This is a genomic window from Streptomyces sp. NPDC034049 (genome assembly GCF_055575575.1).
Genome location: NZ_JBVISJ010000017.1, coordinates 57,672 through 115,342, shown reverse-complemented (window position 1 = coordinate 115,342; position 57,671 = coordinate 57,672). Strand labels below are relative to the sequence as shown.

46 protein-coding genes and 2 tRNA genes (2 of these 48 cut by a window edge) are annotated in these 57,671 nt (G+C 70.2%); 32 read left to right on the top strand and 16 right to left on the bottom strand.

The window, feature by feature from the left end:
* The 9 genes from ACZ52C_RS35525 to ACZ52C_RS35485 all read right to left on the bottom strand — a co-directional run.
* Window positions 1-63: the 5' end (the start) of a hypothetical protein gene (locus ACZ52C_RS35525; protein WP_469078654.1), read on the bottom strand. It extends 156 nt beyond the left edge of the window; 63 of the gene's 219 nt are visible here — the first part of the coding sequence; its start codon is at window positions 61-63; the stop codon falls past the left edge of the window.
* A gap of 224 nt (window positions 64-287) precedes the next feature.
* Window positions 288-929 (bottom strand): superoxide dismutase, encoded by a 642-nt coding sequence (locus ACZ52C_RS35520; protein ID WP_469078653.1) that lies wholly within the window; start codon window positions 927-929, stop codon window positions 288-290.
* Window positions 930-1,102: 173 nt separating this feature from the next.
* Window positions 1,103-2,491, bottom strand: coding sequence for an amino acid permease (locus ACZ52C_RS35515; RefSeq protein ID WP_469078652.1), 1,389 nt, complete (start codon window positions 2,489-2,491; stop codon window positions 1,103-1,105).
* A 113-nt stretch (window positions 2,492-2,604) separates the two neighbouring features.
* Window positions 2,605-3,522: a TauD/TfdA dioxygenase family protein gene (locus ACZ52C_RS35510; RefSeq protein ID WP_469078651.1), complete on the bottom strand. Its 918-nt coding sequence runs from the start codon at window positions 3,520-3,522 to the stop codon at window positions 2,605-2,607.
* A 34-nt stretch (window positions 3,523-3,556) separates the two neighbouring features.
* A complete protein-coding gene (locus ACZ52C_RS35505; protein ID WP_469078650.1) occupies window positions 3,557-4,927 on the bottom strand; it encodes an LLM class flavin-dependent oxidoreductase in 1,371 nt (456 codons plus the stop codon).
* A gap of 41 nt (window positions 4,928-4,968) precedes the next feature.
* Window positions 4,969-5,781, bottom strand: a complete 813-nt coding sequence (locus tag ACZ52C_RS35500; protein ID WP_469078649.1) for an ABC transporter ATP-binding protein — start codon at window positions 5,779-5,781, stop codon at window positions 4,969-4,971.
* A complete protein-coding gene (locus ACZ52C_RS35495) occupies window positions 5,757-6,560 on the bottom strand; it encodes an ABC transporter permease (protein ID WP_469078719.1) in 804 nt (267 codons plus the stop codon). Before ACZ52C_RS35495 ends, ACZ52C_RS35500 begins: the two co-directional genes overlap by 25 nt.
* A 212-nt stretch (window positions 6,561-6,772) precedes the next feature.
* Window positions 6,773-7,837: an ABC transporter substrate-binding protein gene (locus ACZ52C_RS35490; RefSeq protein WP_469078648.1), complete on the bottom strand. Its 1,065-nt coding sequence runs from the start codon at window positions 7,835-7,837 to the stop codon at window positions 6,773-6,775.
* Window positions 7,838-8,089: 252 nt separating this feature from the next.
* Window positions 8,090-9,229: an ROK family protein gene (locus ACZ52C_RS35485; protein WP_469078647.1), complete on the bottom strand. Its 1,140-nt coding sequence runs from the start codon at window positions 9,227-9,229 to the stop codon at window positions 8,090-8,092.
* A 680-nt stretch (window positions 9,230-9,909) separates the two neighbouring features.
* Here ACZ52C_RS35485 and ACZ52C_RS35480 point away from each other — a divergent pair.
* Entirely contained in the window at window positions 9,910-10,494 is a 585-nt protein-coding gene (locus tag ACZ52C_RS35480; protein WP_469078646.1) for a biotin transporter BioY, read from the top strand.
* Between the two features lie 128 nt (window positions 10,495-10,622).
* On the opposite strand, the gene ACZ52C_RS35475 is transcribed toward ACZ52C_RS35480, so the two are convergent.
* Window positions 10,623-11,402 carry a cell wall protein gene (locus ACZ52C_RS35475; RefSeq protein ID WP_469078645.1) on the bottom strand — a complete coding sequence of 260 codons (780 nt, stop codon included), beginning with the start codon at window positions 11,400-11,402 and terminating at the stop codon, window positions 10,623-10,625.
* A 262-nt stretch (window positions 11,403-11,664) separates the two neighbouring features.
* Between ACZ52C_RS35475 and ACZ52C_RS35470 the strand changes: the two genes are divergently transcribed.
* Window positions 11,665-13,350, top strand: a complete 1,686-nt coding sequence (locus tag ACZ52C_RS35470; protein ID WP_469078718.1) for a serine/threonine-protein kinase — start codon at window positions 11,665-11,667, stop codon at window positions 13,348-13,350.
* 104 nt (window positions 13,351-13,454) lie between these two features.
* Here ACZ52C_RS35470 and ACZ52C_RS35465 read toward each other — a convergent pair whose 3' ends face one another.
* Window positions 13,455-14,924, bottom strand: coding sequence for an amino acid permease (locus ACZ52C_RS35465; RefSeq protein ID WP_469078644.1), 1,470 nt, complete (start codon window positions 14,922-14,924; stop codon window positions 13,455-13,457).
* Between the two features lie 276 nt (window positions 14,925-15,200).
* On the opposite strand from ACZ52C_RS35465, the gene ACZ52C_RS35460 reads away from it, so the two are divergent.
* Complete coding sequence (locus ACZ52C_RS35460) at window positions 15,201-15,686, top strand: ribose-5-phosphate isomerase (protein ID WP_192333965.1); 486 nt, start codon at window positions 15,201-15,203, stop codon at window positions 15,684-15,686.
* Window positions 15,687-15,841: 155 nt separating this feature from the next.
* The gene (locus ACZ52C_RS35455) at window positions 15,842-16,666 is read left to right on the top strand and encodes an Fpg/Nei family DNA glycosylase (protein ID WP_469078643.1); all 825 of its coding nucleotides are present in this window, start codon (window positions 15,842-15,844) and stop codon (window positions 16,664-16,666) included.
* Between the two features lie 16 nt (window positions 16,667-16,682).
* Here the strand turns inward: ACZ52C_RS35455 and ACZ52C_RS35450 are convergent, their stop codons facing one another.
* Window positions 16,683-17,930 (bottom strand): GNAT family N-acetyltransferase, encoded by a 1,248-nt coding sequence (locus tag ACZ52C_RS35450; RefSeq protein ID WP_469078642.1) that lies wholly within the window; start codon window positions 17,928-17,930, stop codon window positions 16,683-16,685.
* Window positions 17,931-18,155: 225 nt separating this feature from the next.
* Between ACZ52C_RS35450 and ACZ52C_RS35445 the strand changes: the two genes are divergently transcribed.
* Window positions 18,156-19,322, top strand: a complete 1,167-nt coding sequence (locus ACZ52C_RS35445) for a PP2C family protein-serine/threonine phosphatase (RefSeq protein WP_469078641.1) — start codon at window positions 18,156-18,158, stop codon at window positions 19,320-19,322.
* 99 nt (window positions 19,323-19,421) lie between these two features.
* A complete protein-coding gene (locus tag ACZ52C_RS35440; protein ID WP_469078640.1) occupies window positions 19,422-19,904 on the top strand; it encodes an HD domain-containing protein in 483 nt (160 codons plus the stop codon).
* A 15-nt stretch (window positions 19,905-19,919) separates the two neighbouring features.
* Here the strand turns inward: ACZ52C_RS35440 and ACZ52C_RS35435 are convergent, their stop codons facing one another.
* Window positions 19,920-21,122, bottom strand: a complete 1,203-nt coding sequence (locus tag ACZ52C_RS35435) for an acyltransferase family protein (protein ID WP_469078639.1) — start codon at window positions 21,120-21,122, stop codon at window positions 19,920-19,922.
* Between the two features lie 578 nt (window positions 21,123-21,700).
* Here ACZ52C_RS35435 and ACZ52C_RS35430 point away from each other — a divergent pair.
* Window positions 21,701-21,895 carry a hypothetical protein gene (locus ACZ52C_RS35430; protein WP_033526477.1) on the top strand — a complete coding sequence of 65 codons (195 nt, stop codon included), beginning with the start codon at window positions 21,701-21,703 and terminating at the stop codon, window positions 21,893-21,895.
* A 131-nt stretch (window positions 21,896-22,026) separates the two neighbouring features.
* On the opposite strand, the gene ACZ52C_RS35425 is transcribed toward ACZ52C_RS35430, so the two are convergent.
* A tRNA-Gly gene (locus ACZ52C_RS35425) sits at window positions 22,027-22,100 on the bottom strand.
* A gap of 189 nt (window positions 22,101-22,289) precedes the next feature.
* On the opposite strand from ACZ52C_RS35425, the gene ACZ52C_RS35420 reads away from it, so the two are divergent.
* From ACZ52C_RS35420 to ACZ52C_RS35395, 6 genes are all read left to right on the top strand, one after another.
* Window positions 22,290-22,366, top strand: a tRNA-Pro gene (locus ACZ52C_RS35420).
* A 196-nt stretch (window positions 22,367-22,562) separates the two neighbouring features.
* Complete coding sequence (gene tig / locus ACZ52C_RS35415; RefSeq protein ID WP_469078638.1) at window positions 22,563-23,957, top strand: trigger factor; 1,395 nt, start codon at window positions 22,563-22,565, stop codon at window positions 23,955-23,957.
* Between the two features lie 411 nt (window positions 23,958-24,368).
* Window positions 24,369-24,983: an ATP-dependent Clp protease proteolytic subunit gene (locus ACZ52C_RS35410; protein WP_086762708.1), complete on the top strand. Its 615-nt coding sequence runs from the start codon at window positions 24,369-24,371 to the stop codon at window positions 24,981-24,983.
* A 79-nt stretch (window positions 24,984-25,062) separates the two neighbouring features.
* Window positions 25,063-25,743 carry an ATP-dependent Clp protease proteolytic subunit gene (locus ACZ52C_RS35405; RefSeq protein ID WP_086799069.1) on the top strand — a complete coding sequence of 227 codons (681 nt, stop codon included), beginning with the start codon at window positions 25,063-25,065 and terminating at the stop codon, window positions 25,741-25,743.
* Window positions 25,744-25,946: 203 nt separating this feature from the next.
* A complete protein-coding gene (gene clpX / locus ACZ52C_RS35400) occupies window positions 25,947-27,233 on the top strand; it encodes an ATP-dependent Clp protease ATP-binding subunit ClpX (protein ID WP_239754284.1) in 1,287 nt (428 codons plus the stop codon).
* Window positions 27,234-27,424: 191 nt separating this feature from the next.
* A complete protein-coding gene (locus ACZ52C_RS35395; protein WP_469078637.1) occupies window positions 27,425-27,688 on the top strand; it encodes a hypothetical protein in 264 nt (87 codons plus the stop codon).
* 106 nt (window positions 27,689-27,794) lie between these two features.
* On the opposite strand, the gene ACZ52C_RS35390 is transcribed toward ACZ52C_RS35395, so the two are convergent.
* Window positions 27,795-28,745: a hypothetical protein gene (locus ACZ52C_RS35390; protein ID WP_469078636.1), complete on the bottom strand. Its 951-nt coding sequence runs from the start codon at window positions 28,743-28,745 to the stop codon at window positions 27,795-27,797.
* Between the two features lie 137 nt (window positions 28,746-28,882).
* Between ACZ52C_RS35390 and ACZ52C_RS35385 the strand changes: the two genes are divergently transcribed.
* The 11 genes from ACZ52C_RS35385 to ACZ52C_RS35335 all read left to right on the top strand — a co-directional run bounded on the left by ACZ52C_RS35385 (window position 28,883) and on the right by ACZ52C_RS35335 (window position 44,843).
* Window positions 28,883-31,513: a valine--tRNA ligase gene (locus ACZ52C_RS35385; protein WP_469078635.1), complete on the top strand. Its 2,631-nt coding sequence runs from the start codon at window positions 28,883-28,885 to the stop codon at window positions 31,511-31,513.
* Window positions 31,514-31,801: 288 nt separating this feature from the next.
* Entirely contained in the window at window positions 31,802-33,310 is a 1,509-nt protein-coding gene (gene folC, locus ACZ52C_RS35380) for a bifunctional tetrahydrofolate synthase/dihydrofolate synthase (RefSeq protein WP_469078634.1), read from the top strand.
* A 10-nt stretch (window positions 33,311-33,320) separates the two neighbouring features.
* On the top strand, window positions 33,321-33,674 hold the full coding sequence (locus ACZ52C_RS35375; RefSeq protein WP_469078633.1) for a DUF4233 domain-containing protein: 354 nt from the start codon (window positions 33,321-33,323) through the stop codon (window positions 33,672-33,674).
* A 75-nt stretch (window positions 33,675-33,749) separates the two neighbouring features.
* Window positions 33,750-34,163: a nucleoside-diphosphate kinase gene (gene ndk, locus ACZ52C_RS35370; RefSeq protein WP_045557536.1), complete on the top strand. Its 414-nt coding sequence runs from the start codon at window positions 33,750-33,752 to the stop codon at window positions 34,161-34,163.
* A 415-nt stretch (window positions 34,164-34,578) separates the two neighbouring features.
* A complete protein-coding gene (locus tag ACZ52C_RS35365) occupies window positions 34,579-35,598 on the top strand; it encodes a rod shape-determining protein (RefSeq protein ID WP_005479350.1) in 1,020 nt (339 codons plus the stop codon).
* A 174-nt stretch (window positions 35,599-35,772) separates the two neighbouring features.
* Window positions 35,773-36,726, top strand: a complete 954-nt coding sequence (gene mreC / locus ACZ52C_RS35360) for a rod shape-determining protein MreC (protein ID WP_469078632.1) — start codon at window positions 35,773-35,775, stop codon at window positions 36,724-36,726.
* Between the two features lie 28 nt (window positions 36,727-36,754).
* Window positions 36,755-37,426, top strand: a complete 672-nt coding sequence (gene mreD, locus ACZ52C_RS35355) for a rod shape-determining protein MreD (RefSeq protein WP_469078631.1) — start codon at window positions 36,755-36,757, stop codon at window positions 37,424-37,426.
* A 129-nt stretch (window positions 37,427-37,555) separates the two neighbouring features.
* Complete coding sequence (mrdA, locus tag ACZ52C_RS35350; protein ID WP_469078630.1) at window positions 37,556-39,937, top strand: penicillin-binding protein 2; 2,382 nt, start codon at window positions 37,556-37,558, stop codon at window positions 39,935-39,937.
* The gene (gene rodA, locus ACZ52C_RS35345; RefSeq protein WP_469078629.1) at window positions 39,934-41,130 is read left to right on the top strand and encodes a rod shape-determining protein RodA; all 1,197 of its coding nucleotides are present in this window, start codon (window positions 39,934-39,936) and stop codon (window positions 41,128-41,130) included. The genes mrdA and rodA overlap by 4 nt, the downstream gene beginning before the upstream one ends.
* Window positions 41,131-41,219: 89 nt before the next feature.
* Entirely contained in the window at window positions 41,220-42,770 is a 1,551-nt protein-coding gene (locus ACZ52C_RS35340) for a CYTH and CHAD domain-containing protein (RefSeq protein ID WP_469078628.1), read from the top strand.
* A 120-nt stretch (window positions 42,771-42,890) separates the two neighbouring features.
* The gene (locus tag ACZ52C_RS35335; protein ID WP_469078627.1) at window positions 42,891-44,843 is read left to right on the top strand and encodes a TIGR03960 family B12-binding radical SAM protein; all 1,953 of its coding nucleotides are present in this window, start codon (window positions 42,891-42,893) and stop codon (window positions 44,841-44,843) included.
* A gap of 94 nt (window positions 44,844-44,937) precedes the next feature.
* Here the strand turns inward: ACZ52C_RS35335 and ACZ52C_RS35330 are convergent, their stop codons facing one another.
* Entirely contained in the window at window positions 44,938-46,419 is a 1,482-nt protein-coding gene (locus ACZ52C_RS35330; protein WP_469078626.1) for a collagen-like protein, read from the bottom strand.
* 238 nt (window positions 46,420-46,657) lie between these two features.
* On the opposite strand from ACZ52C_RS35330, the gene ACZ52C_RS35325 reads away from it, so the two are divergent.
* From ACZ52C_RS35325 to obgE, 8 genes are all read left to right on the top strand, one after another.
* Entirely contained in the window at window positions 46,658-47,821 is a 1,164-nt protein-coding gene (locus tag ACZ52C_RS35325) for a glycosyltransferase (RefSeq protein WP_469078625.1), read from the top strand.
* 111 nt (window positions 47,822-47,932) lie between these two features.
* Window positions 47,933-49,048 carry a hypothetical protein gene (locus ACZ52C_RS35320; protein WP_469078624.1) on the top strand — a complete coding sequence of 372 codons (1,116 nt, stop codon included), beginning with the start codon at window positions 47,933-47,935 and terminating at the stop codon, window positions 49,046-49,048.
* Between the two features lie 48 nt (window positions 49,049-49,096).
* Complete coding sequence (locus tag ACZ52C_RS35315; protein ID WP_469078623.1) at window positions 49,097-49,939, top strand: TIGR03936 family radical SAM-associated protein; 843 nt, start codon at window positions 49,097-49,099, stop codon at window positions 49,937-49,939.
* A gap of 245 nt (window positions 49,940-50,184) precedes the next feature.
* Complete coding sequence (locus ACZ52C_RS35310) at window positions 50,185-54,360, top strand: Rne/Rng family ribonuclease (RefSeq protein WP_469078622.1); 4,176 nt, start codon at window positions 50,185-50,187, stop codon at window positions 54,358-54,360.
* A gap of 315 nt (window positions 54,361-54,675) precedes the next feature.
* On the top strand, window positions 54,676-55,977 hold the full coding sequence (locus ACZ52C_RS35305) for a phospholipase D-like domain-containing protein (RefSeq protein ID WP_469078621.1): 1,302 nt from the start codon (window positions 54,676-54,678) through the stop codon (window positions 55,975-55,977).
* Between the two features lie 196 nt (window positions 55,978-56,173).
* On the top strand, window positions 56,174-56,494 hold the full coding sequence (rplU, locus tag ACZ52C_RS35300; RefSeq protein WP_033525816.1) for a 50S ribosomal protein L21: 321 nt from the start codon (window positions 56,174-56,176) through the stop codon (window positions 56,492-56,494).
* A gap of 14 nt (window positions 56,495-56,508) precedes the next feature.
* Window positions 56,509-56,763 (top strand): 50S ribosomal protein L27, encoded by a 255-nt coding sequence (gene rpmA / locus ACZ52C_RS35295; protein ID WP_045557526.1) that lies wholly within the window; start codon window positions 56,509-56,511, stop codon window positions 56,761-56,763.
* 146 nt (window positions 56,764-56,909) lie between these two features.
* Window positions 56,910-57,671: the 5' portion of a GTPase ObgE gene (gene obgE / locus ACZ52C_RS35290; RefSeq protein ID WP_469078620.1), read on the top strand. Its footprint extends 675 nt past the window's final position; only the first 762 of its 1,437 coding nucleotides appear in the window; the start codon lies at window positions 56,910-56,912; its stop codon lies off the right edge, out of view.

Sequence of the window (57,671 nt, the reverse complement as noted above, 5' to 3'; positions counted from 1 at the left end):
CTTGTAGAAGGGCAGGGGCTTGCCGCCTCCGCACGGAGGGCAGTGCTTGTAGCTCACGTCCATGCGACCTCCCGGTCCGGTCCGCCGGATCGGGAATCCGGCCGGAAACGGGAGCATAGGGCGAAAACCGAGGAAGCGGTCAGACCGGAATGCGTCCCGCCGTGGCGTTTTTCCGGTCGGACGGCGAGAACCCCCGCGAGTCACGTCCTCGCGGGGGTTCCGCCTCTTTCCGCCTGCCCGGTGAAGGTGGAGAAGACGATCACGAGCAGGGCGTTCCGGTCACCGGCTCAGGGGGCCAGCAGCAGCACGTCCGCGCGTTCCTTGGCGGCGGCGTAACGTCGGGCCACGTCCTGCCAGTTGACGACGGCCCACATGGCGTCGATGAAGTCGACCTTCTGGTTCCTGTACTGCAGGTAGAAGGCGTGCTCCCAGGCGTCGAAGACCAGGATCGGGGTGGAGCCCTGGCCGACGTTGCCCTGGTGGTCGTAGACCTGCTCGACGATCAGCCGCCCGCTCAGCGGCTCGTACGCCAGCACGCCCCAGCCCGAGCCCTGGGTGGTGGCGGAGGCCTTGGTGAGCTGGGCCTTGAAGCCGGCGAAGGAGCCGAACGACTCGGCGATGGCGTCCGCCAGCTCGCCCACGCCGTCCTTCTCCAGGGGCTCGCCACCGCCGTCACCGGTCATGTTCTGCCAGTAGATCGAGTGCAGGATGTGGCCGGAGAGGTGGAAGGCCAGGTTCTTCTCCAGCCCGTTGACCGCCCCCCAGGTCTCCTTGTCCCGCGCCTCGGCCAGCTGCTCCAGGGTGTCGTTGGCGCCCTTGACGTACGCCGCGTGGTGCTTGTCGTGGTGCAGCTCGATGATCTCGGGGCTGATCACGGGCGCCAGCGCCGCGTAGTCGTACGGAAGCTCCGGGAGCGTGTAGACGGGCATGGGGGTCCCTTCCGACCTGTTATTGCAAACTACTTGCAAGTGCACGCTAACAGCAAGAGACTGTGGGGGCGTGCCCGGGCACGCGAAAGGGCCCTCGCGCGAACCGACCGTCCGTCCTCCGCGCGAGGGCCCTGAAGTGTGTGTCTGCGATACCGGCGTTCGGCGCGCCGACGTCAGCGCGTGGCGCTTCGCGCCCGCTGTCGGGCGTACCCGACCACCGCCAGGACCAGCGTCATCCCGCCCGTCCAGTACAGCTGCGTCCGCGTCCCCGGCTCCCGGGCCATCAAGACGAAGATCGCGGCCATCCCCGCGAGCGCCACCCAGGTCAGCCAGGGGAACGCCCACATCCGTACGGCCAGCCGCTCCGGGGCCTCGCGCTCGATCCGGCGGCGCAGCAGCAGTTGGGAGACGGCGATGAGGATCCAGACGACGAGGACGACCGCCCCGATCATGTTGAGGAGCCAGGGGAAGACGTCGTCGGGGCGCCAGTAGCTGAGCAGGACGCACAGGAAGCCGAAGACGCTGGAGGCCAGGACCGCGATCCGGGGGACCCCGCCCGACACCCGGCCGATCACCTTCGGGCCCTGCCCGCGCGCCACCAGGGAGTAGGCGATCCGGGAGGAGCCGTAGATGTTGGCGTTCATCGCGCTCAGCAGGGCCACCAGCACGACCACGTTCATCACCTGGCCGGCGCCGGGAATGCCCAGGTGGTCCAGGGCGGCGACGTACGGGCCCTTCTCCACGACCTCCTGGGAGTCCCACGGGACGAGGGTGACGATGACCGCCATGGAGCCGATGTAGAAGAGGGCGATGCGCCACATCGCCGTACGGACCGCCGAGGCCACGCCCTTCACCGGGTCCTCGGACTCGGCCGCCGCGATCGTCACGGTCTCCAGACCGCCGTACGCGAAGATCGACGCCAGCAGGCCGACGACCAGGCCGTCGGCGCCGCCCGGCAGCAGGCCGCCCTCGCCGGTGAGGTTGGCGAGGCCGGGAGCGTCGGTGCCGGGCAGGACACCGGCGACGGCCAGCACGCCCAGCACCAGGAACAGCGAGATCGCGCCCACCTTCAGCGCGGCGAACCAGAACTCGAACTCGCCGAAGTTCTTGACCGCGGCCAGGTTGGTGCCCAGGAAGACCAGCATGAACAGCGCCACCCAGGCCCACTCGGGCGTCCCGGGCAGCCACCCCGTCACGATCTTCGCGGCGCCGATGCCCTCCAGCCCCACGGCCGTGCAGAGCAGCACCCAGAACGACCAGCCGGCCGTGAAACCCGCCCACGGACCGATGGCGCGTTCGGCGTGCGCGGAGAAGGAACCCGAGGAGGGATACGCGGCGGACATCTCGCCGAGCATCCGCATCACCAGCATGACGAGGAGCCCCGAGAGCGCGTACGCGAGGACGATCGACGGGCCGGCGGCGGCGATGCCCGCCCCGGACCCGACGAACAGGCCCGCGCCGATCACCCCACCGAGGGCGATCATCGACAGATGGCGCTGCTTGAGGCCGTGGGACAGGGACGCGTCGGGCTCTTGTGGAGCCTTGACGGAGGTGCTGGGCATGGGCGCGGTTCGTCCAATGCGTGAGATCGGCAAAAACGCCGACAGTGTGAACAGCCCCTCCACGCGCGCGGAGGGGCTGTCCGCTATCCGGACGCGACAGGTGCGCAGGGTGACTACGCGGCTACGGGTGTGGCCTCCTCCCGGGCGGCCACGGACGTGTAGTGCGAGGCGTCCCCCTCGATCGAGTAGCTCTCCTTGCCCTCGATGCCCACCGGGACCTCACCGGCGACGGTCACCCGGTGCAGCCGCCGCGGCAGACCGTCGTAGTTGTCGATGGCGTAGTGCTGGGTGATCCGGTTGTCGAAGACGACGAGCTGGTTCTCCGACCAGCGGTGGCGCAGCACGTTCTCCGGGCGGGTGACGTACGACTGGAGCAGGTCCAGGACCTTGCGGGACTCGCCGAGCGACAGCCCCACGATCCGCTGCGCGAACCCGCCGATGAACAGGCCGCGTTCACCGGTCAGCGGGTGGACCCGGACCACCGGGTGGGCCGTGCGGTACGTGATCGAGGTGAACCGGGCGCGCTGTTCGGCCTTCTCCGCGTCGATCTCCTCGTCCGCCACCGCGTAGTCGTAGTCGTTGGTGTGCTCGGCCCACAGGCCGTCGGCCAGCCGCCGCAGCGGCTCGGGCAGGTCACGGTAGGCGGCCGCCGCGTTGGCGATCAGCGTCTCGCCGCCGTACGGCGGGATCGTGATGCTGCGCAGGGTGGTGGCCTGCGGCGGGTTGAGGACGAACGTGACGTCGGTGTGCCAGTGGTTGGCGCGCCCCCGCTCGCTGTCCACGGGCAGGACGTTCGCGGCACCCGCGACGGCGCCCACCGTCGGATGGGCGGTGGTGATGTCGCCGAAGTGCCGTACGAAGGCCTGATGGCTGTCGTCGTCGAGGTTCACGTCGTCGAGGACGAGCGCCTTGTGGACGTTGAGGGCCTCGCGGAGAGCGGCGACCGTCTCCTGGTCGAGGGGCTGGGAGACGTCGACGCCGGAGACTCGGGCGCCGATGTTCCCGGTGACCTTGCGGATGTCGAGGGTCATGAGGTGGATCCTTTCGAGGCCGGGCTTCGGGGGGTCAGACGAGGGCGGGGGCGGAGGCCGGGGCGGGCGAGGGCGCGGCCGCGCCGACGTGCTGGTTGGCGGGACGCGGCAGGCCGTAGCGGTCCCGCAGGGTGCGGCGCGGCCCGTACTCGGTGCGCAGCAGACCGCGGGCGCGCAGGATCGGGACGACGTGCTCGACGAAGGCTTCGAGGCCGGACGGCAGGACCGCGGGCATGATGTTGAAGCCGTCGGCAGCTCCCTGCGTGAACCAGGTCTCGATCGTGTCGGCGACCTGCTCGGGCGTTCCGGCGAAGGTGAGGTGCCCGCGTCCGCCGCCCAGCCGCCCGATCAGCTCCCGCACGGTGAGCCGGTCGCGCCGGGCCAGCTCGACGATGAGCGTGTAGCGGCTCTTGGCGCCCTCGATCGCACTCTCCGGCGGCAGATCCGCCGGCAACCGGCCGTCCAACTCCAGCGAGCCCGCGGGCAGTTGCAGCAGCCGCTCCAGATTGCCCACCCCGTGCGTGTACACGATGTGGTCCTCCAGTACCTGCTCGGCGGCCCGCGCCTCGGCCTCCGTCGACCCGAGGACGGGGACGATCCCGGGCAGCACCTTGAGGTGGCCCGGGTCCCGGCCGGCGGCGACCGTACGGGACTTCAGGTCCGCGTAGAACGCCCGCGCGTCCTCCACGGTCTGCTGCGCGGTGAACACGGCCTCCGCGTACCGCGCGGCGAACGCCTTGCCGTCCTCGCTGGACCCCGCCTGCACCAGCAGCGGATAACCCTGCGGCGAGCGCGGCACGTTGAGCGGGCCCTCGACGCTGAAGTACGTCCCCCTGTGCCGGGGCGGATGGATCTTCCGGTCGTCGCCCCAGACGCCGGTCTCCTTGTCGGCGACGATCGCGTCGTCCTCCCAGCTGTCCCAGAGCTTCAGCGCCACGTCGAGGAACTCGGCGGCCCGCGCGTACCGCTGGGCGTGCGCGGGCTCGGCGTCCAGGCCGAAGTTGCGGGCGGCCTCCGCGCCGGCGGTGGTGACGATGTTCCAGCCGGCCCGGCCGCCGCTCAGGATGTCCAGCGAGGCGAACTTGCGGGCCAGGTTGTAGGGGGAGTTGTAGGAGGTGGAGGCGGTGGCGATCAGACCGATGTGCTCGGTGGCCGTCGCCAGCGCGGTCAGCAGGGTGAGCGGTTCCAGGGCGCCCGCCGGACGCTGGCCCACGCTGCCCCACAGCTGCGGCCCGTCGGCCAGGAACAGCGAGTCGAACGTGCCCCGCTCCGCGATCCGGGCCAGCCGCACGTAGTGGCCCAGCTCGACGTGCGCGTACGGGTCGGACTCGGGCAGCCGCCACGAGGCCTCGTGGTGCCCGGTGTTCATCAGAAAGGCGTTGAGATGGAGCTGTCGCGGTGGCACGTGTCTGTTCTCCCGGGTCACAGGTGGTTCTCCGTAGCGGGTCACTGGTGGTCCTCCGTCACACCGAGCGCGGCCAGCAGCCGCTCCCGGTACTCGCCCAGCAGGGGATCGCGGTACGAGCGCGGGTGCGGGCGGTCGATGGTCAGGTCGAGGCCGATACGGCCCTGTTCGAGCACGAGGACCCGGTCGGCGAGCACGATCGCCTCGTCCACGTCATGGGTGACGAGCAGGACGGACGGCCGGTGGCGCTCCCACAGCTGCCGAAGCAGGGTGTGCATCCTGATCCGGGTGAGTGCGTCCAGCGCCCCGAACGGCTCGTCGGCGAGCAGCAGTTCGGGCTCACGGACGAGGGAGCGGGCCAGCGCCGCGCGCTGGGCCTCACCACCGGACAGCTCGTTCGGCCAGGCGCGCTCACGGCCCTGGAGGCCCACCTCGGCGAGGGCCGCACGGCCCTTGTCGGCGGCGTCCTTGCCCTCGGTGCCGAGCAGCACGTTGTCGAGGACGCGGCGCCAGGGCAGCAGCCGGGAGTCCTGGAAGACGACGGACACCCTGCCCGGCGCGGTGAGCCGGCCGCTGCCGGCCACCTCGTGGTCGAGCCCGGCGACCGCGCGCAGCAGCGTGCTCTTGCCGGAGCCGCTGTGCCCGAGCAGGGCGACGAACTGCCCGGCGGGGATGTCGAGGTCGATGCCGTCGAGGACCGTGCGCCCGTCGAACGACCGGGTGAGCGACCGCAGTTGTACGGCGGGACGATCGGCGGTGGCGGTGGCGGTGGCGGTGGCGGTGGCGGTGGCGGTGTCCGTGGCCGACGGCGATTCGGGTCCGGTGGTCGTCAGCTGCTCAGTGTGCGTCGCCATGACAGCACCCTCCGTTCGATGAGACGGACCGCGCTGTCGGAGACCAGACCGAAGATCCCGTAGACGGCCAGGCCGACGAGGATGACGTCGCTCTGGCCGTAGTTCTGGGCCTGGAACATCATGTAGCCGAGTCCGTTGGTGGCGTTGATCTGCTCCAGGACGACCAGGCCCAGCCAGGAGCCGGTCACCCCGAGCCGCAGACCCACGAAGAAGCCGGGCAGCGCGCCGGGGACGACGATCTGCCGGACGAATCGGAACCTCGACAGGCCCTGCACCTCGGCGAGTTCGACGAAGCGGCTGTCGATCCCGGCCAGCGCGGCATGGGTGTTGAGGTAGATCGGGATGTAGACGACGATGGCGATGATCGCGATCTTGAAGGTCTCGCCGATGCCCAGCCAGAGGATGAACAGCGGGATCAGACCCAGCGTCGGGATCGCCCGGTTGAGCTGCACGGTCCCGTCGATCAGCGCCTCGCCGGTCCGGCTCAGCCCGGAGGCCAGGGCGAGCGCGACACCGGCGGTCAGCCCGATCGCGAACCCTGACCCGGCCCGCTGCAACGAGGTCGCGATGTCCGTCGTCAACGTCCCGTCGGTCCACAGTCGGACCCCGGTCTCCAGTACGGTCCAGGGCGCCGGGACCGCCGCCGGATCGAGCTGACCGGCAGCGGAGGCGACCGCCCAGAGGGCGAGGAACAGCACCGGTCCGACCAGCCGGGAGGCCGGCAGTCGCTTGCCGGGGGAGAGCCGACGACGCCTGCGGACCTGACCGCTCTCCTCCAGGGCAGGGAGCGAGCCGGCCGCGCCGGACCCGGACGCTTCGGGGGCGGTCGTACCGGTCCCGGTCGCATCGGTGAGGGTCGTGTCGGTCCCGCTCGCACCGGTGACGGCCGTACCGGTCCCGCTCGCACCCGTGACGGTCGTGTCGGTCACGCCGCTCGCCGCGGTCGTGTCGGTCGCCGCGCCCGCGGGGACGGCGCCCGTGGTCACGGCGCTCACTTCCGGTACTCCGCGGGTACGGCCTTCGCGGCGATCTCCTCGAAGCGCCGGTCGAAGAGCGTGCCGACGTCGAACTTCTTCACGAAGCCGCCCTCCGCCAGCAGATCGGCGGTCTCCTGCTCCCACGCGATCGCCTCGTCCCAACTCGGCGGGAACAGCGGCTTGTTGGCGAGGTCACTGATCGACTCGGCCTGGGCTGCCGTCAGGTTCTGGGTCTTCACGTAGAACTCCTCGTTCCAGATGTCCGGGTTCTCGTACTGCCAGACCGCGCCCTTGGCCCAGTACGGGACGTACGCGGCGACGGCGGCGGCCTTCGCGGAGTCGCCCAGCACGGAGGCCGGCGCCCACAGCAGGTTGAGCAGGTCCACCACGTCGGTCGGGATCGTGCGGGCGCCCTTGGAGGCGTACTGCTGGAGATAGGCGGGCGCCTGCTGGTTGGCGAGCGGCGCCACGTCCACCTGGCCCGACTGGAGGGCGGTCAGGAACTGGTTGCTGGTCAGCGGGACCAACTCGGCGTCGTCGTAGGCGAGCCCCGCCTCCTTCAGCGCCCGCAGGAGGACGACGCCCTGCGCCTGGCCCTGGGAGAATGCGAGCTTCTTGCCCCGGAAATCCTTGACCGCGCGAATGTCGCTGCCGGGCTTGGTGGCGAAGAGATAGTTCGGCTTCCGGGTGATGTTGATCGCGACGATCTTCGCGTCGTATCCCTGGAAATGCGCCTGGATCGGCGGGACTCCCGCGTTGTTGGCGACGTCCAGCGAACCCGACCGGAAGGCGTTGATGACATCCGGGCCGGCGCCGATGTTCGCCCAACTGCTCACCCGGAAAGGCAGATCGTCGAGTTTCGCGAGCTTGAGTTGCAGTTCCTGTTGATTCTGGAACGAGGAGATCTTCAGGCTCGTACCCCGGGGGACCTTGGTGGGCAGCGGCGCGTCCGCCGCCGTGCGGGCGGTCGCCGCGCTGCTGTCGGCGCAGCCGCTGAGCCCGGCCGCCGCGGCCGTGACGCCGAGCAGAGAGGTGAGGAAGAGTCGCCGGTCGAAACCGGGCGCGGCGGAAGAAGGCATGGGAGGACCCCCAGAGGAGAAAGGTGTGACTGCGCGCGCGGAGGCGCACGGAGAAACCGCGGAAAAACGGACGGGGACAGCAGGGAGCCGCGGAAGCGGAATTCCCGCAGGAGAAAGTGCCGCGTAGCCGGAGTGCGGTGGGCACTCCGGGACGTCAACGGGTCAGCAACAGAGGGTGCGACAACTCGTGAGCAGCATGGATACGATGTTCCCGGTCTTCGGCAAGGCCTGTCAACATTCGGAGTTTCTGAATTAACCGGTCCCGGCCGTGGCGTGCTCCAGACGCCCCAGTGACCCCAGCGGATCCCGGAACAGCACGTCCAGGGCCACCGCTCCGCCCGCCGTGGCAAGCACGGAATCCGGGAAGCTCGTCGGCCCCACGGCCGCAGCCCGGCCCGCCCCGACCGCCTCGTGCAGCGCGGCGAGACAGTCCGCCCGGTCGATCACCCCGATCTCGGTGACGACCACGGTCTCCGGGTTCAGCACGTCGAGCAGCAACTCCGCCGCCCGCCCCACCATCCGGGCCCGCTCCACCAGCAGCCGTACGGCGATCGCGTCGCCGTCCGCCGCGGCGGCCAGCACCCGCATCGGGTTCGCCCCCTCGACGACCCCGGCGTCCCGGGCCCGCCGGCACAGGGTCCGCTCGCTCAACTCGACCTGGAGGCAACCGACCCGCCCGCAGTCGCAGTGCTCGGTGCCGCCGGGCAACGGCAGATGGGCGATGGACCCGGCCTGCGAGCGCGGCCCGTGGTGCACCTCGTCGTTGGTCGCGAACGCCGCGTCGACCATGTTGCCGACGAACAGATGCAGCACGCTCCGGCTGCCCCGCGCCCGCCCGAACAACTGCTCGGCACCCACCAGCGCCCGTGCGTGCCCGTCCACCTGGACCGGCAGCCCGGTCAGGGCGCCGAGCATCTCCCGCACCGGCACCTCGCGCCAGCCCAGCAGCGGATGCTCGACGACGGTCCCGGTCTCCCGGTCCACCCAGCCGCCGGCCGCGAAGCCGACGGACAGGGCCCGGCGGTCCGGCATCGCGTCCAGCAGGGCCCGGAGTTCGTCGGCGGCCCGCGCCAGGACCGGGCCGGGCTCGGTGGACGTGTGCTTCGACCGGCGCTCCACCAGCACCCGTCCGCGCAGATCGAGCAGGGCGACCGTCGTGAAGGGGACGGCGACGTGCACCCCGCCCACCACGAACCGCGAGTCGTCCAGGTCGAGGGGCACATGAGGGCGCCCCGCGCCCTTGGAGCGCCGGGGAGGCTCGGCCTCACGGACGAGACCGAGCCCGGTGAACCGCGCGCAGTAGTCGGTCACCGAGGCCGGCGACAGCCCGGTCACACGGGCGATGACGGAGCGCGCCACGGGCCCGTGCTCCAGCACGGACCGCAGGACCACGCTGGCACTGGTCCGCCTCCGGTCGCTGTCGGCGGCACGCGGAACGGGAGACCCGGCGGTGGAAGCGGTGGAAGCGGTGGAAGCGGAGACCGGCCGGGGAGCTGCCCGAAAGACGCCCGGAGAAGCGGGAGTCGGGGGATGCGGGAGAGCAGGGGATACCGGGGGAGCCGGGCGATGGGGAGCGTGAAGGGTGGTGGGTGCTGTCGCGGCACGCGGCATGGCGTTTCATCCTCGGGAACGGGTCCGACACTGCGCCTCACGGAGGGCGAGACATGCCGGAGCCGCCTCACCCGGGTCGGCGACAGGTGGCCGCGCCCACGCGTCGCAGGTCGACGTAGCGACGCGACGAGAAGTTCCGGGCCTGAGCAACCATGCGTTCGAAGCTAGCAAAACGGCCCACCGCTGCCCAGACGGCGACCGACGGGCGAGACGGCACCTGTCCACCCCGTTGACCCGATTGGTGAAACCCTACAGAAGTAAGGCGACGCCCCGTCAGGGCCCAAGCCGCTCCACCTCAGTGACCGGAGTCACGTCGTACCGGGTGTAACCAGCATCCTTTGTATGAAGCCCACCATGCCGTCCTTCCACCGTTTGTCGAGCGCTGATGATGTCCGGCACAAGTCGCCTGGGATAGCGTCACCGTGTCCCCGCCCCCGTCACCCGCCGGAGTGAGCCCGAACATGAGCACCGCCGCCGCCACGTCAGCCCGCCCCGGCGAGGTCCTCGCCGACCGTCTGCCCTTCTCCGGCGTCCGCGCCCGCGACATCGCGCTCGTGGTCGGCGGTGCCGCGCTCACCGGGCTCGCCGCCCAGATCGCGGTGCCCGTGCCGGGCTCGCCGGTCCCGGTCACCGGCCAGACCTTCGCGGCCCTGCTCGTCGGCACCGCCCTCGGCGCGGGCCGCGGTGTCGCCTCCCTCGCCCTCTACGCGCTGGCCGGCCTGGCAGGCCTGCCGTGGTTCGCCAACGGCACGTCCGGCGTCGGCGTCTCCTTCGGCTACATCCTCGGCATGATCCTGGCGGTCGCCGCCGTGGGCGCCCTGGCCCGTCGGGGCGGCGACCGCTCCACGCTGCGGATGGCCGGCACGATGCTCGTCGGCGAGGCGATCATCTATGCCGTCGGCGTCCCGTACCTCGCGGCCACCGCCGACATCAGCCTCACCTCCGCCGTCGCGCTCGGCCTCACCCCCTTCCTGATCGGCGACACCATCAAGGTCGTGCTGGCCATGGGGCTGCTGCCGACGGCGTGGAAGCTGCTGAGGAAGTGACGCCATGACGCCCCTCCACTGAGCGGGTGCTCCCCCCGAAGAGGTTCGCCGGGTCGTCCACCGACCGCACCACGGCGAGCCTCTTCGGCGTTCACGCGTGCGCGCCGCCTGGCGTCGGGCGTCCCGGGTCAGGACTCCCGCCGGGCCCGCCGCTGGTTCCACCACAGGCCCGCGGCGCCGGCGGAGATCAGCGCGGCGCCCGCCATCCCGAGCGGCAGGACGCGGTCGGCCGGACCGGTCTGCGGCAGCTCGTCCGGCTTCCCGTCCTTCCCGTCCTTCCCGCCCCCACCACTGCCGCCGCCGTCGCCGTCACCGCCGCCGGGGGTGACCGGACTGTTGTCGGTGCCGAGGAGCAGCGGGGTCGCGGGCTCGTTCGGTGCCTGGTTGGTCGCGCCGAACGGGACGGGACCCTGCTGCCAGTACGTCTTCGAACCGTCGGCGTTCTGCACCGGCAGACAGATCTTGCCCTGCTTGCCCAGGTCGTACGTGGCGTCGATCGCGAAGGTCTTCGACTTTCCGGCCGCCAGCTCGTCGATCGCACACGCGAAACCGCTGTTCGAGCCGTCGGGAAGATCCCCCTCCGGAATTGCCGAACAACCCTCGACGTTCTTGACCGTCAGACCGTCGAAACCGACCACGAGCAATCGGATTTCCCCACTCGCCTTGCTGCCCTCGTTCTTCACGACGCCGGTGATATCCGTTTCCCCGGACTTGTTGTCGACTTTGATCTCCTTGGACAGCAGGGTCGAGAGCTTTACGTCCGCCGGTGCCGCGTCCACCGCCTTTCCGCCATGATTGCTCAATCCCCCCTCGCCGTCCGCCGAGGCCGTGAAGCCGAGGATCATCACCGACGTGAACGACGCGGTGAGCAGCGATCCGGCGATGACGGCCCTACGATGAGAACTCATGTTCCCTCCCCCTCGAAGTCCCCCTGGCCGCGCCTGAATTCACGGCCTATGAAGAGGTACCACAAGATTTCTCCGCACTATGCTGGTGCGGCACGAAGTGTGACCAATGCGCGACGATGTGGTTCCCGTGTGGCGCGTGCGGTCAGTTGTGGAAGGGTTGCCGAAGGGGGGCATGGGGGTGCCGGAAATAACACGGGGTGGTGTTCCGGGTCTTGTCGTGGCCGACCGTTATCGGCTGGTCGAAAGCATCGGCCAAGGCGGAATGGGCCGGGTCTGGCGGGCCACCGACGAAATACTCGACCGGCAGATCGCCGTCAAGGAAATGCGTATCGACGGTCATGACTCGGAGGACAGCCGCACCCGACGCGAGCGAACCCTGCGCGAGGCCAGGGCCACGGCCCGGATCGACCACCCCGGCGTCGTGCGCGTCCACGACGTCGTCGACGCGGGCGAACGGCTCTGGATCGTCATGGAACTGGTCGACGGCCGTTCCCTGGAACGGCTGTTGGCGGAGGACGGCCCCCTCGACGCGCACGACACGGCGCGGATCGGCCTCGAACTCGTCGACGCACTGGGCCAGGTGCACGCCCAGGGCGTTCTGCACCGCGACATCAAACCCGCCAACGTCCTCATCAGGCGCAAGGGCACCCACCGGGCCGTCCTCACCGACTTCGGCATCGCCGCCATCCAGAACACCGAGGCCCTCACCATGGCCGGCATGCTCGTCGGCTCCCCCGACTACATGGCCCCCGAGCGGGTCTCCGGCCGCCCGCAGGGCCCGCCCTCCGACCTCTGGTCCCTGGGCGCCACGCTCTGCGCGGCCCTCGGCGGCCGTTCGCCGTTCGCCCGCTCCACCACTCTCGCCACCCTCCACGCCGTCCTCTACGAGGCGCCCGAACTCCCCGCGGCCGCGGGCCCCCTCCAGCACCTCCTGGCCGCCCTGCTCGACAAGGACCCCGAGGCCCGCCCCACCCTGCCCCGCCTCACCGAGGCACTGCACGCCGTCACCACACCCCCGGCCCCGCCGGACACCGAGGAAGCGCGGCCGGCCGCCGAGCGGCCGAGGCCACCGGCCACGACCGCGCCACCGCCGACCGCCACCACCCCGCGGCCCGAGGCCCAGCTCCCCTCGCCCGTACGGGCCCCCGCCCCCGCGGCACGCCCCACCCCCACTGCCCGGTCGACCCCACCACCCGACCGAGCCACCACCCCCGTCCTCCGCCGCACCCCGCCCCACCCCACTCCGGAACCACCCCCGAGCCCCACCCCCACCCCCACCCCCACCCCCGAACCTGCCCCCGACCCCACGAGCCCCGTGACCCCCCGGCGCCGCAACCGCCGTATCGGCCTCGTCGCGGCCGTCGTCGTGGCCGTGACCGCCGTCGTGGCCGCGGTCGTCGTACCGGCGATGAACGGGTCACCGGGCGACAAGGACAAGCACAGGGACGACAGGGCGTCGTCGACGTCCTCGCCCGCCGGCCCGTCCCCCACGCCCACCGTCGCCGGCACGTCCCGTCCGCCGAAGCTCCCGCCGGGTGCCCGTACGGAGGCCGGTGTCTTCGCCTGGGTCCCGCCCGACGGCTTCTCCCGGGAGGTGCACGCGGGCGCGGAGGTGCACTACACCTCGCCGGACGCCCGGCAGGAGATCGTCGGCAAGGCCTCCCTCGCACGCGGCGACCTGCTGGAGCAGTGGCGGAAGAAGGAGAAGAGCACCAGCGAGGGGCCGGGGTACCAGCGGATCCGGCTGGAGGAGACCGAGTTCCGCGGCGCGCCCGCCGTCGTGTGGGAGTACACCGTCATGGCCCAGGAACTGCCCTGGCACGTCCGCTCGTTGGGCTTCAACACCGGCGGCAAGTCCTACCAGCTCACCACCTGGTACCACCCCGACATCGAGGACCGCGCCCTCCCGGTCTACGAGAAGGTCGAGGAGAGCTTCACCCCCCTGTAGGCCGCCCGGGTATGAAGAAGGAGGCCGCCGGGGCACGAAAAAGGGCCCGGCGACGGACGAACCGCCACCGGACCCCGGGCCTCGAAGGGGTCAGTGCACCTCGGTCAGCGCACCTTGTCGGAGACCTCGGCGGCAGCCCGCCCGCCGCCGGCCCTCCCGCCACCGACCTTCTCCTTCACCAGCGCGATGCCGACGACGACCGCCGCGACCAGCAGGGACAGCAGCAGGATCTCGCGGTTGCCGTGCTCGGTGTCGGTCAGCATGTAGCCGAGGACGAAGAGGATCAAGCCGATGGTGGCCCACGTCAGATACGGGTACAGCCACATCTTCACGACGAGCTTCTCCGGTGTCTCCCGCTCGATGATCCGCCGCATGCGCAGCTGGGAGAAGCAGATGACGAGCCACACGAACAGGGCGACCGCGCCGGAGGAGTTGACCAGGAAGAGGAAGACACCCTCGGGGAAGAAGTAGTTGAAGACGACCGCGACGAACCCGAAGACCACCGAGGACAGGATGGCCGCCATCGGCACACCCCGCGCGTTCGTCCGGCCGAACGCGCGCGGCGCGTCACCGCGCTCACCCAGCGAGAACGCCATCCGCGACGCGGTGTAGAGACCGGAGTTGAGACAGGACAGCACCGAGGTCAGCACGATGAAGTTCATGATCTGCCCGGCGTGCGCGATCCCCAGGGAGTCCAGGGCGGCCACGTAGGAGCCCTTCTCCTTGATCGAGGGGTCGTTCCACGGCAGCAGCGTCACCACGACGAAGATCGAGCCGAGGTAGAAGACACCGATCCGCCAGATGATGCTGTTGGTGGACTTCGTGACGGCCTTCTGCGGGTTCTCCGTCTCGCCGGCGGCCAGGGTGGCGATCTCGCTGCCCATGAAGGAGAAGACGACCAGCAGGACGCCGATGAGGATCGCGCCGGCCCCGTGGGGCAGGAACCCGCCGTGATCGGTCAGATTGGCGAGTCCGGCCTTCTCTGTCTCGGCCCCGGGCAGCACGCCGAACACCGCGAGCCCGCCCACCACGATGAACGCGGCGATCGCGACGACCTTGATCCCGGCGAACCAGAACTCGAACTCGCCGTAGGAGCCGACCGACACCAGGTTCGTGGCGGTCAGCACGACCATCACGATCAGGGCCCAGCCCCACTGCGGCACGGCGGGGATCCAGCCCTCCAGGATCACCGCACCCGCGGTCGCCTCGACCGCGAGCACGACGACCCAGAAGAACCAGTACAGCCAGCCGATGGAGAAGCCGGCCCAGCGGCCGAGGGCGCGGTCGGCATGGGCGGAGAACGAACCCGAGGTCGGGTTGGCGGCGGACATCTCACCGAGCATCCGCATCACCAGCACGACCATCGTGCCGACGAGCGCGTACGACAGCAGGATGCCGGGGCCGGCCGTGGCGATGCCGGAGCTGGACCCGACGAAGAGACCGGCGCCGATCACACCGCCGATGGCGATCATCGACAGATGACGGTTCTTGAGACCGGCGTGCAGACCGGGGGAGGGGGGAGAGGAGGAACCTGGGGTGTCCGCCTGATTCGGCAGAGTCGGCTGGGAGGTCATGGGGGAGGTTTCCTTTGCGCCGTTGTGGGGACTTCCGTGCGTCTGCCCAGGGACTCCCCGATCGACTCTCGTCAGAGCGGGAGACGAGAGCGCACAGCCGGGGTCCGGAGGGGCTGCGGTAAAGATCGGTCCAGTGAATCGGAGGTAAAAGGAATCCTGAACCTTTGAATCCAGATTGTTACTTGAGGTTTACTTGAGGTTCCGTGGTCCAGCTCACTGTCTCCCGGCTCCACACCCCGTCGTGCCGCGCCGAAACGCGCGTGTCACACTCGGACCATGCGCGTCTACCTCGGCTCGGATCACGCCGGATACGAACTCAAGAACCACCTCGTCGAGTGGCTGAAGGCCGCCGGCCACGAGCCCGTCGACTGCGGGCCCCACATCTACGACGCCCAGGACGACTACCCGCCGTTCTGCCTCCGCGCGGCGGAGCGTACGGCCGCGGACCCCGGCTCCCTCGGCATCGTCATCGGCGGCTCGGGCAACGGGGAGCAGATCGCCGCGAACAAGGTGGCCGGCGTCCGCGCGGCCCTCGCGTGGAGCGCCGAGACCGCCGCGCTGGGGCGCGAGCACAACAACGCGAACGTGGTCGCCGTCGGCGCCCGGATGCACTCCCAGGAGGACGCGACGAAGTTCGTCGAGACCTTCCTCAACACCCCGTTCTCCGGTGACGAGCGTCACATCCGCCGCATCGACATGCTGGCGTCGTACGAGACGACGGGCGACCTCCCGCCGATCCCGGCACACCACCCTCAGGACTGACGCCGCGGCGACCGGGGGGTGGGCTCGAAGAGCACGGGGCGCAGCTCCGGCTTCTCAGAGGCGCGGGGAGCTGCGCGAGAAGCCCCACGCACCCGCACCCGACAACGCACCGCCCCCCACCCCCCACCCACCCTGCCGAACCCCCGGAGGACCCCGTGCCGGAGGGGCACACCATCCACCGCCTCGCCGAAGACTGCCTGTCCCACTTCGGCGGCGGTGACCGCCCTACCCACGTCACCAGCCCCCAGGGCAAGTTCGCCGACGCGGCCGCCCTCCTCACCGGCACCCCCCTCCACGCCGCCGAGGCCCACGGCAAGCACCTCTTCCTGCACTTCGGCGACGCCGCCGCCGAGGAACGCGTCCACATCCACCTCGGCCTCTTCGGCAAGGTCACCTTCGGCCCCGCCCCCGCGCCCCCGCCCACGGACACCGTCCGCCTCCGGCTGCGCAACGACACCTCGTACATGGACCTGAGGGGCCCCACGACCTGCGCCCTGATCACGGACGCCGAGAAGCAGGCCGTGCACGCCCGCCTCGGCCCCGACCCGCTCCGCCCCGACGCCGACCCGGCACGCGCGTACGCCCGGATCTCCCGCAGCCGTACGACGATCGCCGCGCTCCTCCTGGACCAGAAGGTGATCGCGGGCGTCGGCAACGTCTACCGCGCGGAGGTCCTCTTCCGGCACGGCATCGACCCGTACCGCACGGGCCGGGACATCACCCCGGCGGAGTGGGACGCGATCTGGGCCGACCTCGTCGCCCTGATGCGCGAGGGCGTCCGTCACAACCGCATCGACACAGTCCGCCCCGCACACCTCCCGGAGGCGATGGGCCGCCCGCCCCGCGTCGACGACCACGGCGGCGAGGTGTACGTGTACCGCAGGGCGACCCTGCCCTGTCACATCTGTGGCGGCGAGATCCGCACCGCCGATCTCGCCGCCCGCAACCTCTTCTGGTGCCCGACCTGCCAGGAACGGTGAACCGGTTCGGCCCCTGTCAGAACCCGTGCGGCAGCCAGGGCGCGAGCCCCGCCGACAGGAACGCCGTGGACGCCTCCGCCAGCGCCCCCTCCCGAAGTTCCCGCACCCGCCCGGCCGCGGCCAGGGACGTCAGGCTCACCCCGCCGAGATAGGCCGACCCCAACTCCCGTACGGAGAGGGAGAGATCGGCGGCGTCGGCGGTCCGCTCGCAGGTCGCGCCCTTGGCGTCACCGGTGAGCCGCCAACGCCCCTCGTTCCAGGGGCAGAAGGCGTCCTCGACCTCGAACACGACGTCCAGCGGCGCCTGATAGGTCCGCGCCCGCAGCGCGACACCGACCTCGACCAGCCGCAGGTGCAGATCGTCCCTGACCCGCAGCCCGCACCGGCGGACGTCCGACACCAGGTGCAGCACCGGCTCGTCCATCGCCAGACGAGAGGCGGCCACGCACCGCGTCAGGTCGATGTCGAAGAGGAACCGCCACAACGCGGCCCGCGCCGCGGGGTCCACGGCCTCCAGCGAGCTCAACCGGACGACCCCCTCCGGCCCGGCCTGCCCCCAGTCGGGCTTGATCCGGAAGCGGGCGTACCCCACCACCTCGGAACCGCCCCCGTCCCCGGCCCGCTCCGCCACCACGCACTGCAGCGGTGAGGCCCCGTCCCGGTGGTGGTCCGTGTCGAGCAGTTCCACCCGCTCCCAGCCGGGCCGCCGCTCCAGCATCCCCGGCCGCTCCGGCACGAGACGCGCGTACACCGCCTCGCACACGTCGAGCACCTCGGCGGGATCCGCGTACCGCAGCCGTACGTCGTCCGTGCCGGGCGGCACGGACAGCCGTACACGGGTGGTGTCGATGTCGGCGGAGACACGCTGCGTGGCCAGGCCGTAACCGAACCGGCCGTAGATCGCCGGCTCGGACGCGGTCAGCACGGCCAGCGGCTCGCCCCAGGAGCGGATGTCGTCCAACTGCCGCCGCATCATGGACGTCAGCACCCCGCGCCGCCGGTGCGTGGCCGCGACGCCGACCATCGTGACGCCCGCCGCCGGGACGACCGCGCCCCCGGGCACCGTGAGCCGGAAGTCGAACGCCCCGGCCGTACCCACGCATTGGTCGCCGTCCCACACACCGATCGAGCGGTCGTACCGAGTCAGCGCCTGCCACACCTCCCGTTCCTCGGCGGGTTCGGTGTCGCCGCCGAAGGCGCGGAGGAGGTTGTCGTACCAGACGTTCCAGTCTTCCTTGCGCAGCGCCCGCAGCTCAGTCGTCATACGCCATGCCTAGCAGGGCGATTCGGTACGGGCGAACGAATTTCCCCCGCGCGTCGGCGTTCGACGTGGGATCCTTCCCAGGTGCCGCACGGAGGGCGCACGGGGGCCGAAGCAAGCGTTCCGGTGTGAGATCTGTGTGAGATTCGTCGTGAACCGGCCCTCGGAAGGGGGACAAGTAGGACCTCCTGTGCACAGGGGCTGGTCCGATGGATAAGGTCCCGAACAATGGCAGCAGGACGAGAGCGGCGCGCGGCGGCCGATACGCTCACGGCCCGGATGAAGAAGCTGGTTCACCGGGTCCGCACCGGCGTGCGTAAATCCGCCGTCGACTACTTCCGCGGGGACGGCTCCGACTGGATCGCCCTCGCCGGTCTCCTCCTGATGATCCCGCTGATCGCCTGCTTCACCATGATCAACGAGGTCTGGTTCTCACCGGCCGCCCTCGTCCTGCCCATCGTCGCGGGCGGCCTGCTGCTGCGCCCCGCCAGTCTCCTCGGCCTCTACGCCGCCGCCGCGACGGCCCTGATCGTGGAGTCCGTACGGCTCGGCCCCTACACCGAGGGCCCGGCCCGGGTGACGCCCGGCACCGTGCTGGTGGTCGCCGCCTGCGGGTTCTTCGGACTTCTCATCGCCCAGTTCCGCAGCCGCGTCGGCGTTCCCTGGCGACGTGGCGGCACCATGCTCTTCGACCTGCGTGAACGCATCCGGGTGCAGAGCAAGCTGCCGCAGCTGCCGGCCGGTTGGCACCGCGAGATGGCCCTGCGTCCGGCGGGCGGCCAGTCGTTCTCGGGCGACTTCGTCGTGGCCGCCCGGACGAACGGCGGCCGCACCCTCGAAGTCGTCCTCACCGACGTCTCCGGCAAGGGCATGGACGCGGGCTCCCGGGCCCTGCTCCTCTCCGGCGCGTTCGGCGGCCTGCTCGGATCGCTCCCGCCGCACGCGTTCCTCCCGGCGGCCAACGGCTACCTCCTGCGCCAGGACTGGGACGAGGGCTTCGCGACCTCCATCCACCTCGTCCTCGACCTCGACTCCGGCGACTACGAACTCTTCTCCGCCGGCCACCCCCCGGGCCTCCAGCTCAGCGCGGGCACGGGCCGCTGGGAGGAGAAGGCCGCCGAGGGCCCCCTCCTCGGTGTCTACGACGGCGCCCAGTTCGACCCCGTGAAGGGCTCCCTGCGCCCCGGCGACGTCCTGATGCTCTTCACCGACGGCCTCGTCGAGACCTCCGACCGCGACATCGTCGAAGGCATCGACCGCCTCACGGGCGAGGCCGACCGCTATGTCGCCGGCGGCTTCCACGGCGCCGCCTGGCACCTCATCGAAGCGGTCGCCAAGGACGTGAACGACGACAGGGCCCTCCTGCTGATCTGCCGAGAAGCCCCCACCAGGTAACGGCGACCGCACGCTTGCAAGGGGCGCGGGGAACCGCGCGAGAAGGGCGGCGGGGTCCACAGCCAGATCCGTCCCCCCGACCGACAGGAGCCCACTGCGATGCCCCCGACCCCACCCCGCCTCACCCTCCCCGAAGTGGAAGCCCTCGCCCGCACCGCGCACGCCGGCCAGACCGACAAAGCGGGCCACCCCTACACCGATCACCTCCGAGCGGTCGCCCACGGCGTGGCCGCCCGAGGCGGCGACCTCGACCAGATCGCCGCGGCCTGGCTCCACGACGCCGTCGAGGACGACGCCCTCACCGAGGAGTGGCTGACGCACGCCCCCCTCAGCCCCCGCACGAAGTCCATCGTCCTGGCCCTCACCAAACACCCCGGCGAACCCCCGGAGGCCTACGCCGCCCGCATCCTCGCGACCCCCGGCGCCCTTTTGGTCAAACAGTCCGACCTCGCGCACAACGCGAACCCCACCCGTCTGGCCGCCCTCGACGCCCCCACCCGCACCCGCCTGACCGCCAAGTACGCCCACATGCGAAACCTCCTCGGCCTGCCGGACGAACCGGCGACCGAGGAGGTGAGGTGACGCTGCCCCGGGGGGCTAGCCCTTGGCGCCGATCTTCCCGCGCTCCCGGGCCAGTTCGGCGGCATCCCGCTTGAACGCCCACTCCATCTTGGGCTCCATGGCGAACCGGAACATCCGCTGCACCGGCGGGGTGCACAACACGGTGATGACGGCCGCCGCGAAGAACGTGACGACGAGCTCGCCGAGCGGCTGGTACACCCACGCGTGGGTGTCGTACCAGTCCCAGAAGCGCGAGCCCTTCGCGAGGAACCCGTGCAACAGGTAGCCGTACAGCGTGCCCGCGCCCAGGACGGTGAACCACATCTTCCGCCGGGGCACCCAGGCGAAGAAGCACGTGGTGAGCACCATGGAGCAGCCGAAGAGCGCGAAGGTCATGACGACCCCGGCCCACCACGGCGCACCCAGCTCCTGCGCGCTGTCCCGGTGGTAGAACCACGCCGAGTTCATGTGCGGTCCGACCCAGTAGGCCAGCGCCAGCGCCGCGGCCGCCACCGGCACGGACAGCATCCGCACCTCACGACGTCGCATGAACTGGAAGTGCGCGGGCTTCATGAAGAGGCCGACGACGAAGAACGGCAGGAACTGCAGGACGCGTTGCAGGTCCAGGTCGTCGCCGATGTCGGGCGAGACGGAGGCGAGCGCCGCGATGCCGAGCGCCACCGGGATCGGCCAGCGCACCACCTTCCACAGCGGGGTCGTCAGCCGCCACACGAACAGCGCGATCAGGAACCAGGTGAGGTACCACGGGTCGAGCAGGCTGATCGGGTGCGAGGGATCGTCGTTGCCGTACCGCTTGAAGAAGGAGTACGCGATCTCGAAGAGCACGTACGGCACGGCGATACCGGTGATCAGCCGGTGGAGCCGGTCGGCGCGCATGTCGAAACTGCGCGAGAAGTAGCCGGAGATGATGATGAACGCCGGCATGTGGAACGTGTACACGAACATGTACAGCGCCTCGGCGGCACGGCTGTGGTCGGTCAGCGGCTCCCACGCGTGCCCCATCGCGACGAGCACGATGGCGAGGTACTTGGCGTTGTCGAAGAACGCGTCACGTTGTTTGGCCGGTCTGGCCTCCGGGGAGGCGCCACCCGGCGTCGGGTTCGGGGACGAGGACTTCAGCGAGCGCGGACTCGGCACTCCGTCGGCCGGCGACTGTGGTGACTGTGCCGGCGGGAGCGGCGCCCTGGACCGGTCGTGCGGTCGCAGCGAGTTCGTCACAGACCCTCCCGCCGGGGACTCCGGGGGACGGCCCGAGCACTCGCTGCGCAAGCGGGGGACGAGGCAGCGGTGAACATCTGAGGCACCCTAGCGTTGTCTGTGCGATTTCGTAAAACCACCGACGTGAATCCTGTATTGAGGGGTACGTGTCACTCACGGATACCCAGGATTCAGTGAAGTGTGCCTAGGCAGAACATCACCGTCCGTACACCTCAAGGCGCATGGCATGCGCCGATCTGTCCGTATTCATACCGACTAAATGGTGCATAACGCGCGCAGGCGATTCAGGTGAAATGTCCGGTTAATTACTGTACTGGGCAGGCCTGTTGGTGTGTCTGTGGCAACAATTCGAATTCCCTGCGCTCAGGTTGTGTGTGCACGGAAACGATCACCCCGAATTCACTTCCGAGGCCGACCCGTTGACCGGGGGAGGGGGTGACGCGGGTGCGGTGCCGTGACCGACGTTGCCTCAGCCCCTGCATATGACGGCCTGGTTGGTGGCACGATGGTCCTGGCGGGGTGCGCGTGGGGTCGGCGCCCCGGGCCGGGAGTGCGGACCGACCGAGGGTGTGATCTGTGTGGCCATTTCGCTGTCAGTGGTCCTCTTGCTGGGGATCATCCTGGTGGTTCTGATGCGAGGAGGGACGATCAAGGCCGGCCCGGCCGTCGTCGCCATCCTCTTCGGCTTCTTCCTCGCCTCGACGGGCATGGCCGACGACATCCAACGCTTCCTGAACTCGATAGCGGACACGATCAACTCGATCCAGTTCTAGCGACCGCCCGACCACGCACGGTGATCCGGCGAACGGCCCACCACCACGAACCGGGGCGACACCACCGAGAAGCAACGAAAAAACCTCCGGCCCGATCCGAGGATCTCCCTCGAAACCGGGCCGGAGGCCGTTGGAGCGGGCGACGGGAATCGAACCCGCGTAGCTAGTTTGGAAGACTAGGGCTCTACCATTGAGCTACGCCCGCACAGCGCGCGCCGCAGGTCGGAGGACCGCGGCACTGAAGGCATCGTAGCGGGTCGGAGGCCCCGGCCGCACACCCCTTCCGGTCGCGCCCCCCGGGCGGCTCCCGCGCCCGCCGTCGCGCGCGCCCGCGCACTCGGTAAATCCGGCAACCGTATGGCCTGCGGGCATGTACCCTACGTGTCGCACCAGACGGGGTGTGGCGCAGCTTGGTAGCGCGTCCGCTTTGGGAGCGGAAGGCCGTGGGTTCAAATCCCGCCACCCCGACCACCGCGCCGGTACGGCGCGCCCGCCACCGGCTAGATCACCTTTTGGGGCGTGTACCGCCTGCGGTTACTATGCAAGCTGCGCGCCCGTGTGTCTGCACTCTCACGTCTCTCAAGGGCCGCTAATCCTCTGAAGCCCCGCCGCACCGGCGGGGTCATCGGCAGAACCCCAAGAAGTCAGCCCCCAAGGAGACCGAACCGTGAAGAGCGCCGTGGAGACCCTGAACCCGACCCGGGTTCGGCTCAGCATCGAGGTGCCCTTCGAGGAGCTCAAGGACAGCCTCGACGCGGCGTACAAGAAGATCAACCAGCAGGTCACGGTGAAGGGCTTCCGCAAGGGCAAGATCCCGGCCCGCGTCATCGACCAGCGGTTCGGCCGCGGTGCGGTCCTGGAGGAGGCGGTCAACGACGCGCTCCCGAAGTTCTACACCGATGCGGTCAACGAGGCCGAGCTCAACGTGCTGGGCCAGCCCGAGGTCGACATCACGGAGCTGAAGGACGGCGAGACGCTGAACTTCACCGCCGAGGTCGACGTCCGCCCGACCATCGAGATCCCGGACTACTCCGGCATCGAGGTCGAGGTCGACGCCGTCGAGGTCACCGAGGAGGACGTCGAGAAGGCGGTCGAGCAGCTCCGCGAGCGCTTCGCCTCCACCTCCCCGGTCGAGCGTGCCGCCGAGGACGGCGACGTCGTGACGCTCGACCTGGAGGCCAAGGTCGACGGCGAGGTCCTGGAGGACGGCGTCGCCGAGGGTGTCTCGTACACCATCGGCTCCGGCGAGCTGCTGGACGGCATCGACGACGCCGTGAAGGGCCTGGAGGCCGGTGGCGAGACCACCTTCACCTCCGAGCTCAAGGGCGGCTCGGCGGCCGGCAAGGAGGCCGAGGTCACCGTCAAGGTGTCCCAGGTCGCCTCCCGTGAACTCCCGGCCCTGGACGACGAGTTCGCCCAGCTCGCCTCCGAGTTCGACACCCTCGAGGAGCTGCGCGCCGACAGCCGCAAGCGCCTGGAGAACATGAAGCAGTACGACCAGGCCACGCAGGCCCAGGAGCGCGTCCTGGAGAAGCTGCTGGAGCTCGTCGAGGTGCCCGTCCCCGAGAAGCTGCTCGAGGACGAGATCAACACCCGCAAGCACAACCTGGAGCACCACCAGCTCGGCCAGATGGGCCTCGACCTCGAGAAGTACCTCGAGATCCAGGGCAAGACGGTCGAGGAGTTCGACGCCGAGACCAAGGAAGCGGCCGTCAAGGGCATCAAGACCCAGTTCGTCCTCGACGAGCTGGTCTCCAAGGAGAAGCTGAACGTCAACCAGGAGGAGCTCACCGAGCACCTCATGCGCCGCGCGGCCTCCTCCGGCATGTCCCCGGACCAGTTCGCCCAGGCCGTCGTCCAGAACAACCAGGTCCAGCTCCTGGTCGGCGAGGTCGCCCGCGGCAAGGCCCTGGCCCTGGTCGTCGAGTCCTCCACGGTCAAGGACACCAACGGCGAGATCGTCGACCTGGACGACGACGAGGAGGAGACCGAGGGCTCCGCCGAGGCCACCGAGGAGGCCCCGGCCGCGGAGGGCTCCGCCGAGGAGAAGAACGAGGCCTGATCACTACCGGTAGTCGGTGGATGGCTTTCGACGGGCCCCTGGATCACTTGTGACCCAGGGGCCCGTCGGCCTACCCAAGGGGCGCGGGGAACTGCGCGACCAGCCCACAACAAGCCGCACCCGCCGATCCACAGCCCGTGGCAGACGCGCGTGCGGCTTTGGTGGGGGTCGGCCGCGCAGTTCCCCGCGCCCCTGGCCGGGCCGGGGGCCACAACGCACCCGCTCAACCCAGCGGAGCACATGCGCTGACAGCGAACAGTTCCCTCTGCGGGATTCACCGGCGGAGCCACCGCGTTAGGGTCCATGAATACGAGGGCGGAGCCGTCGGCGAACGGCTCGGCCCCCGGAAGGGAAACGTGAAGACGGCCCGGCGCCGTCGTAAGACGAGCAGGTGGATACGTGACGAATCTGATGCCCTCCGCCGCCGGCGAGCCTTCCATCGGCGGTGGCCTCGGCGACCAGGTCTACAACCGGCTGCTCAACGAGCGGATCATCTTTCTCGGCCAGCCGGTCGACGACGACATTGCCAACAAGATCACGGCACAGCTCTTGCTCCTTGCCGCAGACCCCGACAAGGACATCTACCTCTACATCAACAGCCCCGGCGGCTCGATCACGGCCGGTATGGCGATCTACGACACGATGCAGTTCATCAAGAACGACGTGGTGACCATTGCCATGGGTCTCGCGGCCTCGATGGGGCAGTTCCTGCTCAGCGCGGGCACCCCGGGCAAGCGCTTCGCGCTGCCGAACGCCGAGATCCTGATCCACCAGCCCTCCGCGGGCCTGGCGGGCTCCGCCTCGGACATCAAGATCCACGCCGAGCGGCTGCTGCACACCAAGAAGCGCATGGCGGAGCTCACCTCCCAGCACACGGGGCAGACCGTCGAGCAGGTGACGCGCGACTCGGACCGCGACCGTTGGTTCGACGCCTTCGAGGCCAAGGAGTACGGCCTCATCGACGACGTGATCCCCACGGCCGCCGGTATGCCGGGCGGCGGCGGCACCGGGGCCGGGCAGGAGTGACGGCACCCGCCGCCACCCACACCCCCGCAAAGCCCCCAGCCGACCGCCACAGCCCCTCTCAGGCTTCCAGGAGACACAAGTGAACGACTTCCCCGGCAGCGGCCTCCACGCCGGCGCACGCTCCCAGTACTCGGGCCCGACCGCCGAGTCCCGTTACGTCATCCCGCGCTTCGTCGAGCGCACCTCGCAGGGCATCCGCGAGTACGACCCGTACGCGAAGCTCTTCGAGGAGCGGGTGATCTTCCTCGGCGTGCAGATCGACGACGCCTCCGCCAACGACGTCATGGCGCAGCTGCTGTGCCTGGAGTCGATGGACCCCGACCGGGACATCTCGGTCTACATCAACAGCCCCGGCGGCTCCTTCACGGCGCTCACCGCGATCTACGACACGATGCAGTTCGTGAAGCCCGACATCCAGACGGTCTGCATGGGCCAGGCGGCCTCCGCCGCCGCGATCCTGCTGGCCGCCGGTACGCCGGGCAAGCGCATGGCGCTGCCGAACGCCCGCGTCCTGATCCACCAGCCGTACAGCGAGACGGGCCGCGGTCAGGTCTCCGACCTGGAGATCGCCGCCAACGAGATCCTCCGGATGCGTGGTCAGCTGGAGGACATGCTGGCCAAGCACTCCACCACGCCGATCGAGAAGATCCGCGAGGACATCGAGCGCGACAAGATCCTCACGGCCGAGGACGCGCTGTCGTACGGCCTGATCGACCAGATCATCTCCACGCGGAAGATGAACAACGACAGCGTCCGCTGACGGCGGAAAGGCTGTAATGTCTGCCGCCCCTTGGCATGGTTGGCACCGTTTGACCCAGTGCACGACAAGGTGCACGTCAAAGCGAACCGTGCCAAGGGGGGCCCGAACGGGGGGCCCGGCAAGGTACCGTCGACATAAGGCAGCACCAGGAGCCGCTGGATTTCAATCGTCCAGTCGTCTCCCAGGCGAAGGGGAAGCACACCGTGGCACGCATCGGTGACGGCGGCGATCTGCTCAAGTGCTCGTTCTGCGGCAAGAGCCAGAAGCAGGTCAAGAAGCTCATCGCAGGGCCCGGTGTGTACATCTGCGACGAGTGCATCGACCTCTGCAACGAGATCATCGAGGAAGAGCTTGCGGAGACCAGCGAGGTCCGCTGGGAGGAACTCCCGAAGCCCCGCGAGATCTACGAGTTCCTCGAGGGGTACGTCGTCGGCCAGGAGGCGGCCAAGAAGGCGCTCTCCGTAGCCGTCTACAACCACTACAAGCGCGTCCAGGCCGGTGAGAACGGCGGCGGTCAAAGCCGCGAGGACGCCATCGAGTTGGCGAAGTCCAACATCCTGCTGCTGGGCCCCACGGGCTCCGGCAAGACCCTCCTCGCGCAGACCCTCGCGCGCATGCTGAACGTCCCGTTCGCGATCGCGGACGCGACCGCGCTGACGGAGGCGGGGTACGTCGGCGAGGACGTCGAGAACATCCTGCTGAAGCTCATCCAGGCCGCCGACTACGACGTCAAGAAGGCCGAGACCGGGATCATCTACATCGACGAGATCGACAAGGTGGCCCGAAAGAGCGAAAACCCGTCGATCACACGTGATGTGTCGGGTGAGGGCGTGCAGCAGGCCCTCCTCAAGATCCTCGAAGGCACTACGGCCTCGGTGCCGCCGCAGGGCGGCCGCAAGCACCCGCACCAGGAGTTCATCCAGATCGACACGACGAACGTCCTGTTCATCGTGGGCGGCGCCTTCTCGGGCCTGGAGAAGATCATCGAGTCCCGGGCCGGCGCCAAGGGCATCGGCTTCGGCGCCACGATCCGCTCGAAGCGCGAACTCGAATCGAAGGACCAGTTCGAGGACGTCATGCCGGAGGACCTGGTCAAGTTCGGCATGATCCCGGAGTTCATCGGCCGTCTCCCGGTCATCACCTCGGTCCACAACCTGGACCGCGAGGCCCTGCTCCAGATCCTCGTCGAGCCCCGCAACGCGCTGGTGAAGCAGTACCAGCGCCTCTTCGAACTCGACGGCGTGGAGCTGGACTTCGAGCGCGAGGCCCTCGAAGCCATCGCCGACCAGGCCATCCTCCGCCAGACCGGCGCCCGCGGCCTGCGCGCCATCATGGAGGAAGTCCTGATGTCCGTGATGTACGAGGTCCCGTCCCGCAAGGACGTGGCCCGAGTCGTCATCACGGCGGACGTCGTCCACTCCAACGTCAACCCCACCCTGATCCCGCGGGACGCCCGTGGGCGGGGGCCGGGGGAGCAGAAGACGGCGTAACTCGCTGGCAACAGGTAGACGGCGAAGGGTCCCGGTCGACCGACCGGGACCCTTTAGCGTGTCTGGGAGGCTTTCCGTCCCCGGAGACAGTAAGCGCAAGGATCAAGCCGCTCTGGATCGGGGCGGTTGTGTCAGGGGCATGCCGCTTGATCAGATGGCTGCGACCGAGATCGTAGTTCTTTGGGGGAGCGATGAAGCGCTTCATTGCAGTTGCCGGCTTGCTGCTGTCTTTGGGGGTGGTTCCGGTTGCTACGGCCACGCCCGCGCAGGCGGACATCATCGACTGCGTCAGGTATCTCGAAGGCAAGGGGTACGTCGTGGGGCCAGGGGTCAGGTCGGCGTGCAGCCATGACGCCTGGGGCACCGAGGGCTTCTGTCAGGCCAAGCTGGCAGCGCTGGGGATCAGTAACACGAACCACATCGTGGCGGCGTGCAACAGGGCGACCTGGGAGTGAGCGCCGTGGAATACGCGGCAGCGCTCGACGCGCGCGAGATCTGACGAACGGGGCTGTCGCCAGCGAACTATGCGACAGCCCCGTTGAAGTTGTGAGGTGGATGGCCTCAGATCTTGACGCGCACGTCCTTGCGGAAGTTGGCCGCCTTGTCGGCAGCGCCGCTCAGGTCCGCGCCCTTTCCTGCCATCGCGGACGCCATGTCGGCGTAGATCACCACGCCGATCGTGCTGTGGTCGCCCCAGATGCAGATCGGCACGCTCATCTTGCTGGGGCCGCCCGTCGAGGAGTCGCCCTCGAACTTGGTCTCCTGGCACTTGAGGACGGCGCCGTCCAAGGCGCTCGGCGTGAACGTCTCGGGGCTGCCCACGAGTTCACCCGTGTCCGAGGAGTCCTTGCTCGCCTCCTTCTTCATGTCGGCGAACATGGCGTCGACGACCGACTCGGGGTCGTCGATCTCGCCGTAGACGCCCATGAAGTTGATCATCTGCGCCGAGAGCGGGTTGCTCTCGTCTCCGGCCTGGTACCCGGCGCTCACGTCCTTGGCGTTCTTCACGCCGTGGTCTTCGGCTTCCTTGATGTCGTCCTCACTGAAGCCACCACTGTCGGCGCTGCTGGACTTCTTGAACTCGTCGTTGAGTACCGACGCCGGCGTCGTCAGCTTGTGCGGCCCGTCGTCCGCGATGTCCGCGCCGCCACCGCCGCCGAGGACGAAGTACGCGCCCACCGCGACCGCCGCCACCACGGCGACCGCGCCCAGGATGATGCCGACCTTCTTGCCGCCGCTCCCGGAGGGCACCGGCGGCTGCGGCACCGTCGGGTAGGGCTGCTGGCCGTACGGGGCCTGCTGCTGGCCGTAGGGCGGGGTCTGGGGCGGAACGCCCTGGGGAGCCTGCTGGGGGTACCCGTAACCCGGCTGCTGCGGGGGCGCCTGCTGCGGGTAGCCGTAGCCGGGCTGGGGGGCGGCCTGCGGCTGCTGCTGGCCGTAGGGGCCCGGCTGACCGTACGGTCCGGGCTGCTGGGGCTGCCCGCCGTACGGGCCCGGCTGGTTGTGACTCATGTTCTGGGTTCCCCTCCAGATGCTTATGTGTTCCTGACATCCTGGCGCAAACACGATGGGGCCCACGCACCGGGGGGCACACCGTTACGGAAGAATCCGGTTTCGGGACCACCCCGTGACACCCCTAAACTGAGCGGGTGACCGAGAACGCTCAGCAGCAGCCTTCAGCGCCCGCCACCGATCTGCCGACCCAGTACACGCCGGCCGATGTAGAGGGGACGCTGTACGAGCGCTGGGTAGAGCGTGGTTACTTCGCGGCCGACGCCAAGAGCGACAAGCCCGCGTACACCATCGTCATCCCCCCGCCGAACGTCACCGGCAGCCTGCACCTCGGGCACGCCTTCCAGCACACCCTCATGGACGCCCTGACCAGGCGCAAGCGCATGCAGGGGTACGAGTCGCTCTGGCTCCCCGGCATGGACCACGCCGGCATCGCCACCCAGAACAAGGTCGAGCAGCAGCTCGCCGAAGAGGGCAAGTCCCGCCACGACTTGGGGCGCGAGGAGTTCGTCGAGCGCGTCTGGCGGTGGAAGGAGGAGTACGGCGGCAAGATCCTCGGCCAGATGCGCCGCCTCGGCGACGGAGTCGACTGGGACCGTGAGCGGTTCACGATGGACGAAGGCCTGTCCAAGGCCGTCCAGACCATCTTCAAGCGGCTCTACGACGACGAGTTGATCTATCGCGCCGAGCGCATCATCAACTGGTGCCCGCGCTGTCTGACGGCCATCTCCGACATCGAGGTCGAGCACCAGGAGGACGCCGGCGAGCTGGTCTCCATCCGGTACGGCGAGGGCGAGGACAGCCTCGTCGTCGCCACCACGCGTGCGGAGACGATGCTCGGTGACACCGCCGTCGCCGTCCACCCGGACGACGAGCGCTACCAGCACCTCATCGGCAAGCTGATCAAGCTGCCGCTCACCGACCGCTCCATCCCGGTCGTCGCCGACACCCACGTCGACCCGGAGTTCGGCACCGGCGCGGTCAAGGTCACGCCGGCCCACGACCCGAACGACTTCGCGATCGGCCAGCGCCACGACCTGCCGTCCATGACGATCATGGACGAGCACGGCGTCATCACCGTCCACGGCCCCTTCCTCGGCCAGGACCGCTTCGAGGCCCGTTCCGCCGTCGTCGGCGCGCTGCGCTCGCAGGGCCGGATCGTCGCCGAGAAGCGTCCGTACGTCCACTCCGTCGGCCACTGCTCGCGCTGCAAGACCACGGTCGAGCCGCGCCTGTCCATGCAGTGGTGGGTCAAGGTCGGCCCCCTGGCCAAGGCGGCCGGTGACGCCGTCCGTGACGGCCGGGTCAAGATCCACCCCGAGGACATGTCGAAGCGCTACTTCGACTGGGTCGACAACATGTACGACTGGTGCATCTCGCGCCAACTCTGGTGGGGCCACCGCATCCCCGTCTGGTACGGCCCGGACGGCGAGACCGTCTGCGTCGGCCCCGACGAGCAGCCGCCCGGCACCGAGGCCGAGGGCTGGACCCAGGACACCGACGTCCTGGACACCTGGTTCTCCTCCGGCCTGTGGCCGTTCTCCACGCTCGGCTGGCCCGAACAGACCGAGGACCTGCGGAAGTTCTACTCCACCGACGTCCTGCTCACCGGCCACGACATCATCTTCTTCTGGGTCGCCCGGATGATGATGTTCGGCCTCTACGCCATGGACGGCGAGGTCCCCTTCAAGACCATCGCGCTGACCGGCCTGGTCCGCGACGAGCGCGGCAAGAAGATGTCGAAGTCCTTCGGCAACGTCGTCGACCCGCTCGACTGGATGGACAAGTACGGCTCCGACGCGCTCCGCTTCACCCTCGCGCGTGGTGCCAACCCGGGCACCGACGTCCCGATCGGCGAGGACTGGGTCCAGGCCTCCCGCAACTTCGCCAACAAGATCTGGAACGCGACCCGCTTCGCGCTGATGAACGGCGCGACGGTCGAGGGCGCCCTGCCGGAGGCTTCGAAGCTCTCGGCGACCGATCGCTGGATCCTGGCCCGGCTCAACGAGACGGTCGAGCAGGTCGACACCTACTACGAGGACTTCCAGTTCGCGAAGCTCAGCGAGGCGCTGTACCACTTCGCGTGGGACGAGGTCTTCGACTGGTACGTCGAGCTGTCCAAGACCACGTTCATGGCGGGCGGCGAGCCGGCCGAGGTCAGCAAGCGCGTCCTCGGCGAGGTCCTGGACGTCACTCTGCGCCTCCTCCACCCGGTCATCCCGTTCGTCACGGACACCCTGTGGACGACGCTGACCGGCGGTGAGTCCCTCGTCGTCGCCGACTGGCCGAAGGACAGTGGCTTCCGCGACGACGCCGCCGAGCGCGAGATCGAGCTGGTCCAGCAGGTCGTCACCGAGGTCCGCCGGTTCCGCGCCGACCAGGGCCTCCAGCCCGGCCAGCGCGTCCCGGCCCGGCTGACTCTCGACGGTACGGCGCTGGCCCCGCACGAGGCCGCGATCCGCCAGCTGCTGCGCCTCCAGCCGGAGGGCGAGGGCTTCGCGGCCACCGCGACCCTGCCGGTGGCCGGGGCCGAGGTCGCCCTCGACCTCTCCGGCGTCATCGACGTCGCCGCCGAGCGCAAGCGTCTCGCGAAGGACCTCGCGGCGGCGGAGAAGGAGAAGGCCCAGGCCACGGCCAAGCTCGGCAACGAGGCGTTCCTCGCGAAGGCGCCGGACCAGGTCGTCGACAAGATCCGGGGCCGCCTCGCCAAGGCGGACGAGGACATCGCCCGTATCGCCGCCCAGCTGGAGCGGCTGCCGCAGGCGTAGCGGTTCGTAGGTGGGCGGAGGCCCCCGGTGCTCTGAGGCACCGGGGGCCTCGGCACAGCCGGGGGACCGCGCAACTCGGCGCTCACGAGGCGCCGCCTGCGCCCACCCGTGCCGCCCCAGCGGCACGACTGCCCGCGGTCGTGGAGGGCGACTGGAGGCTGCCGGTCACCACAGGGGCGCGGGGAACTGCGCGAACAACCCCTGCGCACCCGCAGTCGCCACCCGACCCGTGCCCCCGAGCTGTGAGGCGCCCCCGGCCCCGCGGAGTCCGACTCGTAGACTGACCCCGTGAGCGAACGCAGTGACACGCAGCCCGACCCGAGCGACCCGTTCGAGGAGATCATCGCCGCGGAGACCGACCGGGATCCGGACCTCGCGGTGATCGAGGCAGGCAGCCGTACCCTGCGAGCCCAGGGCGGCGCACCGCAGGCCGACGTACCGGCCAGGCCCACCGACCCGGCCGTCGACAAGGCCCTGCGCGAGGTCGAGATCGACCTCGCGACCCGCTGGGGCGAGACCAAGCTGGAGCCCTCGGTCACCAGGATCGCCGCGCTGATGGACGTCCTCGGCGAGCCGCAGCGCTCGTACCCCTCCATCCACATCACCGGCACCAACGGCAAGACCTCCACCGCCCGCATGATCGAGGCCCTCCTCGGCGCCTTCGAGCTGCGCACCGGCCGGTACACCTCTCCGCACGTCCAGTCGATCACCGAGCGCATCAGCCTCGACGGCGCCCCCATCTCCGCCGAGCGGTTCGTCGAGACGTACGAGGACATCAAGCCGTACATCGAGATGGTGGACGCGGCCCAGGAGTACCGGCTCTCCTTCTTCGAGGTGCTCACCGGGATGGCGTACGCGGCCTTCGCCGACGCGCCCGTGGACGTGGCGGTCGTCGAGGTCGGCATGGGCGGCACCTGGGACGCCACCAACGTGATCGACGGCGACGTCGCCGTCGTCACGCCCATCGACCTCGACCACATCGACCGGCTGGGGACGACGCCCGCCGAGATCGCCGTCGAGAAGGGCGGGATCGTCAAGCAGGACGCGACCGTGATCCTGGCGCAGCAGCCGGTGGACGCGGCGCAGGTACTGCTGAAGAAGGCCGTGGAGGTCGACGCGACCGTGGCCCGCGAGGGCCTGGAGTTCGGTGTCGTCGCACGGCAGGTCGCCGTCGGCGGACAGATGCTCACCCTGCGCGGCCTGGGCGGCGAGTACCCCGAGGTCTACCTCCCCCTGCACGGCCCGTACCAGGCGCACAACGCGGCCGTCGCGCTCGCCGCCGTGGAGGCGTTCTTCGGCGTCGGCTCGCAGCGGCCCGAGCCGCTCGACATCGACACGGTCCGCAAGGCCTTCGCGGCCGTCTCCTCGCCGGGCCGGCTGGAGGTCGTACGGCGGTCCCCGACCGTCGTGCTGGACGCCGCGCACAATCCGGCGGGCGCCCGGGCCACGGCCGAGGCCGTCGGTGAGGCGTTCGACTTCAGCCGGCTGATCGGTGTGGTCGGGGCGAGCGGCGACAAGAACGTACGGGGGCTGCTGGAGGCCTTCGAGCCGATCTTCGCCGAGGTCGTGATCACCCAGAACTCCAGCCACCGGGCGATGGACGCCGACGAGCTGGCCGGTATCGCGGTGGAGGTGTTCGGGGAGGAGCGGGTGCAGGTCGAGCCCCGGCTGCCCGACGCCCTGGAGGCGGCGATCACGCTCGCCGAGGAGGAGGGCGAGTTCGCGGGCGGTGGCGTCCTCGTCACGGGTTCCGTCATCACCGTCGGCGAGGCCCGGCTGCTGCTGGGGAAGGGCTGAGTTCCACGACATGCGTACTCTCTGTGCTTCGACGCTGATCGGCGAGTTCTTCGTGATCGGCTTCGCCGGGCTGGTCGCCATGAAGGACCCGGATCTGACCATGACCACGGTCTGGACGGTCAGCGGGATCGCCATGTTCCTCTGCGTCCTGCTGTGCGGTCTGGTCACCCGGCCCGGCGGGATCCAGCTCGGCTGGGCGCTCCAGATCGCGCTGATCCTCTCCGGTTTCTTCGTCCCCACGATGTTCTTCCTGGGCGCGGTCTTCGCCGCCCTGTGGTGGGCCTCGATCCACTACGGACGGAAGATCGACGAGGCCAAGGCCCGGTTCGCCGCGCAGGCCTCCACCGGAGCAGGTGCGTCCTGACGCTGCGTAACACCCGGCCGGACCGGCCCTGTAGCCTCTGAGCTCCGCACCCGTGTGAAAAAAGGAGTCACCACAGTGAGCCAGCGCACCCTCGTCCTGCTCAAGCCCGACGCCGTCCGGCGGGGCCTGACCGGCGAGATCATCAGCCGTATCGAGCGGAAGGCCGGCTGGCAGATCACCGCGCTGGAGCTGCGCACCCTGGACCAGGACACGCTGGAGCAGCACTACGGCGAGCACAAGGGCAAGCCGTTCTACGAGCCGCTCGTCGCGTTCATGGCCTCCGGTCCGGTCGTCGCGCTGATCGTCGAGGGTGAGCGTGTCATCGAGGGCGTGCGGGCGCTGGCCGGTCCGACCGACCCGATCGCCGCCGCGCCCGGCTCCATCCGGGGCGACTACGGCGTGATCGTGCGCGAGAACCTGATCCACGCGTCGGACTCCGAGGAGTCGGCCGAGCGCGAGGTCAAGATCTTCTTCCCCGGGCGCGCATAGTAGCGTTCGCGACGGCGGGGGTCGGCGAGTCCGCCCGCCCCCGCCGTCCGAACACGCGTGGAACACCCGGAACAACCTCCGCGACATCCGGGGCACTTCCGGAACACCCGGCCCTCACCCACACGGCCCACACCCCGGCTGACCAGCCAAACCCGCCGAAAATACCGCCGTACAACGGCATATGCGCGGCGATCGGGGGAACGCGCACCCCCGATGGACCGTCTCCACAGGCGGGGCGGCGCATCGCATGCCCACAATGGCGAAGACCCTCGCGCAGTGTTCGTGCGGGCGAGACTACGATGTAAGCCTTCACGTCACAGCACCCACTTCGCCGACCCGGAAAAGCCCTGAAAAGCCCTCAAAAGCCGTCAGTGCTCCGCTTGGGAAGGCCACACGAATCCTGATGGGGAACTCAATGTCGTTCATCGGCCGTGACATGGCTGTCGACCTCGGGACCGCCAACACGCTGGTGTACGTCAGGGGTCGCGGGATCGTACTGAACGAGCCGTCCGTCGTCGCGATCAACACCAACACCGGTGGCATTCTCGCGGTCGGCGCGGAAGCGAAGAAGATGATCGGGCGGACCCCCGGCAACATCGTTGCCGTACGTCCGCTGAAGGACGGCGTCATCGCCGACTTCGAGATCACCGAGCGCATGCTCCGCTACTTCATCCTGAAGATCCACAAGCGGCGGTATCTCGCCCGTCCTCGGGTCGTCGTCTGTGTGCCGTCCGGCATCACCGGTGTCGAGCGTCGCGCCGTCATCGAGGCGTCCTCCCAGGCAGGCGCGCGTCAGGTGCACATCATCGAGGAGCCCATGGCCGCGGCCATCGGCTCCGGCCTGCCGGTCCACGAGGCCACGGGCAACATGGTGGTGGACATCGGCGGCGGCACCACGGAGGTCGCGGTCATCTCCCTCGGCGGCATCGTCACCGCCCAGTCCATCCGCGTCGCGGGCGACGAGTTGGACAATGCGATCATCCAGCACATCAAGAAGGAGTACTCGCTCCTCCTCGGTGAGCGGACGGCCGAACAGATCAAGATCACGATCGGTTCGGCGTACGACCTCGACGCTGACGAGCACACCGAAATTCGCGGCCGGGACCTGGTGTCCGGGCTGCCCAAGACCGTCGTCATCTCCGCCGGGGAAGTGCGGAAGGCGATCGAGGAACCCGTCAACGCCATCGTCGATGCCGTCAAGACGACCCTCGACAAGTGCCCCCCGGAACTCTCCGGCGACATCATGGACCGCGGCATCGTCCTCACCGGCGGCGGCGCCCTGCTGCGCGGTCTCGACGAGCGGCTGCGCCGGGAGACCGGAATGCCGATCCATATCGCCGAGGACCCGCTGGACAGCGTGGCGCTCGGCTCCGGCAAGTGCGTCGAGGAGTTCGAGGCGTTGCAGCAGGTGCTCGACGCCCAGCCCCGCAGATGACGTAACGCTTCGATTCCGCCGTACGGGACGTTCTCCTCTCGTGCGGCGGATCGTTGGTATAGAGACATAAGCTCCCACAAAGCGCCCCTGTCGTTCCCGTATCGGGATTCCCAGGGGCTACCCGAATTCCCCAATTCCTGTCGAATTCCTATGAGGAAGGCACGGCCGCCGCACGTGAGGGACACACGAGAGAGCCGGCTGCTCCTGGTGCTGCTGATCGCCGTCGCGTTCGCGCTGATCACGGTGGACATCCGCGGCGGAGAGGACTCACCGGTCGACGGTGCCCGACGTGCCGCCGCCACCGTCTTCGGCCCGATCGAGGACGGCGTGTCGACCGCCGTCGACCCCATCGGCAACGCCATAAGCGCCGTCCGTGACTCCGGCTCCCGCCATGACCGCCTCGCCGCACTGGAGAAGGAGAACGCCGAACTGAAGGCGGCCCTCGGCAGCGACGACCGCAACGGCAGCCGGGTCGAACAGCTCGACAAGATGCTGAAGACCGCCGCGAACGGCCGGTACGGCATCAAGGGCGCCGAGGTCATCGCCATAGGAGCGGCCCAGGGCTTCTCCTGGACCGTCACCATCGACATCGGCACCGACGACGGCATCACCCGCGACATGACCGTCCTCAACGGCAACGGGCTGGTCGGCCGCGTCACCACCGTCGGACCGAACACCGCGACCGTCCTCCTCGCCAACGACCCCGACTTCACCGTCGGCACCCGTATGGAGGCCACCGACGAACTCGGCTTCGCCTCCGGCCAGGGCGACCGACCGCTGCGCGTCGAACTGCTCAACGGCAAGGCCAAGGTGAAGGAGGGCGACCGACTCGTCACCTTCGGCTCCCAGGCCGACAAGCCGTTCGTCCCGGGCGTCCCGGTCGGTGTCGTCTCCCGCGTCGACCCCTCCGGCGGCGACCTCACCCGCACGGTCTACGTCAAGCCGTTCGTGGCCTTCACCCAGTTGGACATCGTCGGCGTCGTCGTGCAGCCGCCCCGCAAGGACCCGCGCGACACCGTCCTGCCGGCCCGGCCGAAGCCCACCCCCACGCCCACCGTGACGGTCACCGTCACACCCGGCGCGGACGAACCCGGCGAAGGCGCCGACGGACAGCCGCAAGAGCAGTAGACGTAGGACAGTAGGAGCTGACCCCCTGATGCGCTTCAACCGGATGCTGCTCTCCACCACCCTGGTGATCGTCGCCCTGGTGATCCAGGTGAGCGTCCTCGCCAGACTCCATCTGCCGGGCGCCGTACCGGACCTGGTGCTCCTCACCGTGCTCGGCCTCGCCCTGGTCTACGGCCATGTCGGCGGCGCCCTGATCGGCTTCGGCGCCGGGCTGCTCTCCGACCTCGCGCCACCCGCCGACCACGCGGCCGGACGGTACGCCCTGGTCCTCTGCGTCATCGGCTACCTCGCGGGACTGGCCAAGCCCGAGACGGGCCGGCTGAAGTCGGCGACCGGACCGATGGCCGTGGTCGTCGTCGCCGCGCTCGGCTCGACCCTGCTGTACGCCGGTGTCGGCGCACTCGTCGGCGACGACGCGGCCCGCCATGTCGGCCTGCCCAGCCTGCTGTTCACGGCCGCGCTCTACGACCTGCTGCTCGCGCCCTTCGTCGTGCCCGGCGTCATGGCGCTGGCCCGGCGCGCCGAGAACGACCCGCTCGCCGAGACGGGCAGCGCCGCCAAGGCGTCCGACGTCGCCTCCGGCTGGCTCTCCTCCGGCACCGGCCTGCGTATCGGCAGCCAGCGCGGCGGACTGCGCATCAAGGCCGCGCGCTCACGGATGGCCAGGGCGGGCCGCATCAAGGGGGTCAAGCGGCTGTGACGGCACGGCACATGACACCCGGGGCGGACGCGGGAACGGATGTGGGAACCGATCACCGCCGGGCGGTGTACCCCATGTACCAGCACCACACGCACCACTCGTCCACGCTCTGAGAGGGGGAGACAGGCAGTGACCAACATCCCGGAGACCGGGCGGACCCCACGGGTCCAGATCCGGCTCGTCATCATCCAGATCCTCGTCTTCTCCCTCCTCGGCACTCTCGGCGGCCGCCTCTGGTACCTCCAGATCCGCGAGGGCGACGCCTACGCCAAGGAGGCCTCCGGCAACCACGTCCAGCAGGTCGTCCAGCCCGCCGTGCGCGGCTCGATCCTGGACGCCCGCGGAGTGCCGATCGCGGACAACGAGACCCGTCTGGTCGTCTCCGCCTCCCGCACCGACCTGCTGAAGATGGACGACGACGGCAAGGCCGTCCTCACCAAACTCGCCGACGTCCTGGACATGAAGCCGCAGGACGTCATGGACAAGGTCCGGCTCTGCGACTCCGAGACCCCCCAGCCCTGCTGGAACGGCTCGCCCTACCAGCCGATCCCCATCACCGACGAGGCCACCGCCAAGCAGGCCCTGCAGATCCGCGAACGCTCCGAGGACTTCCCCGGCATCACCGCCGAACCCCAGGCCGTCCGCCGGTACGCCAGCCCCGGCGGCTCCCAGACCTCGCAGGTCCTCGGCTACCTCTCCCCGGTCACCGACGAGGAGATCACCAAGGCCCAGGACACCGACTCGCCGTATCTGCGCTCCGACCAGGTCGGCCGCTCCGGCCTGGAGCGCCAGTACGACAAGGAGCTGCGCGGCAAGGCCGGCGTCACCCGGTACGAGGTCGACAACCTCGGCCGGGTCATCGGCGAGGCCGAGGCCGACCCCGCCCAGCCCGGCGCCAATCTCGTCACCAGCATCGACGCCCGCGTGCAGCGCATCGCCGAGTACGAACTCAACGAGGCGATGAAGGAAGCCCGCAAGCAGAACGACCGCAACACCGGGACGAACTACAAGGCCGACTCCGGTGCCGTCGTCGTGATGGAGGCCAAGACCGGCCGCGTCGTCGCCATGGCCTCCAACCCGGACTACGACCCGAACGCCTGGGTCGGCGGCATCTCCGCCAAGGACTACGCCAGGCTCACCGGCAAGAAGTCCAACTACCCGTTGCTGAACCGCGCGATCCAGGGCCAGTCGGCCCCCGGCTCGGTCTTCAAGGTGATCCCGACCGCCGCCGCGGTGAACGCGGGCTACTCCTTCAACGGCCCCTACCCATGCTCCAGTTCGTACTCGATCGGCGGCCAGGTCTTCAAGAACTTCGAGTCCCAGAGCCACGGCGCGATCAGCCTCGGCCGCGCCCTGGAGGTCTCCTGCGACACCGTCTTCTACCGTCTCTCCCACGAGGAGTGGAAGCGCGACGGCGGCACCAAGCCGAAGAAGAACGCCAAGGACTGGTTCTACAAGACCGCCCACCAGTTCGGCCTCGGCGCCGAGACCGGCATCGACCTGCCCAACGAGGTCACCGGCCGCATCCCCGACCGCAAGTGGAAGCAGGACTACTGGAAGGCCAACAAGGACGCCTGGTGCAAGTACGGCAAGAAGGGCGGCTCGTACGCCGAGCAGATCGCCTACGAGAACTGCCTCGAAGGCAACCGCCTGCGCGCCGGTGACTCCGTCAACTACTCCATCGGCCAGGGCGACACCCTCGTCACCCCCATTCAGATGGCCACCATCTACGCGGCCATCTCCAACGGCGGCACTCTCTACGACCCCACGGTCGGCAAGGCCATCATCAGCCCCGACGGCAAGAACGTCCGGGAGATCGAGCCCAAGTCGCACGGCAAGCTGCCGATGACGAAGCAGACCCGCGACGAGATAGACCAAGCTCTCGAGGGAGTCGCCACCCGAGGCACGGCGGCCTGGCGCTTCCAGGGCTGGCCGCAGGACAAGATCCCGATGCACGCCAAGACCGGTACCGCCGAGGTCTACGGCAAGCAGACGACCTCATGGTTCACCACGTACACCAAGGACTACGCGATCGTGATGACGATCTCCCAGGGTGGTACGGGCTCCGGCGCCTCGGCACCCGCCGTGCGCAAGCTCTACAACGCGCTCTACGGCGTCTCCGAGGACGGGAAGATCGACAAGAAGAAGGCGCTGCTGCCCACCCCGCAGAAGGGCCTGCCGAAGATCGAGTCCGACGGCTCGATCGACTCCCCGAAGGTGGAGTCCTACCCGCCGAAGAAGCCGAAGAACGAGGCCACCGAGGACGACACCCAGGCGATCGCCGCAGGACCGGGCGCCCAGCCGGTCTCCTTCGACACCCCGGCGGCGATCCTCGGCACGCGCGGCGGCGGCACCAACCGCGCCGCACGCCGCCGCGCCGACCGCGGTCGACGGCGTACGAGCGGCGGCGGAGGCTGTCGCGGTGGCAGCGGCGGCGGTAGTGCCGGCGGCTGCGACAGGGGCAGGGGCAGGGGCATCGGCCACCGCGGGGGACGGAGGAGGTCCGGATGACCGGCAACAGCTTCTCCGTCTCCGGGTACGGACCCGAACGCACCGGCTGGACCCGGCTGTTCGCCCGTGACTCGCTCGCCCGCCGGCTCGACTGGCCGATACTGTTCTCGGCCATCGCCCTCTCCCTGATCGGCGCGGCCCTCGTCTACTCGGCGACCCGCAACCGCACCGAGCTGAACCAGGGCGACCCGTACTACTTCCTGCTCCGGCACCTGCTCAACACCGGCATCGGCTTCGCCCTGATGATCGGCACGGTCTGGCTGGGCCACCGCACCCTGCGCACAGCCGTACCCATCCTCTACGGCATCTCGGTGCTGCTGATCCTGATGGTGCTCACCCCGCTGGGCGCGACCATCAACGGCGCGCACGCCTGGATCGTCATCGGCGGCGGCTTCTCGCTCCAGCCCTCCGAGTTCGTGAAGGGCACGATCATCCTGGGCATGGCGATGCTGCTGGCGGCCCGGGTGGACGCGGGCGACAAACCCCACCCCGACCATCGCACCGTCGTCCAGGCCCTCGGTCTGGCCGCCGTCCCGATACTGATCGTGCTGCTCATGCCCGACCTCGGCTCGGTCATGGTCATGGTGGTCATCGTGCTCGGGGTCCTGCTCACCTCCGGCGCGTCCAACCGGTGGGTCCTCGGCCTCATCGGCACCGGCGCCATGGGCGCGATCGCCGTCTGGCAGCTCGGGGTGCTCGACGAGTACCAGATCAACCGCTTCGCCGCCTTCGCCAACCCCGAGCTCGACCCGGCCGGCGTGGGCTACAACACCAACCAGGCCCGGATCGCCATCGGCTCGGGCGGACTGCTGGGCACCGGGCTCTTCAAGGGCTCGCAGACCACGGGACAGTTCGTGCCCGAGCAGCAGACCGACTTCGTCTTCACGGTGGCGGGGGAGGAGCTCGGGTTCGTGGGCGCCGGGCTGATCATCCTGCTCCTCGGCGTCGTCCTGTGGCGGGCCTGCCGGATCGCCCGCGAGACCACCGAGCTGTACGGCACGATCGTCGCCGGCGGCATCATCGCCTGGTTCGCCTTCCAGTCCTTCGAGAACATCGGGATGACCCTCGGCATCATGCCGGTGGCGGGACTGCCGCTGCCGTTCGTGTCGTACGGCGGGTCGTCGATGTTCGCGGTGTGGGTGGCGGTGGGGTTGCTCCAGTCCATCAGAGTGCAGCGCCCCATGTCGGCATAGGGCTCCGCGCCCCCTCGGGGCAGGCCTCCGCTCCCCGCCGGGAGCGCGATGGTCTGCCCCTTTGCCGAATATGCGACTAGATTCAATTCATGGCGGACATCAAGCGCGAGATCGAGCGGAAGTACGAGTCCGACGAGAGCGGCCTGCCGGACCTCACCGGTGTGGCCGGGGTCGCGACCGTCATCGACAAGGGCGTGGCCGAGCTGGACGCCGTCTACTACGACACCGCCGACGAACGGCTCGCCGCCGCCTCCATCACCCTGCGCCGCCGCACCGGCGGCAGCGACGCGGGCTGGCATCTGAAGGTCCCCGTCTCCTCGGGGGTGCGGGACGAGATCCGGGCCCCGCTGTCCGAGACGCTGCCCGACGAACTCGCCGGTCTGGTGCGCTCCCGGGTCCGGACGGCCGAGCTGGTGCCGCTGGTCCGTCTCCTCTCCACCCGCGACGTCAGGGAGCTGCTCGACGCGGACGGCGCGCTGCTGGCCGAGGTCAGCGTGGACGCCGTGGTCGCCGAGCGGCTCACCGAGGACGGCCGGACCGCGCAGTGGTCCGAGATCGAGGTCGAACTCGCCGACGAGGGTGACCCCGCGTTCCTCGACAAGGTCGAGAAGAAGCTGCGCAAGGCGGGCGTACGGCCCTCGGAGTCACCGTCGAAGCTCGCCAGGGCCCTCCAGGAGACGGCCCCGAAAAAGGGCGGCAACAAGGCCGGGAAGAAGGGCCGCAAGGCGGACCGGAAGGCCGGGGCGGTGGTGCCGGGTGAGCCCGTGACCCCCGGTGATCATGTTCTCGCCTATGTCCGTGCCCAGCGGGACGCGATCGTCGAGCTGGACCCCGCCGTCCGCCGGGACGTCTTCGACTCCGTCCACAGCATGCGGGTCGCCACGCGCCGGCTGCGCAGCACCTTCAAGTCGTTCGGCAAGGTGCTGGACCGGGCCGTCACGGACCCGATCGGCGAGGAGCTGAAGTGGCTTGCGGGGGAGCTGGGTGTCGACCGTGACCAGGAGGTTCTGACGAAACGGCTCACCGAGGCACTGGACGGCCTCCCCGAGAGCCTGGTGACGGGGCCGGTCCACGCGCGGCTGCGCGCCTGGTCGGGCAAGGACGGCCGTACCGGCCCCCGGGGCGAACTGATCGCGGCGCTGGACGGACCGCGGTATCTGGAGCTGCTGGAGTCCCTCGACGCCGTGATCGCGGACCCGCCGCTGCGCAAGGGCGCCCACGCCGACCCCGAGAAGGTGATCACCAAGGCGGTCCGGAAGGACTTCGCCAAGGTGGCGGCCCTGGTCGAGGAGGCCCTGGCACAGCCGTCCGGCGCCGACCGCGACCTCGCCATGCACGAGGCACGCAAGAAGACCAAGCGCACCCGGTACGCGGCCGAGGCCGCGCACCCTTTGCTGGGCAAGCCGGCCAAGGCCCTGGTCAAAGACATGAAGGCCTTGCAGAGCCTCCTCGGCGACCACCAGGACAGCGTGATGGCCCGCGAGGCCCTGCGTGACCTCGCCCACCAGGCCCACGCGGCACCGGGGGAGAGCGCCTTCACGTACGGACTGCTGTACGGCAGGGAGGAACGACGGGCCGAGCTGGCGGAGGAGGCCCTGCCGGGAGAGTGGGCGAGGATCAGCAAGGACATGCCCTTCTGACCGGTCCACCGGTAAACGGGCGTGCGAGGGGTGCCTCCCGGGGCGTTACGCTAGATGGTCACCCTCCCCCAGCCTCCGGCCGGGGGTGCCCCCAGTCAGCTCACGAAGGTAACTCCCGCGATGTCTGTCGAGTCGGTCTTCCCACAGCTAGAGGCCCTGCTCCCGCATGTGCAGAAGCCGATCCAGTACGTGGGCGGTGAGCTCAACTCCACTGTCAAGCCCTGGGAGTCCGCGGACGTCCGCTGGGCGCTCATGTACCCCGACGCGTACGAGGTCGGTCTGCCCAACCAGGGCGTCATGATCCTCTACGAGGTCCTGAACGAGCGCGAGGGGGTCCTCGCCGAGCGCACGTACAGCGTGTGGCCGGACCTGGAGGCGCTGATGCGGGAGCACGACGTCCCGCAGTTCACCGTCGACAGCCACCGCCCGGTGAAGGCCTTCGACGTGTTCGGTCTGTCCTTCTCCACGGAGCTGGGCTACACCAACATGCTGACCGCCCTGGACCTGGCCGGGATCCCCCTGGCGTCCAAGGACCGCACGCTCGACGACCCGATCGTGCTGGCCGGCGGCCACGCGGCGTTCAACCCGGAGCCGATCGCCGACTTCATCGACGCGGCGATCATCGGCGACGGCGAGCAGGCCGTGCTGGACATGACCGAGATCATCCGCGCCTGGAAGGCCGAGGGCCGGCCGGGTGGCCGCGAGGAGGTCCTGTTCCGCCTCGCGAGGACGGGCTCGGTCTACATCCCCGCCTTCTACGACGTGGAGTACCTGCCCGACGGCCGTATCGGCCGTGTCGTGCCGAACCGGTCCGGTGTCCCGTGGCGGGTGTCCAAGCACACCGTCATGGACCTGGACGAGTGGCCCTACCCGAAGCAGCCCCTGGTCCCGCTCGCCGAGACGGTCCACGAGCGCATGTCGGTGGAGATCTTCCGCGGCTGCACGCGCGGCTGCCGCTTCTGCCAGGCGGGCATGATCACCCGCCCGGTCCGTGAGCGTTCCATCACGGGCATCGGCGAGATGGTCGAGAAGGGTCTGAAGGCGACGGGCTTCGAGGAGGTCGGCCTCCTCTCCCTCTCCTCCGCCGACCACAGCGAGATCGGCGACATCGCCAAGGGCCTGGCGGACCGGTACGAGGAGGACAAGATCGGCCTGTCCCTCCCCTCGACCCGGGTGGACGCCTTCAACGTCGACCTCGCGAACGAACTGACCCGCAACGGCCGGCGCTCGGGTCTGACCTTCGCGCCCGAGGGCGGCTCCGAGCGTATGCGCAAGGTCATCAACAAGATGGTCTCGGAGGAGGACCTGATCCGGACGGTCTCCACGGCGTACGGCAACGGCTGGCGCCAGGTGAAGCTGTACTTCATGTGCGGCCTGCCGACGGAGACCGACGAGGACGTCCTCCAGATCGCCGACATGGCGACCCGGGTCATCCAGAAGGGCCGCGAGGTCTCCGGCTCCAACGACATCCGCTGCACGGTGTCGATCGGCGGCTTCGTCCCGAAGCCCCACACCCCCTTCCAGTGGGCGCCGCAGCTCTCCGCCGAGGAGACGGACGCCCGGCTGGAGAAGCTCCGCGACAAGATCCGCGGCGACAAGAAGTACGGCCGCTCCATCGGCTTCCGCTACCACGACGGCAAGCCGGGCATCGTCGAGGGCCTGCTGTCGCGCGGCGACCGCCGCATCGGCGCCGTCATCCGCGCGGTCTACGAGGACGGCGGCCGCTTCGACGGCTGGCGCGAGCACTTCTCCTACGACCGCTGGATGAGCTGCGCGGACAAGGCCCTGGCCGACTTCGGACTCGACGTCGACTGGTACACCACCCGCGAGCGCACCTACGAGGAGGTCCTGCCCTGGGACCACCTGGACTCCGGCCTCGACAAGGACTGGCTCTGGGAGGACTGGCAGGACGCCCTCGACGAGACCGAGGTCGAGGACTGCCGCTGGACCCCGTGCTTCGACTGCGGCGTGTGCCCGCAGATGGACACCAGCATCCAGATCGGCCCGACGGGCAAGAAGCTGCTGCCGTTGACGGTGAAGCAGCCGGTGGGGAGTGCGGGGCACAGTCACTGACCCGGTCGCGGCCGACAGGTCGTCGAGGGGTGTCCGGAGGGCCGTTCGGCCGTGCTCCGGACACCCCTTCTCATGTACTACCGGCTACTGCCGGTCACTCCCGGCCGCTCACGCGCGGCGTGACGGTCGAGCCGCCGTTGACGATGTTGTCCGACGGCTGGAGTTCGACCCGGTACCAGGGGCGCGGGTTGCCCTGGTCGTCGTCGCAGTTCAGGGTGGGGTGGGGCTGGGTGTCCACCGGTACGCAGGTCGTCTCCCAGACCTGGCCCACGGTGGTGACGACGTTGAACTTCACGAGGCCCTTCGAGGCGCTCGCGTGGTCGCCGTTGGGCTGGCCCTTGCCCTCGCCGTGGTCGGTGCCGACGCTCCCGCCGTGGTCCTGGGCGTGTCCGCTGCTCGTGCCCTGGTCGTGGCCCTGGCTCTGACCCGTCTGCTGGGCGTGACCGGTGCTCGTGCCCTGACTCTGGCTCTGCTCTGTGCTCTGGCTGTGGCCCTGGCTCTGCTCTGTGCTCTGGCCCTGGCTCTGGCCGTTCTGCTGGGCGTGGCCCTGGCTCTGGCCCGACTGCTGGCCCTGGCTCTGGCTCTGGCCGGTGCTCTGCCCGTGTGCGTAGCTCTCACCGTGGGCGTTCGCGTTGACGGAGACACCGCAGGCGAAGCCGACGTAGCGGTCCTGCGAATCACGGCCGCCGTTCGGGAAGTCGGGGTGGGTGCTGAGATCGGTCCACAGGAACGGGTGGGCGGCCGAGCCCTGGAGGTCGCGGATGCCCGCGAAGACCCGTCCGTCGGTCAGGACGACCCGGAACTCGCGCTTCTTGGAGTCCTGCACCGCGTCGATGTCGGAGCAGGGGCCGGCGGGCCCGGTGGCTCCCGTGGCGCCGGTGGCTCCCGTCTGCCCGTCCGCTCCCGTGGCACCGGTGGGGCCCTCGGGTCCTGCGGGACCGTCCGCTCCGGTGGCGCCCGTCGCACCCGTGGGTCCTGCGGGACCGTCCGCTCCGGTGGCGCCCGTCGCACCCGTGGGTCCGGCCGGGCCGTCCGATCCGGTGGCGCCGGTGGCACCCGTGGCGCCCGTGGCTCCGGTAGGTCCGGCGGGGCCCTGCTCACCGGTGTCGCCCTGCGGGCCGACCTCACCCTGGGGGCCGGTGTCGCCCTGGGGGCCCGTGTCCCCCTGGGGACCGGTGTCACCCCTCGGGCCCGTGGGGCCCTGAGGTCCGGGCGGGCCGCTGGGGCCCTCCTCGCAGTGGTCGTCGTTGCCACCGAGTGCCGCGGTGCGGTTCTGGTCCTCGTCGTACCAGTCGGGCGCCGATCCGTCGTACTCGTCGTGCTGTTGTCCGTTGTCGTCGTGCTGTTGTCCGTTGCCGGCGTGGTGCTGGTCACCGTGATCCTCGGCGGGCGGGCACTCGTCGTTGCCGGCTCTCGCCACGCTGGAGTGCTCGGACACGCTGCGCGCTGCCGCCGCGGCGGGGCCGGCCAGTCCGGCGGTCACCGCCAGTGCGAGCGAGGCATACGTGCTGACCTTGGTGATCCTGTGGCGTGCCAGCGGGCCTATCAGCGAGATCGTCCTGCGCTCAGGACTCATCTATTGCTCCTCTTTTCAACCGGTTTGGGGCTTTTCCCCGCACTCGATCGTGAGCCTCGCTCCTGTCCACCGGCTCGACCAGCGAGCTGGACCGGACGGGGATGGAGATCATCAAATCGGCCTAAACAGCCCTCACGGGTGGGCTAATTCGCCGCCGTCGACAGGTATTTGTGCGATATGAGGGGGTATGTCACGCGGCCGCTCGGGCAGCGTTCAACGTCCCGGGACCGGTGAGGCCGTGAAGCCGCAGACCATCTGCCTCTGCATGATCGTCAAGAACGAGGCGCGGGTGATCGAGCGCTGCCTCGCCTCCGTCCGCCCGCTGATCGACACCTGGGTCATCACCGACACCGGCTCGACGGACGGCACGCCGGACCTGATCCGCGAGGCGCTGGCCGGCATCCCCGGCGAGCTGCGCGAGGAGCCCTGGGTCGACTTCGGCCACAACCGGACGCGGAACATCCAACACGCCCGGGGAAAAGCCGACTTCCTGCTCACCGTCGACGCCGACCACGTACTGCGCCAGGACGCGCCGCTGCCCCGGCTCACGGCGACCTCGTACATGCTGCGCTACGACACGCCCGGCACCCAGCACCGCTTCAAGCACCTGATGCGGGGGGACCTGCTCTGGCGCTACGAAGGGGTCACGCACGAGTACCCGTGCACCGACGGGCCCGATGTCCAGGAGAACCTGGACGCCCTCGTGATCGAGGACCACGCGGACGGCGGCTGCCGTAGCGACAAGTTCGAACGCGACGCCCAGCTGCTCCGACGTGAGCTGGAGCGCGACCCCACCAACCCCCGCACCGTCTTCTACCTGGCCAACACCGAACGCGACCTCGGCCACGCGCGCGAGGCGATCGACCTCTACGAGCGACGGGCGGCGATGGGCGGCTGGGGCGAGGAGGTCTACTGCTCGCTGTTGGAGGCGGGCATCCTCCGAGCGGAGGAGGAAGAGGACTGGCCGGGAGCCATGGACACCTTCTCCCGTGCCTGGGAGGCGCGTCCCACCAGGCTCGAGGCCTGCTACGAGTTGGCCTCCCGGCTGCGGCTCCGGCGGCGCCACCACACCGCGCACGCCCTCCTCGTCGACGTCCTCGACCGGCCCGCGCCGGACGACCTGCTCTTCACCAAGCCGTGGGTCTACCGGTGGGGCCTGCTGTTCGAGTTCTCCATCACCGCCCACTGGGTCGGTGACCACGCCGCCGCGCTCCGGGCCTGCGACCGGCTGCTGGCCATGCGGGACCTGCCCGAACGGGTCCGCCGCCAGGTCGAGATCAACCGGGAGTTCTCCGCGCCGCACGCCGACCGTACGGACCTGTCCGCCGTGGTGCGCCGCCCCAAGGCCGCCCGGGCCGGCAAGGCGGCCAGGTCCACGAGGTCCTCCGGACGCAAGCGGTAGGACGCGCGGGAGCGGGTGCGGGAGTAGGTGCGGGGCGGCCTGGGGCCGACGCGGTGCGAACTCGTCGCCGCCGGCTGGATCCGGACGGCACGCTGAGGCGTCTACGACGTCATGGACCTGGAGAAAAGGCCCGCCCGGCAGCAGTCCGAGGCGCGCCGGACGCCCGCCGAGGCGCAGCAGGCGCCCGAGGGGTGTCTCGTCGTCGCGATCCGGATACCCGTGCGGATCGTGGTGCTCGTGCTGGTCGTGCCCGTGCGCATGGTGTGGGACGCGCTGGTGGTGGGCGGGCGGGTGCTCATGGACACCGTGTTGCGGCCGGCGGGCCGCGCGGCGCTGTGGGTCGGCCGGGCCGTCCTGGTCCTGCCGTGCGTGGCGCTGTGGCGGTACGTCGTCGTGCCGCTCGCCCAGCTGCTCGGGTGGCTCGGCCACCGGCTGCTGGTCGTCCCGGCGGTATGGACGTACCGGTACGTGCTGACGCCCGTGGGGTACGCGATCGCGTGGGCGGCCGCCGGTGTCCTGGCCGGGTGCGGCTGGGTCGCCCAGGGTGTCCTGGCCGCGTTGCTGTGGCTGTACCGGTGGACGGCGGTGCCGGTCGGGCGGAGCGTCGCCTGGCTGGTCCGCCACCTTCTGGTCGTCCCGGCGGTGTGGCTGTACCGGTATGTGCTGACGCCTGTGGGGCACGCGATCCGGTGGGTGGCCCTGGGGGTCGTGTGGCTCGTACGGATGATCTTCACCGGGCTCTGGCTCGGCGTCCACTGGACGCTGCGCGTGCTGCTGGTGCTGCCCGCGCTCGCCCTGTGGCGCTGGGTGCTCGCGCCCGTCGGACGGCTCCTCGCCGTCGTCGGCCGGGAGATCGGGGCGGCCCTCGGGCACGCGTGGCGGGTGGCCGGGCGGATCTCGCTCGCCGTCGGACGGTTCCTCGCGAACCTGTTCCGGTGGCTCCTGGTCGAGCCGACACGGTGGGTGTACCGAACCGTCCTCACCCCCGCCGGTCACTTCGTCCGCGACGTGGTGGGGAAGCCGCTCGCGGCGGCCGGTCGCGCCGTGGGCCGGGCCACCCGGCAGGCCCTGGCCACCGCCCGCGAGACCGTCCGTCAGGCCCGCGCCGGTGTGCGCGCGGCGCTCTTCGGACGGCCCGCGGAACCGAAGCCCGTCCACAGGCGGGAACCGAGGGCCGCCGAGGCACGTACTCTTGGTAGTAGTACGACCGCTCTCACGAAGGACTGAACGACACTGGGCAAGCGACAGCCCGAAGGCCCGCCGCCCGCACCCGCGGTGCAGCGCATCCGACTGCGCTACACCAAGCGCGGCCGCCTCCGGTTCACCAGCCACCGTGACTTCCAGCGCGCCTTCGAGCGTGCGCTGCGCCGTGCCGAGGTGCCGATGGCGTACTCGGCGGGGTTCACGCCGCATCCGAAGGTGTCGTACGCCAATGCCGCACCCACCGGCACGGGCAGTGAGGCGGAGTATCTGGAGATCGCGCTCACCGCGGCGCGTGATCCGGAGAAGCTCAGGATCCTGCTCGACGAGTCGCTGCCCACGGGCCTCGACATCGTCGACGCCGTCGAGGCCCGGACCTCCGGGCTCGCCGACCGGCTCACGGCCTCCGAATGGGAACTGCGTCTGGACGGCGTGAACCCCGAGGAAGCCGCGCGCGCGGTCGAGGCCTTCAAGGCCTCGGACCTCGTCGAGGTCCAGCGCAGGACCAAGAACGGCGTACGGACCTTCGACGCCCGTGCCGCCGTCGTCGACCTCGACAGCCGCGACGGACACGACGCCCGTGAAGGACGTGACACGAGCGCCGGAGCGGACGATTCTGAGACGCCCGTTCCACAGGCTGATAGGCCGACGGACCAGCCCTGTGCGATACTGCGGCTGGTTGTTCGGCACGTGACGCCTGCCGTACGACCCGACGACGTCCTGTCCGGTCTCCGCGCCGTGGCCGACCTGGCGCCGCCGGTCCCCGCAGCGGTGACCAGGCTGGCGCAGGGGCTTTTCGATGAAGAGACCGGCACGGTGACCGACCCGCTCGCGCCCGACCGCGAGGCAGCGCCGGCCCTCTCAACGGCCGAACCCGCTGCCGCCGCGAAGGCGTCGGCGCCGGTAGGCCCCGCGTAGGGACGGACGTCGTAGCGCCGCCCTCTGATCCGGGAGCCACCTGGGTCGGGCAGCGCACCGACCACAAGACTTTCGCCAGGCCGTACGCAACATGGCGTACGGAACCGGCGAGACAGGACACAGAGAGCTCCCGTGCGGCGCCCGCGCCCCGGACGGCGGCAGTCGCGTACGACGCGAGCCGCGGACGTCACCGGCCATGCCGGACCGAGTGCGGCGCCCGGGAGCCTGACGGGAGAAACGCCCGCATGCCCGAATCGATCGAACACGCCGAGCCCGCCGAGGGCTCCGAACACAACACGCCGAGCGACACCCTGCCGCCGCGCCGACGCCGCCGTGCCGCGTCCCGCCCCGCGGGACCGCCGTCCGCCGCCTCCGAGGCAGCCGCGGAGACCACCGCGCCGGCCGTACCGGCCGCCGACTCGGAGGACCTCGCGGCCATCGAGCCGACCGAGGCGGACGAGACCACCGAGACCGTCGAGGACGACGTGACCGGTGAGGACGCGCAGGGCACCGCCGCCGAGGAGGCCGCGCCCGCCGGGCGTACGCGCCGTCGCGCGACCCGCCGTGCCTCCGCGCCCGCCGGTGCGCCCAAGGACGCCGAGGTCGTCGAAGTCGTCGAGACCGTGGCACCGGCCGCCTCCGCCGAGAGCGCCGCCGAGCCCGCCGCCGTCGCCGAGGCGCCCGCCGCCGTCGAGGAGGCCGCGCCCGCCGGGCGTACGCGCCGTCGCGCGACCCGCCGCGCCTCCGCGCCCACCGGTGCGCCCAAGGACGCCGAAGGGACCGCCGCCGAGCCGACGACGGTGGCCGAGCCCGAGGTCCCCGCCGAGCCCGTCGAGGCGCCCGCCGCCGTCGAGGAGGCCGCGCCCGCCGCACGTCCGCGCCGTCGCGCCACGCGCCGGGCGTCCGCGCCCGCCGGGGGGCCGAAGGCCGCGGAGATCGTGGAAGCTCCCGCGGAGGCCGTGGAGGCTCCGGCGGAGGCCGTGGAGACCTCGCCCGCCGTCGTACAGGAGAGTGCGCCCGTGGAGGCGGCGGCCGAGGAGGCCGCGCCCCGTCGCACCCGTCGCCGCGCCACACGCAGGGTTGCCGCGCCCGAGGGCGAGGCCGCCGAGACCGTGTCGGCCCCGGCCGAGCAGGCGCCCGCGGCCGAGACCACCGCCGAGGCCGCCCCGGCGACCGCCGTCGCCGAGCGTGAGCCGGTCAAGGCGCCGCGCGCGGCCGCCGAGGCCGAGGCCGAGGCCGAGGTCGAGGAGGCCGGTCCGCGTCGGGCCCGTCGCCGGTCCACCCGTAAGGCGGCCGGTGGCTTCTCCGCGCCGGCGGCGCCGGTCGCGGAGGACACGCCGTCGCGTCCGTCGCGGCCCGCCGTGGCCGTGTTCCAGGCGCCGGTGTTCACCGAGCCGATGTTCCAGACGCCGGAGCGGGCCGCCGCGCAGGCCGCCGCCGAGGCCACGCAGGCCGAGACCGAGCCGGTCGAGTCGGCTGAGACCGCCGAGACCACCGACCTCGGCGGATTCGCCGAGGAGGAGCCCACCGGCGGCTCGCGGCGTCGCCGCCGTCGCCGGGGCGAGCCCGCCGAGGCCGAGCAGCCCGCTGCCGCCCCCGTGGTCGTCGACGAGCCGGAGGAGCCCGAGGACTCCGAGGAGACCGGCGAGGCCGCCGACGAGGGCGACGAGTACGGCGAGGAGGAGTCCACCGGGTCGCGGCGTCGCCGCCGCCGGGGTGGCCGCCGTCGTCGCCGGGGCGAGTCGGCCGAGGCCGAGGACGCCGCCGAGGGCGATGACCTCGCCGCCGAGCAGGCCGAGCAGGACACCGAGGACACCGCCGAGCAGCTGGACGAGGACGCCGAGGACGAGGGCGACGAGCGCGAGGAGTCCGGTTCGGGCTCCAGCAGCAGCCGCCGGCGTCGTCGCCGTCGTCGCCGCGCCGGTGACTCCGGCACCGAGGCCGAGGCGGTCTCGGACGACCCCGAGCGCACGGTCGTCAAGGTCCGTGAGCCGCGCGAGCGGCGCGCCAAGGAGACCGAGTTCTCCGACGAGGTGCAGTCCATCAAGGGCTCCACCCGGCTGGAGGCCAAGAAGCAGCGCCGTCGGGAAGGCCGCGAGCAGGGCCGCCGTCGCGTCCCGATCATCACCGAGGCCGAGTTCCTCGCCCGCCGCGAGGCCGTCGAGCGCGTCATGGTCGTCCGCCAGAGCGGTGAGCGCACCCAGATCGGCGTCCTGGAAGACAACGTGCTCGTCGAGCACTACGTCAACAAGGAGCAGGCGACCTCGTACGTCGGCAACGTCTACCTCGGCAAGGTGCAGAACGTGCTGCCGTCGATGGAGGCCGCCTTCATCGACATCGGCAAGGGGCGCAACGCCGTCCTGTACGCCGGTGAGGTCAACTTCGAGGCGCTGGGCATGGCCAACGGGCCCCGCCGCATCGAGTCCGCCCTGAAGTCCGGGCAGTCCGTGCTCGTCCAGGTCACCAAGGACCCGATCGGGCACAAGGGCGCGCGTCTGACCAGCCAGGTCTCCCTGCCCGGCCGGTACCTGGTCTACGTCCCCGAGGGGTCGATGACCGGTATCAGCCGCAAGCTGCCCGACACCGAGCGGGCCCGGCTGAAGTCCATCCTCAAGAAGATCGTCCCCGAGGACGCGGGCGTCATCGTGCGCACCGCCGCCGAGGGCGCGAGCGAGGACGAGCTGCGCCGTGACGTCGAGCGGTTGCAGGCGCAGTGGGAGGACATCCAGAAGAAGGCCAAGAACGGCAACGCGCCGACGCTGCTGTACGGCGAGCCGGACATGACCGTCCGGGTCGTCCGCGACATCTTCAACGAGGACTTCTCGAAGGTCATCGTCAGTGGCGAGGAAGCCTGGGAGACCATCCACGGCTATGTCTCGCACGTCGCGCCCGACCTGGCGGACCGGCTGCAGAAGTGGACCTCCGAGGTCGACGTCTTCGCGACGTACCGCATCGACGAGCAGCTGATGAAGGCGCTGGACCGCAAGGTGTGGCTGCCCAGCGGTGGTTCGCTGGTGATCGACAAGACCGAGGCCATGATCGTGGTCGACGTCAACACCGGTAAGTTCACCGGCCAGGGCGGCAACCTGGAGGAGACGGTCACCAGGAACAACCTGGAGGCGGCCGAGGAGATCGTGCGCCAGCTGCGGCTGCGCGACCTCGGCGGCATCGTCGTCATCGACTTCATCGACATGGTCCTGGAGTCCAACCGGGACCTGGTGCTGCGGCGCCTGCTGGAGTGCCTGGGACGCGACCGTACGAAGCACCAGGTCGCCGAGGTCACCTCGCTGGGCCTCGTGCAGATGACCCGCAAGCGGGTCGGCCAGGGTCTGCTGGAGTCCTTCTCCGAGACCTGTGTGCACTGCAACGGGCGCGGCGTGATCGTGCACATGGACCAGCCGACCGCCCCGGGCGGTGGCGGCAAGCGCCGTAAGCGCGGGCGTGGCGGTGCCGAGCACGACCACGAGCACGTGTCCGCTCCCGAGGCCGCCCTGCCGGCGGAGTCGGCCGAGCTGGTCGAGGCCGAGGTGGCCGCCGAGGTCGCCGAGCCCGTGGCGCTGCCCGCCCCGGAGTTCGAGCCGGACGAGGAGCTGTACAGCAGCGTCGCCGAGGCCGAGGCGGCGGTCGGACGCGGCCGTTCGCGCCGTCGGGCGACCCGCCGGGCGTCGGCACCTTCCGGTGCCCCGCAGTCCCGCGAGTCCCGAGAGGCCGTGGCGGTCACCACCGTCTCCGAGGACCGTGCCCCGAAGTCGCGGGAGGCCGCCGAGGCGGAGCCCGTCGCGGTGGAGGACCCGGTCGTCGAGATGCCGGCCGCCGCGCCGAGCACCGAGGAGGCCGCGCCCAAGGGCCGTACGCGTCGTCGGGCGACCCGGAAGGTGTCCGCCCCCGCGGGCGCGCCGGGCGGGGCGGCCGCGGACGACGCCGCGGTCACGGTCGAGCCGGCCCCGGAGCCGGTGGCCGAGCCGGTCGCCGAGCCCGTGGCCGAGGAGGCCGCGCGGCCCGAGGCGGCGGCCGTCGCCGAGAGCGCGGCTCCGGCCCGTCCGCGTCGGCGTGCCGTGCGCAAGGCGACCGCGCCCACCGCGTCCGAGGATGCGGCCGTGGTCGTGGTCCCGTCGGCTCCGGCCGAGGATGCGGCCGAGGCTCCCGTCGAGGCTCCGGTCGAGGAGGCCGCTCCGGCCGCCGAGGAGACCGAGGCCGGGACCGAGGCCGAGGCGCCCGCCAAGAAGGCGGCGGCGCGCAAGACGGCCAAGAAGGCCACGGCGAAGAAGGCCGCCACGAAGAAGACGGCGGCCGCCAAGAAGACCGTCGCGAAGAAGGCCACGGCCAAGAAGGCGGCCACCAAGAAGTCGGCCGCGAAGAAGACCACGGTGGCCGCCGAGCAGTCCTCGGCCACGGTGACGGCTTCGACCGACGAGGGCTGAGCCCACGGGGCGGACGTCCGGTCCGCTCCAACTGATGCCCCCGGCGGGTGGTTTGACCACCCGCCGGGGGCATCGGCGTCTACGGGGAGAGTAACTTCACACCCGCTGGGGAGTTTTGTGCGGGTTTACCTTTCTCTGTCGTCTCATCCGCACCCCCTCGCCCTTGGAGCCTCCTCCGACGCCTGTAACACTCACGTAGTCGAATTCGCAGTCGTATACGCAGTCGTGAGTGCTGTCGAGGACTTTCCGGCAGAGCGAGTCGGCGCACAGCAAGGCAGAGCAAAACAGAGCAGGGCGGGAACGGGGAGGGATCGCATGGCGCGCACGCGGATGCGGGGAGCGGTGGCGCTGGCCACCGTGCTGGCGGCGGCCGGTGTGCAGGTGACGACGGCCGCGGGTGTCGCGCATGCCGCGCCGACCTGGACCGAGGGCCCGCTCTTCAACGACCCGTTGGGCGACGGGAACGCGCAACTCGCCATACGCACACGGCTGATCGAGCTGACGGACGCCGCGCTGCCCGGCTCCACCATCAAGGTCGCCGTCTACCACGTGTGGGAGGCGTCCGTCGTCGACGCCCTCGTCGCCGCGAAGAACCGGGGCGTGCACGTCCAGGTCCTGTTGGACGAGTCGAGCGTCAGCGACCGCCCCACCAACACCGCGTACGGCAACCTGGTCGCGGCGCTCGGCACCGACCGGACCAAGGGGTCGTACATAGCGACCTGCGCGGTCGACCGGTCCTGCCTCGGCGATCCGAAGTACGGGCAGTCGATCATGCACAACAAGTTCTGGCTGTTCTCGGCGGTCGAGGGCGCCACCGACGTGGTCGTGCAGACGACGTCGAACTCGACGCCCTCCGCGCACACCAAGTTCTTCAACGACGCGCTGCTGTTGCCGGACAATCCGACGATGTACGACGCGTACGCGGACTACTTCGACACGATGGTCGCCCGGGACTGGGCGGCCTGGGAGTACCGGACCGTCAGCAACGGCCTCTACAAGGCGTACTTCTTCCCCCGGGCCGGGAACACCCGTGCCACCGACACCGTGTACTCGGTGCTCAACAACGTGCAGTGCTCGTACAAGGACAGCGCCGGGGTGGCGCGGAAGACCTGGGTGCGGGTCGCGATCTTCAAGATCACGCGGCTGGCGATCGCCGAGAAGCTGGTGGCCCTGAAGCAGGCCGGCTGCAACGTGAGCATCGTGTACGCCGAGTCCGACAGCGCCAAGAGCAGCGGCGGGACCAAGGGGACGTGGGAGAAGATGCACACGTCCGGCGGGCCGACCGTGCGGTGCTACAACGACGACCGGGACCCGCTGAACCCCGGGAAGAAGCTGACCACTCCGTACATCATCCACACCAAGTACATCCTGGTGGACGGCCAGTACGACGGCGTGCGCAACAAGATCAGCTTCACCGGGTCGGGCAACTACACCGGGCCCGCGCTGCGCGAGAACGACGAGGCGATCGTCAAGGTCGACGACGACGCGGTGCACGACATGTACCGCACCCACTTCGACAAGGTGATCGGCGTCGCCTACCCGGGCAAGGCGGACACCACCGACCTGTGCAAGGGCGTGAAGCCGCTGCCGGCGGACGGCGAGAAGCCCGCCGGGTAGCGGGGGAGGGGGCTCGGTTTGACCCCTTCGGGCACGGCCCCGTAACCTTGACCGTCGGCGTGTCCATAGGTAGTGACGCGTCACATCCCCGTAAACCTCATTCCTTCCGCGCGCCGGGCGCCGTGGGAGAGGCCGTTCGCATGTCGGGCGGCTGGACTGCGGGGGTGCCGTTCCGGAGCGAGAGAGTGAGATCCGCGTGTACGCCATCGTGCGCAGCGGTGGTCGCCAGCACAAGGTTGCTGTCGGCGACATCGTTGAGGTTGACAAGATTTCCACCGCCAATGTCGGCGACACGGTCGAGCTCTCGACCCTGCTCGTCGTCGACGGCGACGCTGTGACCAGCGACCCGTGGGTGCTGGCCGGCATCAAGGTCCAGGCCGAGGTCGTGGACCACCACAAGGGCCAGAAGATCGACATTCTGCGCTACAAGAACAAGACCGGCTACCGCCGTCGTCAGGGCCACCGCCAGCAGTACACGGCGATCAAGGTCACTGAGATCCCCGCGGCTGCGAAGTAAGGGACTGAGGAGAGATGGCACACAAGAAGGGCGCATCGTCCACCCGGAACGGTCGCGACTCCAACGCTCAGCGGCTCGGCGTGAAGCGCTTCGGCGGTCAGGTCGTCAACGCGGGTGAGATCCTGGTCCGCCAGCGCGGCACGCACTTCCACCCGGGCGCGGGTGTCGGCCGTGGCAAGGACGACACGCTGTTCGCGCTGTCCGCCGGTGCGGTCGAGTTCGGCACCGCTCGTGGGCGCAAGGTCGTGAACATCGTTCCGGTCGGCTGATTCGGATCAGTCTTCCGACAGTCTTTCGCGAGGCGGACCTCACTTCCCGTTCGGGAAGGCGGGTCCGCCTTTCGCGTGTTAACCAATAACTGAACCCGTACCACCCTCGGCCGTCGGCCGGGGGGACCCCCAGGAGGCACCCCACCATGACCACCTTCGTGGACCGCGTCGAGCTGCATGTCGCCGCGGGTAACGGAGGTCACGGCTGTGCCTCCGTCCACCGGGAGAAGTTCAAGCCGCTCGGCGGCCCCGACGGCGGCAACGGCGGACGGGGCGGCGACGTCGTCCTGACCGTCGACCAGTCGGTGACGACGCTCCTCGAGTACCACCACTCCCCGCATCGCAAGGCCACCAACGGCAAGCCCGGAGAGGGCGGCAACCGCTCCGGCAAGGACGGCCAGGACCTGATCCTGCCGGTCCCGGACGGCACCGTCGTGCTCGACCGGCAGGGCAACGTCCTCGCCGACCTCGTCGGCCACGGCACCTCCTTCGTCGCCGCCCAGGGCGGCCGTGGCGGCCTCGGCAACGCGGCCCTCGCCTCCGCCCGCCGCAAGGCGCCCGGCTTCGCGCTGCTCGGCGTGCCCGGCGACACGGGCGACATCGTGCTGGAGCTCAAGACCGTCGCCGACGTGGCGCTGGTCGGCTACCCCAGCGCCGGCAAGTCCTCGCTGATCTCGGTCCTGTCCGCAGCCAAGCCGAAGATCGCGGACTACCCGTTCACGACCCTCGTCCCCAACCTGGGCGTGGTCACGGCCGGCGAGACGGTCTACACGATCGCCGACGTGCCGGGCCTGATCCCGGGCGCCAGCCAGGGCAAGGGCCTCGGCCTCGAGTTCCTGCGCCACGTCGAGCGGTGCAGCGTCCTCGTCCACGTCCTCGACACCGCGACGCTGGAGTCGGACCGCGAC

Coding starts and splice junctions, on each gene's coding strand:
- ACZ52C_RS35520 (WP_469078653.1), bottom strand. CDS start 929: ATGCCCGTCTACACGCTCCCGGAGCTTCCGTACGACTACGCGGCGCTG.
- ACZ52C_RS35515 (WP_469078652.1), bottom strand. CDS start 2,491: ATGCCCAGCACCTCCGTCAAGGCTCCACAAGAGCCCGACGCGTCCCTG.
- ACZ52C_RS35510 (WP_469078651.1), bottom strand. CDS start 3,522: ATGACCCTCGACATCCGCAAGGTCACCGGGAACATCGGCGCCCGAGTC.
- ACZ52C_RS35500 (WP_469078649.1), bottom strand. CDS start 5,781: ATGGCGACGCACACTGAGCAGCTGACGACCACCGGACCCGAATCGCCG.
- ACZ52C_RS35490 (WP_469078648.1), bottom strand. CDS start 7,837: ATGCCTTCTTCCGCCGCGCCCGGTTTCGACCGGCGACTCTTCCTCACC.
- ACZ52C_RS35480 (WP_469078646.1), top strand. CDS start 9,910: ATGAGCACCGCCGCCGCCACGTCAGCCCGCCCCGGCGAGGTCCTCGCC.
- ACZ52C_RS35475 (WP_469078645.1), bottom strand. CDS start 11,402: ATGAGTTCTCATCGTAGGGCCGTCATCGCCGGATCGCTGCTCACCGCG.
- ACZ52C_RS35470 (WP_469078718.1), top strand. CDS start 11,665: ATGGGCCGGGTCTGGCGGGCCACCGACGAAATACTCGACCGGCAGATC.
- ACZ52C_RS35465 (WP_469078644.1), bottom strand. CDS start 14,924: ATGACCTCCCAGCCGACTCTGCCGAATCAGGCGGACACCCCAGGTTCC.
- ACZ52C_RS35460 (WP_192333965.1), top strand. CDS start 15,201: ATGCGCGTCTACCTCGGCTCGGATCACGCCGGATACGAACTCAAGAAC.
- ACZ52C_RS35450 (WP_469078642.1), bottom strand. CDS start 17,930: ATGACGACTGAGCTGCGGGCGCTGCGCAAGGAAGACTGGAACGTCTGG.
- ACZ52C_RS35445 (WP_469078641.1), top strand. CDS start 18,156: ATGGCAGCAGGACGAGAGCGGCGCGCGGCGGCCGATACGCTCACGGCC.
- ACZ52C_RS35440 (WP_469078640.1), top strand. CDS start 19,422: ATGCCCCCGACCCCACCCCGCCTCACCCTCCCCGAAGTGGAAGCCCTC.
- ACZ52C_RS35410 (WP_086762708.1), top strand. CDS start 24,369: ATGCCCTCCGCCGCCGGCGAGCCTTCCATCGGCGGTGGCCTCGGCGAC.
- ACZ52C_RS35395 (WP_469078637.1), top strand. CDS start 27,425: ATGAAGCGCTTCATTGCAGTTGCCGGCTTGCTGCTGTCTTTGGGGGTG.
- ACZ52C_RS35390 (WP_469078636.1), bottom strand. CDS start 28,745: ATGAGTCACAACCAGCCGGGCCCGTACGGCGGGCAGCCCCAGCAGCCC.
- ACZ52C_RS35375 (WP_469078633.1), top strand. CDS start 33,321: ATGCGTACTCTCTGTGCTTCGACGCTGATCGGCGAGTTCTTCGTGATC.
- ACZ52C_RS35365 (WP_005479350.1), top strand. CDS start 34,579: ATGTCGTTCATCGGCCGTGACATGGCTGTCGACCTCGGGACCGCCAAC.
- mreD (WP_469078631.1), top strand. CDS start 36,755: ATGCGCTTCAACCGGATGCTGCTCTCCACCACCCTGGTGATCGTCGCC.
- rodA (WP_469078629.1), top strand. CDS start 39,934: ATGACCGGCAACAGCTTCTCCGTCTCCGGGTACGGACCCGAACGCACC.
- ACZ52C_RS35340 (WP_469078628.1), top strand. CDS start 41,220: ATGGCGGACATCAAGCGCGAGATCGAGCGGAAGTACGAGTCCGACGAG.
- ACZ52C_RS35335 (WP_469078627.1), top strand. CDS start 42,891: ATGTCTGTCGAGTCGGTCTTCCCACAGCTAGAGGCCCTGCTCCCGCAT.
- ACZ52C_RS35330 (WP_469078626.1), bottom strand. CDS start 46,419: ATGAGTCCTGAGCGCAGGACGATCTCGCTGATAGGCCCGCTGGCACGC.
- ACZ52C_RS35320 (WP_469078624.1), top strand. CDS start 47,933: ATGGACCTGGAGAAAAGGCCCGCCCGGCAGCAGTCCGAGGCGCGCCGG.
- ACZ52C_RS35310 (WP_469078622.1), top strand. CDS start 50,185: ATGCCCGAATCGATCGAACACGCCGAGCCCGCCGAGGGCTCCGAACAC.
- ACZ52C_RS35305 (WP_469078621.1), top strand. CDS start 54,676: ATGGCGCGCACGCGGATGCGGGGAGCGGTGGCGCTGGCCACCGTGCTG.
- rpmA (WP_045557526.1), top strand. CDS start 56,509: ATGGCACACAAGAAGGGCGCATCGTCCACCCGGAACGGTCGCGACTCC.